The sequence below is a fragment of the Arthrobacter sp. PTI12 genome (genome assembly GCF_056679915.1).
Genome location: NZ_CM155256.1, coordinates 1816246 through 1873916, shown reverse-complemented (window position 1 = coordinate 1873916; position 57671 = coordinate 1816246). Strand labels below are relative to the sequence as shown.

Annotated in this window: 51 protein-coding genes (2 of these 51 only partly in view); 11 read left to right on the top strand and 40 right to left on the bottom strand. The window is 62.9% G+C overall.

All coding sequences use genetic code 11. The features are described from left to right. On the bottom strand, window positions 1-957 hold the 5' portion of the coding sequence (glnA, locus tag AC1MBU_RS09075; protein ID WP_479787024.1) for a type I glutamate--ammonia ligase. It extends 384 nt beyond the left edge of the window; only the first 957 of its 1341 coding nucleotides appear in the window; its start codon is at window positions 955-957; the stop codon falls past the left edge of the window. 190 nt (window positions 958-1147) lie between these two features. Between glnA and panB the strand changes: the two genes are divergently transcribed. Next, window positions 1148-2011, top strand: coding sequence for a 3-methyl-2-oxobutanoate hydroxymethyltransferase (gene panB / locus AC1MBU_RS09070; protein ID WP_346028365.1), 864 nt, complete (start codon window positions 1148-1150; stop codon window positions 2009-2011). 15 nt (window positions 2012-2026) lie between these two features. Here panB and AC1MBU_RS09065 read toward each other — a convergent pair whose 3' ends face one another. Next, window positions 2027-2191 (bottom strand): SPOR domain-containing protein, encoded by a 165-nt coding sequence (locus AC1MBU_RS09065; RefSeq protein ID WP_157359053.1) that lies wholly within the window; start codon window positions 2189-2191, stop codon window positions 2027-2029. Between the two features lie 65 nt (window positions 2192-2256). Here AC1MBU_RS09065 and map point away from each other — a divergent pair, with 65 nt between their 5' ends. After that, complete coding sequence (gene map, locus AC1MBU_RS09060) at window positions 2257-3135, top strand: type I methionyl aminopeptidase (RefSeq protein ID WP_277357809.1); 879 nt, start codon at window positions 2257-2259, stop codon at window positions 3133-3135. Between the two features lie 75 nt (window positions 3136-3210). Continuing rightward, window positions 3211-4038: a polyphosphate--glucose phosphotransferase gene (gene ppgK, locus AC1MBU_RS09055; RefSeq protein WP_346028366.1), complete on the top strand. Its 828-nt coding sequence runs from the start codon at window positions 3211-3213 to the stop codon at window positions 4036-4038. A 52-nt stretch (window positions 4039-4090) separates the two neighbouring features. Here ppgK and nrdR read toward each other — a convergent pair whose 3' ends face one another. The 26 genes from nrdR to dinB form a co-directional block, all read right to left on the bottom strand. Beyond that, window positions 4091-4591: a transcriptional regulator NrdR gene (nrdR, locus tag AC1MBU_RS09050; protein WP_277357811.1), complete on the bottom strand. Its 501-nt coding sequence runs from the start codon at window positions 4589-4591 to the stop codon at window positions 4091-4093. 169 nt (window positions 4592-4760) lie between these two features. Continuing rightward, window positions 4761-6122 (bottom strand): histidinol dehydrogenase, encoded by a 1362-nt coding sequence (gene hisD, locus AC1MBU_RS09045; protein WP_404800707.1) that lies wholly within the window; start codon window positions 6120-6122, stop codon window positions 4761-4763. A gap of 46 nt (window positions 6123-6168) precedes the next feature. After that, window positions 6169-6690 (bottom strand): hypothetical protein, encoded by a 522-nt coding sequence (locus AC1MBU_RS09040; protein WP_277357813.1) that lies wholly within the window; start codon window positions 6688-6690, stop codon window positions 6169-6171. A gap of 25 nt (window positions 6691-6715) precedes the next feature. Next, complete coding sequence (dnaE, locus tag AC1MBU_RS09035; RefSeq protein WP_479789754.1) at window positions 6716-10192, bottom strand: DNA polymerase III subunit alpha; 3477 nt, start codon at window positions 10190-10192, stop codon at window positions 6716-6718. Between the two features lie 149 nt (window positions 10193-10341). Further along, entirely contained in the window at window positions 10342-11277 is a 936-nt protein-coding gene (locus AC1MBU_RS09030; protein ID WP_346028369.1) for an RluA family pseudouridine synthase, read from the bottom strand. Further along, window positions 11264-11866: a signal peptidase II gene (gene lspA, locus AC1MBU_RS09025; protein ID WP_479787022.1), complete on the bottom strand. Its 603-nt coding sequence runs from the start codon at window positions 11864-11866 to the stop codon at window positions 11264-11266. The genes AC1MBU_RS09030 and lspA overlap by 14 nt, the downstream gene beginning before the upstream one ends. Window positions 11867-11986: 120 nt before the next feature. After that, entirely contained in the window at window positions 11987-12643 is a 657-nt protein-coding gene (locus AC1MBU_RS09020) for a DivIVA domain-containing protein (protein ID WP_056547157.1), read from the bottom strand. Between the two features lie 152 nt (window positions 12644-12795). After that, window positions 12796-13089 carry a YggT family protein gene (locus AC1MBU_RS09015; protein WP_056547155.1) on the bottom strand — a complete coding sequence of 98 codons (294 nt, stop codon included), beginning with the start codon at window positions 13087-13089 and terminating at the stop codon, window positions 12796-12798. A gap of 57 nt (window positions 13090-13146) precedes the next feature. Then, window positions 13147-13662, bottom strand: coding sequence for a cell division protein SepF (locus AC1MBU_RS09010; RefSeq protein WP_056547770.1), 516 nt, complete (start codon window positions 13660-13662; stop codon window positions 13147-13149). A 112-nt stretch (window positions 13663-13774) separates the two neighbouring features. Continuing rightward, a complete protein-coding gene (locus AC1MBU_RS09005; RefSeq protein WP_277357817.1) occupies window positions 13775-14524 on the bottom strand; it encodes a YggS family pyridoxal phosphate-dependent enzyme in 750 nt (249 codons plus the stop codon). After that, a complete protein-coding gene (locus tag AC1MBU_RS09000; protein ID WP_479787021.1) occupies window positions 14517-15233 on the bottom strand; it encodes a purine nucleoside phosphorylase YfiH/LACC1 family protein in 717 nt (238 codons plus the stop codon). Before AC1MBU_RS09000 ends, AC1MBU_RS09005 begins: the two co-directional genes overlap by 8 nt. Window positions 15234-15236: 3 nt before the next feature. After that, the gene (gene ftsZ / locus AC1MBU_RS08995; protein ID WP_056547145.1) at window positions 15237-16436 is read right to left on the bottom strand and encodes a cell division protein FtsZ; all 1200 of its coding nucleotides are present in this window, start codon (window positions 16434-16436) and stop codon (window positions 15237-15239) included. Window positions 16437-16614: 178 nt separating this feature from the next. After that, the gene (locus tag AC1MBU_RS08990; RefSeq protein ID WP_277357819.1) at window positions 16615-17517 is read right to left on the bottom strand and encodes a cell division protein FtsQ/DivIB; all 903 of its coding nucleotides are present in this window, start codon (window positions 17515-17517) and stop codon (window positions 16615-16617) included. Beyond that, entirely contained in the window at window positions 17514-18917 is a 1404-nt protein-coding gene (murC, locus tag AC1MBU_RS08985; protein ID WP_479787020.1) for a UDP-N-acetylmuramate--L-alanine ligase, read from the bottom strand. Before murC ends, AC1MBU_RS08990 begins: the two co-directional genes overlap by 4 nt. Further along, window positions 18914-20029 carry an undecaprenyldiphospho-muramoylpentapeptide beta-N-acetylglucosaminyltransferase gene (gene murG, locus AC1MBU_RS08980; RefSeq protein ID WP_277357821.1) on the bottom strand — a complete coding sequence of 372 codons (1116 nt, stop codon included), beginning with the start codon at window positions 20027-20029 and terminating at the stop codon, window positions 18914-18916. Before murG ends, murC begins: the two co-directional genes overlap by 4 nt. Before the next feature lie 17 nt (window positions 20030-20046). Further along, window positions 20047-21417 carry a putative lipid II flippase FtsW gene (gene ftsW, locus AC1MBU_RS08975; RefSeq protein WP_277357822.1) on the bottom strand — a complete coding sequence of 457 codons (1371 nt, stop codon included), beginning with the start codon at window positions 21415-21417 and terminating at the stop codon, window positions 20047-20049. Beyond that, complete coding sequence (gene murD / locus AC1MBU_RS08970; RefSeq protein WP_479787018.1) at window positions 21417-22997, bottom strand: UDP-N-acetylmuramoyl-L-alanine--D-glutamate ligase; 1581 nt, start codon at window positions 22995-22997, stop codon at window positions 21417-21419. Before murD ends, ftsW begins: the two co-directional genes overlap by 1 nt. Beyond that, window positions 22979-24082: a phospho-N-acetylmuramoyl-pentapeptide-transferase gene (mraY, locus tag AC1MBU_RS08965; protein ID WP_056547130.1), complete on the bottom strand. Its 1104-nt coding sequence runs from the start codon at window positions 24080-24082 to the stop codon at window positions 22979-22981. The genes murD and mraY overlap by 19 nt, the downstream gene beginning before the upstream one ends. Next, on the bottom strand, window positions 24079-25602 hold the full coding sequence (locus AC1MBU_RS08960; protein ID WP_277357824.1) for a UDP-N-acetylmuramoyl-tripeptide--D-alanyl-D-alanine ligase: 1524 nt from the start codon (window positions 25600-25602) through the stop codon (window positions 24079-24081). The genes mraY and AC1MBU_RS08960 overlap by 4 nt, the downstream gene beginning before the upstream one ends. Before the next feature lie 6 nt (window positions 25603-25608). Continuing rightward, window positions 25609-27210 carry a UDP-N-acetylmuramoyl-L-alanyl-D-glutamate--2,6-diaminopimelate ligase gene (locus AC1MBU_RS08955; RefSeq protein ID WP_277357857.1) on the bottom strand — a complete coding sequence of 534 codons (1602 nt, stop codon included), beginning with the start codon at window positions 27208-27210 and terminating at the stop codon, window positions 25609-25611. A 51-nt stretch (window positions 27211-27261) separates the two neighbouring features. Further along, window positions 27262-29052 (bottom strand): peptidoglycan D,D-transpeptidase FtsI family protein, encoded by a 1791-nt coding sequence (locus tag AC1MBU_RS08950; protein ID WP_479787017.1) that lies wholly within the window; start codon window positions 29050-29052, stop codon window positions 27262-27264. Between the two features lie 35 nt (window positions 29053-29087). After that, window positions 29088-29759 (bottom strand): cell division protein FtsL, encoded by a 672-nt coding sequence (gene ftsL, locus AC1MBU_RS08945; RefSeq protein ID WP_479787015.1) that lies wholly within the window; start codon window positions 29757-29759, stop codon window positions 29088-29090. After that, window positions 29756-30748 (bottom strand): 16S rRNA (cytosine(1402)-N(4))-methyltransferase RsmH, encoded by a 993-nt coding sequence (gene rsmH / locus AC1MBU_RS08940; protein ID WP_346028373.1) that lies wholly within the window; start codon window positions 30746-30748, stop codon window positions 29756-29758. Before rsmH ends, ftsL begins: the two co-directional genes overlap by 4 nt. A 218-nt stretch (window positions 30749-30966) precedes the next feature. After that, window positions 30967-31398, bottom strand: coding sequence for a division/cell wall cluster transcriptional repressor MraZ (gene mraZ / locus AC1MBU_RS08935; RefSeq protein WP_056547768.1), 432 nt, complete (start codon window positions 31396-31398; stop codon window positions 30967-30969). A 284-nt stretch (window positions 31399-31682) separates the two neighbouring features. After that, a complete protein-coding gene (locus tag AC1MBU_RS08930) occupies window positions 31683-32060 on the bottom strand; it encodes a DUF3040 domain-containing protein (protein WP_277357858.1) in 378 nt (125 codons plus the stop codon). A 177-nt stretch (window positions 32061-32237) separates the two neighbouring features. Continuing rightward, the gene (dinB, locus tag AC1MBU_RS08925) at window positions 32238-33515 is read right to left on the bottom strand and encodes a DNA polymerase IV (protein WP_471673313.1); all 1278 of its coding nucleotides are present in this window, start codon (window positions 33513-33515) and stop codon (window positions 32238-32240) included. 93 nt (window positions 33516-33608) lie between these two features. Between dinB and AC1MBU_RS08920 the strand changes: the two genes are divergently transcribed. Continuing rightward, window positions 33609-34718 (top strand): polyprenyl synthetase family protein, encoded by a 1110-nt coding sequence (locus AC1MBU_RS08920; protein WP_346028375.1) that lies wholly within the window; start codon window positions 33609-33611, stop codon window positions 34716-34718. Between the two features lie 9 nt (window positions 34719-34727). Here the strand turns inward: AC1MBU_RS08920 and AC1MBU_RS08915 are convergent, their stop codons facing one another. Then, window positions 34728-35081: an Rv2175c family DNA-binding protein gene (locus AC1MBU_RS08915; protein ID WP_056547110.1), complete on the bottom strand. Its 354-nt coding sequence runs from the start codon at window positions 35079-35081 to the stop codon at window positions 34728-34730. A gap of 270 nt (window positions 35082-35351) precedes the next feature. Between AC1MBU_RS08915 and AC1MBU_RS08910 the strand changes: the two genes are divergently transcribed. Both AC1MBU_RS08910 and pknB read left to right on the top strand, forming a co-directional pair. Next, the gene (locus AC1MBU_RS08910; RefSeq protein ID WP_479787013.1) at window positions 35352-36923 is read left to right on the top strand and encodes a LysM peptidoglycan-binding domain-containing protein; all 1572 of its coding nucleotides are present in this window, start codon (window positions 35352-35354) and stop codon (window positions 36921-36923) included. Window positions 36924-37014: 91 nt separating this feature from the next. Beyond that, the gene (gene pknB, locus AC1MBU_RS08905; protein ID WP_277357831.1) at window positions 37015-39120 is read left to right on the top strand and encodes a Stk1 family PASTA domain-containing Ser/Thr kinase; all 2106 of its coding nucleotides are present in this window, start codon (window positions 37015-37017) and stop codon (window positions 39118-39120) included. A gap of 32 nt (window positions 39121-39152) precedes the next feature. Here the strand turns inward: pknB and AC1MBU_RS08900 are convergent, their stop codons facing one another. Further along, complete coding sequence (locus AC1MBU_RS08900; RefSeq protein ID WP_479787012.1) at window positions 39153-40523, bottom strand: class II 3-deoxy-7-phosphoheptulonate synthase; 1371 nt, start codon at window positions 40521-40523, stop codon at window positions 39153-39155. Window positions 40524-40589: 66 nt separating this feature from the next. Further along, window positions 40590-41546, bottom strand: a complete 957-nt coding sequence (locus AC1MBU_RS08895) for a lysophospholipid acyltransferase family protein (protein WP_277357832.1) — start codon at window positions 41544-41546, stop codon at window positions 40590-40592. 151 nt (window positions 41547-41697) lie between these two features. On the opposite strand from AC1MBU_RS08895, the gene AC1MBU_RS08890 reads away from it, so the two are divergent. After that, window positions 41698-42462, top strand: coding sequence for an alpha/beta hydrolase (locus tag AC1MBU_RS08890; RefSeq protein ID WP_346028377.1), 765 nt, complete (start codon window positions 41698-41700; stop codon window positions 42460-42462). Further along, a complete protein-coding gene (locus AC1MBU_RS08885; protein WP_471673310.1) occupies window positions 42459-42917 on the top strand; it encodes a hypothetical protein in 459 nt (152 codons plus the stop codon). Before AC1MBU_RS08890 ends, AC1MBU_RS08885 begins: the two co-directional genes overlap by 4 nt. 15 nt (window positions 42918-42932) lie before the next feature. On the opposite strand, the gene AC1MBU_RS08880 is transcribed toward AC1MBU_RS08885, so the two are convergent. Continuing rightward, complete coding sequence (locus AC1MBU_RS08880; RefSeq protein WP_479787010.1) at window positions 42933-44063, bottom strand: ROK family glucokinase; 1131 nt, start codon at window positions 44061-44063, stop codon at window positions 42933-42935. A gap of 156 nt (window positions 44064-44219) precedes the next feature. On the opposite strand from AC1MBU_RS08880, the gene AC1MBU_RS08875 reads away from it, so the two are divergent. Continuing rightward, on the top strand, window positions 44220-46037 hold the full coding sequence (locus tag AC1MBU_RS08875; RefSeq protein ID WP_479787009.1) for an AMP-dependent synthetase/ligase: 1818 nt from the start codon (window positions 44220-44222) through the stop codon (window positions 46035-46037). Window positions 46038-46041: 4 nt separating this feature from the next. Here the strand turns inward: AC1MBU_RS08875 and AC1MBU_RS08870 are convergent, their stop codons facing one another. The 3 genes from AC1MBU_RS08870 to AC1MBU_RS08860 form a co-directional block, all read right to left on the bottom strand. Next, a complete protein-coding gene (locus AC1MBU_RS08870; RefSeq protein ID WP_479787007.1) occupies window positions 46042-47454 on the bottom strand; it encodes a mycothione reductase in 1413 nt (470 codons plus the stop codon). 3 nt (window positions 47455-47457) lie between these two features. After that, the gene (locus AC1MBU_RS08865) at window positions 47458-48888 is read right to left on the bottom strand and encodes a nucleotide-binding protein (RefSeq protein WP_479787006.1); all 1431 of its coding nucleotides are present in this window, start codon (window positions 48886-48888) and stop codon (window positions 47458-47460) included. A gap of 75 nt (window positions 48889-48963) precedes the next feature. Continuing rightward, window positions 48964-52377 (bottom strand): pyruvate carboxylase, encoded by a 3414-nt coding sequence (locus AC1MBU_RS08860; protein WP_479787005.1) that lies wholly within the window; start codon window positions 52375-52377, stop codon window positions 48964-48966. Window positions 52378-52605: 228 nt separating this feature from the next. On the opposite strand from AC1MBU_RS08860, the gene AC1MBU_RS08855 reads away from it, so the two are divergent. Then, on the top strand, window positions 52606-53433 hold the full coding sequence (locus tag AC1MBU_RS08855; RefSeq protein ID WP_277357840.1) for a ParA family protein: 828 nt from the start codon (window positions 52606-52608) through the stop codon (window positions 53431-53433). An 81-nt stretch (window positions 53434-53514) separates the two neighbouring features. Here AC1MBU_RS08855 and AC1MBU_RS08850 read toward each other — a convergent pair whose 3' ends face one another. The 5 genes from AC1MBU_RS08850 to gcvH all read right to left on the bottom strand — a co-directional run bounded on the left by AC1MBU_RS08850 (window position 53515) and on the right by gcvH (window position 56507). Beyond that, complete coding sequence (locus AC1MBU_RS08850; protein ID WP_056547084.1) at window positions 53515-54108, bottom strand: MerR family transcriptional regulator; 594 nt, start codon at window positions 54106-54108, stop codon at window positions 53515-53517. A gap of 181 nt (window positions 54109-54289) precedes the next feature. Further along, a complete protein-coding gene (locus AC1MBU_RS08845; protein ID WP_479787003.1) occupies window positions 54290-54799 on the bottom strand; it encodes a bifunctional nuclease family protein in 510 nt (169 codons plus the stop codon). 9 nt (window positions 54800-54808) lie between these two features. After that, the gene (ftsR, locus tag AC1MBU_RS08840) at window positions 54809-55558 is read right to left on the bottom strand and encodes a transcriptional regulator FtsR (protein ID WP_056547078.1); all 750 of its coding nucleotides are present in this window, start codon (window positions 55556-55558) and stop codon (window positions 54809-54811) included. Between the two features lie 8 nt (window positions 55559-55566). Next, window positions 55567-56043: an FHA domain-containing protein gene (locus AC1MBU_RS08835; RefSeq protein WP_056547075.1), complete on the bottom strand. Its 477-nt coding sequence runs from the start codon at window positions 56041-56043 to the stop codon at window positions 55567-55569. A 77-nt stretch (window positions 56044-56120) separates the two neighbouring features. Then, window positions 56121-56507, bottom strand: a complete 387-nt coding sequence (gene gcvH / locus AC1MBU_RS08830; protein ID WP_277357842.1) for a glycine cleavage system protein GcvH — start codon at window positions 56505-56507, stop codon at window positions 56121-56123. 213 nt (window positions 56508-56720) lie between these two features. Here gcvH and AC1MBU_RS08825 point away from each other — a divergent pair, with 213 nt between their 5' ends. Then, window positions 56721-57671, top strand: partial view of an ATP-dependent DNA ligase gene (locus tag AC1MBU_RS08825; protein WP_479787002.1) — the 5' portion only. The gene runs 99 nt beyond the window's last position; the window shows 951 of its 1050 coding nt (coding positions 1-951); its start codon is at window positions 56721-56723; its stop codon lies off the right edge, out of view.

The following is a 57671-nucleotide window of genomic DNA, read 5'->3' as shown; positions in this document are numbered from 1 at the left end:
CACCAGCGCGGAACGGTTGTTGTGACCCCAGGAAAGGTAGCTTGGTGCTTCGCCGCCGCCCCAGAGACGCTTATAGGAGTTGACGAACTGATTGGTGACTGCCGTGAATTCCGGTGCGTGGCGAAGGATGCCTGCGATGAACTGGCGTGCCGTTTTGGACAACTGGAACTCGGCGCCGGCTTCGAAAAACGCGTTGGTGTCCCCCTCGAAGAGCGAAAAGTGCGTATGCATCCCGGAGCCCGGGTGATCGGAAAAAGGCTTGGGCATGAAGGTGGCGTAGCTGTCCTGCGTCAGCGCTACCTCTTTGATGACTGTGCGGAATGTCATGATGTTGTCGGCAGTCTGCAGCGCATCGGCGTAACGCAGGTCGATCTCATTTTGCCCCGGACCGGCCTCGTGGTGGCTGAACTCGACCGAGATTCCGACAGATTCGAGCATCGCAACCGCGGTCCGCCGGAAATCCTGCGCCACGCCGCCCGGTACGTGATCGAAGTAACCCGCCTGGTCCACCGGAACAGGCTGACCGTCTGCGCCGAGCTCGTCAGACTTGAGAAGGTAGAACTCGATTTCCGGGTGGGTGTAGCAAGTGAATCCCATGTCCGCCGCTTTAGCGAGGGTCCGTTTCAGCACGCCGCGCGGGTCAGCTGATGACGGCTGGCCATCCGGGGTCAGGATGTCGCAGAACATCCTGGATGTCTGCTCTTTTTCACCGCGCCAGGGCAGGATCTGAAACGTCGAGGGATCCGGCTGGGCAAGCATGTCGGACTCGAAAACCCGGGCGAGGCCCTCAATCGAGGAACCGTCGAAGCCGAGGCCTTCCTCGAAAGCACCCTCGACTTCCGCGGGAGCAAGGGCAACCGACTTCAACGAGCCGACGACGTCGGTGAACCACAGCCGGACAAAACGGACGTCGCGTTCCTCGATGGTGCGTAGGACGAACTCCTGCTGCCGATCCATTCCAACCTCTTTCCCACTCATCCCGTTGTCTTTCCGACCTCCCGTACAACCAGGTGCCTACTCCCCGGTCCGCTGCTCACTTTACTGACAATGGACCGTCAGCGCGGGCACCGGCGTGCGGAGAGCCGCACCCGTACAGTATGTCCGGCTTGTGTTACGACGGCGTTACCCGTGAAGTAGGCTCGTGGTCATGAATTTCGCGGAAACTCCAGCCCCCTATGGAACCGGATCACAGGCCGGTGGTGCACCGTCCCAGCCGGTCCCGCGGATCCGGACACACCATCTCCAGGCGGCGAAAGACAGCGGCCGACGATTCGCCATGCTGACCGCGTACGACCAGTACGCAGCAGAAATCTTCGATGCTGCAGGCATAGAGGTGTTGCTTATTGGAGATTCCGCTGCGAATAATGTGCTCGGGCACGCCACCACACTGCCGATCACGCTCGACGAAATGATCCTTTTCTCCCGCGCCGTCACACGGGGAGCGAGCCGCTCTCTAGTGGTTGCGGACCTACCTTTCGGCAGCTATGAGGTCTCGCCTGCCCAGGGCGTGGAATCCTCCGTCCGTCTGATGAAGGAGGGACTGGTTCATGCGGTGAAAATGGAGGGCGGAGCGCACTATGCGGAAACAGTCCGCGCTATTGTGCGCGCAGGCATTCCCGTCATGGCACACGTCGGCTTCACACCGCAAAGCGAGCACTCCCTGGGCGGCTACCGGGTCCAGGGCAGGGGTGAGGCCGGACGGCAGGTAATTGATGACGCCGTAGCACTCGCGGAGGCCGGCGCCTTCTGCATTCTCATGGAGATGGTGCCGGCGGATGTAGCGGCTGAGGTGGACCGCGCTGTCAGCGTGCCCACCATTGGCATCGGTGCAGGCTCGGCGACCACCGGCCAGGTACTGGTGTGGCAGGACATGGCGGGCCTGCGCTCGGGCAAGCAGGCCAAGTTCGTCAAACAGTTCGCAGATGTTAGATCCGTGCTTTCCGATGCCGCTCGCACCTACGGCGATCAGGTCCGTGACGGAAGCTTCCCCGGTCCCGAGCACAGCTTCTAGCAGCTTCCGCAGAAGCTACTCCTCGTCCTGTGCGTCCCACGCACGGTTGCGCTCCTGAACCTTTTCCGGCGCGCGTTCCGCTTCTGCTCGCGTGGGATAGGGACCAATGAGTTGGCTCCAGTCGGACTGGGCATCTTCTTCAACCTCGTGGGTCCGAACGTTGTACCAGTACTGCACCATCGCGGCCTCCTTGGTCTTGCTTTCACTTTCGGCTTCGGTGGTTCCACACCGATAGGATCAAGAGTATGTCCCAGCATTCCTCCTCCGCACCCGTCGGCACGCTCATCGGGGGGACTATCAGTCCTCCCCGTAAGGTGCCGCGGTCAATTGAGCGTCCGGAGTATGTCGGCCGCCCCGGACCTGCCCGGTTCGAGGGATCCGAGGTCAAGTCGGCTGACACCATCGAGAAAATCCGCCGGGCAGGAAAGATAGCCGCGCAAGCCATCCAGGAAGTCGGCCGGCACATTACCCCCGGCGTCACCACTGACGAGCTCGACGCCGTTGGGCACCGGTTCCTGATCGAGCACAAGGCGTACCCTTCCACCCTCGGTTACCGCGGATTCCCGAAATCTTTGTGCTCGTCGCTCAACGAGGTCATCTGTCACGGCATACCTGACTCCACCGAGCTCCGCGACGGAGACATCATCAACATCGACATCACCGCCTACATCGACGGTGTGCACGGGGATACCAACTACACCTTCCTCGTCGGCGACGTCGACGAGGATTCCCGCCTGCTGGTGGAGCGCACCCGGGAGGCTCTGAACCGGGCTATCAAGGTGGTTGCCCCGGGACGGGAAATTAACGTCATCGGCCGTGCCATTGAGTCCTACGCGAAGAGATTCGGCTACGGTGTTGTGCGGGACTTCACGGGTCACGGAGTCGGAGAGGCTTTTCACACCGGGCTGATCATCCCGCATTATGATGCCGCGCCGGCCTACAACCGCGTCATCGAGCCCGGGATGGTATTTACGATCGAACCGATGCTCACGCTTGGAACCATTGAGTGGGATATGTGGCCTGATGACTGGACTGTGGTCACCCGGGATCGTCAGCGCACCGCGCAGTTCGAGCACACGCTCGTGGTGACTGAGACCGGCGCCGAAGTCCTGACGCTTCCCTAGCAAGACCAAGCACCACCTCCGCGCATTACCGGCAAGGCGCGGACCAAACACACCCGAGAGAATTACTGGAGAAACATGGGCAAGAACAGCGGCAAGACGAAGGGCGGCAGGAACCTGCCTGCCACGGTCATCGGAATCGACATCGGTGGCACCGGCATCAAGGGCGGCATTGTTGACCTCACCGCCGGGGCCATCGTCGGTGATCGGTTCCGGGTGGAGACTCCCCAGCCGGCTACACCGGAGGCTGTCGCCGTCGTCGTCGCCGACATTGTTGCTGAACTGTCCGTCCGGGAGGGAGCGCCGCCTGCAGGCCTGCCGATCGGGGTGACCTTCCCGGCCATCATCCAGCACGGTGTGGCGCGCTCGGCGGCGAATGTCGATGAGAGCTGGATCGACACCGATGTGGACGCACTGTTTACCAAGGTCCTCGGACGCGACGTGCACGTTATCAATGATGCTGACGCCGCCGGCCTCGCAGAGGTTCAGTACGGCGCGGGCAAGGGCGTCGACGGTACGGTCCTTGTCATCACACTCGGTACCGGGATTGGTTCCGCTTTCATCTTCGACGGCAAGCTGGTTCCGAACGCAGAGCTTGGCCACCTTGAAATAGACGGGCACGACGCCGAGACCCAGGCTTCAGCCGTAGCCCGCGAACGACTGGGACTGAGTTGGGATGAGTACTCCGTCAAGCTGCAGCGCTACTTCTCCCACGTCGAATTCCTGTTCTCGCCTGAACTCTTCATTGTGGGCGGCGGCATTTCGAAGCGAAGCAAGGACTTCCTTCCCAATCTTTCCCTGCGAACGCCCATCATTCCTGCCGAGCTCCGGAATCACGCCGGCATTGTGGGAGCAGCGCTTCAAGCGGCGCTTCACTTCAAGAGCCAGCCGGTCGAAGCGAAATAGCGGGTGGTGCCGGTGGTGGCGGCGGCTTCCCCTCCGCAGCCACCACCGGAGATTATGTGGCGGTGAGCGGCCGCTGCTTACCCGATGAGACCCGGGCCGCCGCATTCTCCGCTTCGAGGCGGAGCTTCTCGATAGCCTTCTCGAAGTCCTCGAGGGAGTCGAAGCCCTGGTACACGCTGGCGAAGCGAAGGTAGGCTACCTGGTCCAGCTTCTGGAGCGGCCCAAGAATAGCCAGCCCAACCTCGTGGGCGTCGATTTCAGCGACGCCGCTTGCACGAACAGCCTCCTCGACGTCCTGCGCCAACAGTGCGAGGTCATCCTCAGTGACAGGCCGCCCCTGGCAGGCCTTGCGCACGCCGCTGATGACCTTGCTGCGGCTGAAGGGCTCGGCAACGCCGGACCGTTTGATGACCGACAGGCTGGTGGTTTCCACGGTAGTGAATCGCTTGCCGCATTCGGGACACTGGCGCCGACGGCGGATCGCTGATCCATCATCGGTGAGACGGCTGTCAACGACACGCGAGTCGGAACTGCGGCAGAACGGACAGTGCACTCCACCCTCGTTTCAACTCTGGCGAACAGCGTATTCATCGGATACGACGCAACTTTTCAATGGCGTCCGGAAACCATTCTAGAACTAGATGTAGTGAAACTACAACCATGTCATTACTAGATGTGGTGGTTTGGCACTCAGGGACAGGAGCGGTCAGCCGGAGTACCCGTCAGGAAAAGCGCACCCGCACCGCATCGCCGTGTCCCGGCAGATCCTCAGCCTGAGCAAGCTGAACAACATGCTCACTCACCTCCCGCAGGGCGTCTGCGCTGTAGTCGATCACCTGCATTGCCCGCAGGAAGGTGAACACGCTCAGCCCGGAAGCAAACGCCGCCGTGCCGGCTGTGGGCAGGACGTGATTCGAGCCCGCGCAGTAGTCGCCCAGGCTCACCGGACTGTAGTCGCCCACGAAGATCGCCCCCGCGTTCTTGATACGCGCCGCTACTGCTGGCGCCTGATCCGTGTGGATCTCCAGGTGTTCCGCGGCATACGCGTCACATACCGCAATACCGTGGTCAATGTTGTCCACCAGGATGGTGCCCGATTGAGGCCCGCCCAGCGCAGTTTCGACCCGCTCGCGGTGCCGGGTGGACTTCGCCTGGATCGACAGCTCCGCCCGGACGGCAGCAGCCAGTTCAACCGAAGGCGTGATCAGTACCGAGGCGGCGTTCGGGTCATGTTCGGCCTGGCTGATCAGGTCCGCGGCAACCAGTCGCGGCTGCGCCGTCCCGTCTGCCAACACAGCGATCTCCGTGGTGCCGGCCTCAGCGTCGATCCCGACCATGCCCTTGACCAGCCGCTTCGCTGTGGCGACGTAGATGTTCCCCGGGCCCGTGACAACGTCCACCGGCTCAATCGCGGTACGATCCTCCTCGCCTGACACACCGTGTGCGAAGGCGGCAATCGCCTGGGCACCGCCGATGCCGTAGACCTCCTTGACACCGAGCAGTTCCGCCGCGGCAAGAATCACCGGGTGCGGCAGTCCCCCGAATTCCTTCTGCGGCGGCGATGCCAGTGCAATGGACTGAACGCCGGCAGCCTGTGCAGGTACAACATTCATGATGACCGACGAGGCGAGGACCGCAAGCCCACCGGGGACATAGAGCCCCACCCTGCCAACGGGCACCCACCGCTGCGTCAGGGCAGCTCCAGGTCGGATCTCGACGACGACGTCCTGCGGTTTCTGCGCCAGGGCAAAGACACGGGCGCGGTCAATGGACTCCTCCAGCGCGGCCCGCACGTCAGGCGAGAGCGCCCGAAGTGCCTCACTTAAAGCCTCAGCCGGCACCCGCGGGTGGAACTGTTCAACGCCGTCGAACCGCTGCGCCAGCTCGCTGAGCGCGTCGAATCCGCGTGACCGGACAGCAACAATAATGTCTTCAACGCGGGAGGCGACCGATTCGAACGACGACGTGGTGCTCCTCGGCATCGCGGCACGGAGTTCGGCGGTGGATAGATGTGTCCCGCGCAGGTCGATCGTGCGGAAGGCGTCGAATGATCCGGGAGCGGTCTGAGCAGTCACAGCCGCAATTCTACCGGCGGCTGTCCTGGCTTCTGCCCACGACGGAAAGGGTGCGCTACCGATTCCGCCGGATAAGCAGCAGCCCGAGCAGCGAGGCCAGGAAAACCACCAACGCTGCGGCTGCGGGCCAGACCAATGCCACACCGAGCGAACGCAGCACAAAAGGAAATTCGCCGTCACCGCCGGAAAACAGGGCTCCAAGCCCCTGCCCAACCAACACAGCAAGGACGGATCCCACCATGCTTCCGCCCACGGCCGCGCACACACGCTGCCACGCGCCGGGCAGGTCGATACGGTTAGTCAACAGCCATCCGACGACGACGCCGGCCAGCAACTGCAATCCGCCGAGCACAAGGTCCCGGATCAGCCAGGACTCAGCGTTGGCCCTGTCTCCATAGAATCCGCCACCAGGCGACGCGAACCACCAGAGGACGCCGAGCACCGGTCCGAGCACAGTCGTTGCCGCGGCCCACCAGAGCAACGACGACGGCGGCACCGCCGTCTCCGCGGCGGGACCGGCATAGACCGCTGGTGGATACGTACCCGGCTCCGCTGCTGATTCCTGCGTCCGTCTCATCTAACCGTTCCCAATCTGTCGGAACTCATGCATCGAGGCACGTTGGTCCAAGAAGCACCTTGAGGTCCCCGAACAACGCCGGCGTCGGGTTGACCCGAAGGTCAACCGGCAGCGATAGCACTGACATCTGGCGTTCCTTACGGACATGCAGCCGCACCTCGGAGTTGCCCCGGTGCTGTCTCAGCACTGAGCCGAGTTCATGGATTACGGGTTCGGTAGCCCTGTGGTGAAGCATGGAAATGACCACCGGGCCGGAGTGGCCCTCCGTCAGATCCGGAACGGAAAGTTCCTGGGCGTTGAGGGTGACCGCGCCGTCGTCGCGCCGTTGCAGGCGTCCGCGAACCACCACGATTAAATCCTCCTCGAGTACCGACGCGATCGGTCCGTAGACCTGTCCGAAGAACATCACTTCCATCGATCCGCCAAGATCTTCAATTTCGGCCCTGGCGTAGGCGTTTCCGCTATTCTTGGCGATGCGGCGCTGGAGAGAGGTGATCATTCCGGCAATGGTCACGGGGGCGCCGTCGGCCGGGCCGTCTTCGCCGATAATGGAGGTGATGGCGGAATCAGCATGTTGGCTGAGCAAGCCTTCCAGGCCCTGGAGGGGATGGTCGGATACGTAGAGGCCCAGCATGTCCCGCTCGAAAGCGAGCTTGTCCTTTTTTGCCCATTCCGGCAGGTCCGGAACCTCGACCGAAAGCCCGGTTCCGACGCCCGGATCATCGAAGGCGCTGAAGAGATCGAACTGGTTGGCGGCTTCATTACGCTTGAGCACGACGACGGAATCCACGGCTTCCTCGTGGATCATCGCCAGTGCGCGGCGGGGATGACCCAGAGAGTCGAAGGCACCGGCCTTGATGAGCGACTCGATCGTCCGCTTATTGCAGACGACGGCGGGCACCTTCTGCAGGAAGTCGGAGAAGGATTCAAACGCACCCTCCTCCTCCCGAGCAGCCACCATCCCGCCGACCACGTTTGCGCCGACGTTGCGAATTGCGCCCATCCCGAAGCGGATATCAGTCCCGACCGGAGTGAAGTTGACGCTCGACTCGTTGACGTCCGGGGGCAGCACTGTAATGCCCATCCGTCGGCACTCGTTGAGGTAGATGGCCAGCTTGTCCTTGTCATCGCCGACACTGGTCAGCAGTGCCGCCATGTATTCGGCAGGGTAGTGCGCCTTGAGGAACGCGGTCCAGTAGGACACCAGTCCGTACGCCGCGGTATGAGCCTTGTTGAAGGCGTAGTCGGAGAATGACTCAAGCACGATCCAGAGCTTGTCCATAGCCGACTGTGAATAACCGTTGGCCTTCATTCCGGCGAAGAAGTCCGCTTGCTGCTTGTCCAGCTCGGACTTCTTCTTCTTGCCCATGGCGCGGCGCAGCATATCCGCCTGGCCCAATGTGAAGTTCGCCAGCTTCTGTGCGGCCGACATAACTTGCTCCTGGTACACGATCAGGCCGTAGGTGCCGCCGAGAATCTCCTCCAGTGGTCCCTCGAGTTCTGGGTGGATCGGCTCGATCTCCTGCATTCCGTTTTTGCGCAGGGCATAGTTCGTATGTGAATTCACGCCCATGGGACCAGGGCGGTAGAGAGCGAGGACCGCTGAAATGTCTTCGAAGTTGTCGGGGCGCATGAGCTTCAGAAGCGAGCGCATGGGCCCGCCGTCGAGCTGGAAGACGCCAAGGGTGTCGCCACGCGCCAGCAGCTCATAAGACTCCCGGTCGTCGAGTTCGAGGTCCTCCAGAACGAGGTCCTCGCCCTGGTTGGCCTTGATGTTCTCAACGGCGTCGGTGATGATCGTCAGGTTCCTCAGACCGAGGAAATCCATTTTGATCAGGCCGAGACCCTCGCACGTGGGGTAATCGAACTGCGTGATGATCTGGCCGTCCTGATCACGACGCATGATCGGAATGATGTCGATCAGCGGGTCGGAGGACATGATGACCCCGGCCGCGTGCACACCCCACTGGCGTTTCAGCCCCTCCAGTCCCAGGGCTGTCTCGAATACCTTCGCAGACTCGGCATCGGTCTTCAGGAGTTCCCGCAGTTCCTCCGCCTCCGAGAACCGCTTGGCGTCCTTGTTGTGCACGTCCGCCAATGCGAGCCCCTTGCCCATGACGTCCGGCGGCATGGCCTTGGTGAGGCGCTCCCCCGTGGAGAACGGATAGCCCATCACACGCGAGGAGTCCTTGAGTGCCTGCTTGGCCTTGATGGTGCCGTAAGTGACGATCATGGCGACGCGCTCGTCGCCATACTTTTCAGTTACGTACCGGATGACCTCGGAGCGGCGGCGATCGTCAAAGTCCACGTCGAAGTCCGGCATGGAGACGCGCTCGGGGTTGAGGAACCGCTCGAAGATGAGGCCGTGCTTCAGGGGGTCCAGGTCCGTGATGCGCATGGCGTACGCCACCATGGAACCGGCACCGGATCCGCGCCCGGGACCCACCCGGATGCCGTTGTTCTTGGCCCAGTTGATGAAGTCGGCCACAACCAGGAAGTAGCCCGGGAAGCCCATCTGCGTGATGACGCCGACCTCAAACTCCGCCTGCTTGCGGACGTCGTCGGGTACGCCGGCCGGGTAGCGGTACTGCAGGCCCGTCTCGACTTCCTTAACGAACCAGGACTGCTCGTTCTCACCCTCGGGAACCGGAAAGCGCGGCATGTAGTTCGCCTTGGTGTTGAACTCGACGTCACACCGCTCGGCAATAAGCAGCGTGTTGTCGCAAGCCTCAGGGAAGTCACGGAAAATTGCCCGCATCTCGGCCGGCGACTTGAGGTAGAACTCATCGGCGTCGAACTTGAAGCGCTTGGGGTCCGCCATGGTGGAACCGGACTGCACGCACAGCAGCGCCGCGTGCGCCTTGGCATCCTCTGCATGGGTGTAGTGGAGGTCATTGGTGGCCACGAGGGGAAGGCCCAGTTCACGGGCGAGCTTGATGAGGTCCGCCTGGACGTTCCGCTCAATATCCAACCCATGGTCCATGAGTTCACAGAAGAAATTTTCGCGACCGAAGATGTCGCGGAAGTCGGATGCCGCCTGAACTGCCTCCCGGTACAGGCCGAGGCGCAGCTTTGTCTGGACTTCTCCCGAGGGGCAACCGGTGGTTGCAATCAGCCCTTTGCCGTAGGTCTGCAGCAGGTCGCGGTCCATGCGCGGCTTGTACAGATAGCCCTCCAGCGAAGCCAGCGAGGACATCCGGAAGAGATTGTGCATGCCCTCGGTGGTTTCCGACCACAGGGTCATGTGGGTGTACGCGCCCGCACCCGATACGTCATCGCGTCCGCCTCCTCCCCACTTGACACGGGTCTTGTCCGCACGGGCGGTGCCGGGCGTCAGGTAGGCCTCGACTCCGACAATCGGCTTCACTCCCGCATCACGGGCCTTGTTCCAGAAGTCGAAGGCCCCAAACACGAACCCGTGGTCGGTCGTGGCCAACGCGTTCATGCCGAGCTCCGCCGTATGGCTGAAGAGATCACTCAGGCGGGCAGCGCCATCGAGCATCGAGTACTCGGTGTGGTTGTGAAGGTGGACGAAGGAGTCCCGCGACGAAGCCGGGGCCACTGGGGATGAGGACGGAGCTGAGGAAACCACCAACTCATTCTAGCGAGCGCCGGGGACGCTTCCCGCGCGCCTGCAAGCGGGTGTCGGTCTCAGACCGTTCCGCCGGTCAGCGCATCGAGTGCATACTGCAGGTCCATGGGGAACCCGCTTTCAACGGCTACCCGTTCGCCGCTGCGCGGATGGTCAAACGAAAGCATGCTGGCGTGCAGCCATTGCCGGGTGAGTCCGAGCTCCGCCGCCAGCCGGGGGTCCGCCCCATACGTCAGGTCACCGGCGCATGGGTGGCGCAGAGCGGAGAAATGCACGCGGATCTGATGCGTACGCCCGGTCTCCAGGCGGACCTTGACGAGACTTGCCTTCCCGAACGCTTCCTCCACTGCGTAGTGGGTCACCGATGGACGGCCGTCCTCCATGACGGCGAACTTCCAGTCGTGCGCCGGGTGGCGGCCGATGGGCGCCTCGATAGTTCCCTGGAGCGGATCCGGTAGCCCCTGGACCAGCGCGTGATACTGCTTGTCTACGGTCCGATCCCGGAAAGCCTGCTTGAGCACGGTATAGGCATGCTCACTCTTGGCAACCACCATCGCTCCGGAGGTCCCAACGTCGAGTCTGTGGACTATACCTACCCGCTCGGGTGCACCGGTCGTGGAAATCCGGTACCCGGCAGCCGCCAGCGCTCCCACGACAGTGGGTCCCACCCATCCAGGGGACGGGTGAGCCGCAACTCCCACCGGCTTATCGATGACCACCAGGTCATCGTCGTCAAAAAGGATGCCCATTCCGTCAACCGGCTCGGCCACGATCCGCAAGGGATCGATTTTCTCCGGTACAACGACGGTGAGTGATCCGCCCGCGACGGCACGGGTTGACTTCTGGACGGGTGCACCGTCCATGGTGACGTTCCCGCCGCTGCACCATCCGGCAGCGACCGAACGGGATACCCCGGTCAACCCTGCCAACACCGCATCGATGCGTTGACCCGCAGCCGGCTCCGGAATGTCGAACGTAGTACTACGGACGCTCATCATCCACCACCTCGGCAGTGTCCGGGTCCTCCCGCTCCTCGTTGCTGCGTAGGCCGTCCATGCCGATGCCCCGCAGTGTCAGCAGACAAATGAGAATGACTCCACTGACCACGGCGATGTCGGCGATGTTGAAAATAGCGAAATTCGGCAGCGCGATGAAGTCGACGACATGCCCCTGACCAAATGTGGGCTCACGAAACAACCGGTCCGTGAGGTTCCCGACGGCGCCGCCCAATACCAATCCCAGTGCAACAGCCCAGCCTTTTGAAGCGACCTTACCGATCTGCGTGATGATCACTATGGATACGAGGGCCTGAATGATGGTGAAGACCCAAGTAATCTCTGTTCCGATGGAAAACGCCGCCCCGGAATTGCGAATGAAATGCCAGCTCAGCACGGGCGGCAGCACCTCGGTGATCTGACCCTCCACCATGGTGGAAACGACCCAGATTTTGGTCAGCTGATCGATGATGTAGGCGACCAGTGCGAATGCAACCAGAAGCAGCGCGTAGCGGGCTCCGATGCGTTTGCCGTGCTTGCGGTGCGACCGGCCCGAATCGGGGCCTGAGACGGAAGGATGCTCGGTCATGGTGCTTTCAGTTGTACGCGCCGAAGAGGCGGCAGTGGACGCTTGGCTCTCTATTCAGGGTACGGCAGAGGCCAGCCGCCGGATAAACCGGCGACTGGCCTCGTGAGCTTTGGATCCTGCTTAGGCGTCTGCAGTTTCAGATGCAACGGAACCGCGGGAATCAAGGTCCCGGAGCTGACCTTCGATGTATGCCTTGAGACGGGACCGGTAGTCACGCTCGAAGCTACGCAGCTGCTCGACCTTGCGCTCGAGGACTGCTTTCTGCTGCTCCAGCGCGCCGAGTACCTTCCGGCTCTTTTCCTGAGCGTCATTGACGAGGCCACTGGCTTCGATCTGCGCTTCGGCGATGATTTTGTCGCGCTGCTCAACGCCGGCGTTGACGTACTCGTCATGAAGCTTCTGCGCCATCGCGAGGACACCCGCCGCAGACTCCGCGGTGCCGCCCTGCTGGACAGGTGCAGCGGCGGCAACCGGCTGGGCAGCCGGGCGCTCCTCAGCCTTCGGTGCCTCCACCTTGGGCTCCTCAGGCTTTTCCTCCTCGCGGACCTCTTCGGTAGCGGTGCTGGCGGCCACCGGAGCAGGGACGGCGGCGTTCTGCGCTGTGCCCGTGGAAACTTCCGAGAGCTGGCGGCGAAGGTCGTCGTTTTCCTGGTTCAGACGACGCAATTCCACGACGATCTCGTCGAGGAAGTCGTCCACCTCGTCCTGGTCATAGCCTTCACGGAACTTGGTGGGCTGAAACCGCTTGTTGACAACATCTTCTGGCGTCAGGGCCATCTGGTCACCTCATATGGATTTAGTCGAAGCCGCCTGTCGAGCAGACCTGACAACGTTACCGAATTGTGGACATGCTTGTGGAGGCAAAACCTCCTGCTTCACACCAATATGTGATTCAGCGTATATCTTTTAGGTCTCGAAAACTAACCGGATCAAGCCGTTGCCAATGAACCTGCAATTGCCTTGAGGATAGTAGCCCCCAGAAACACCACGATGAATGCGAGGTCGAGCGAAACGCCACCCAACCGGAGCGGCGGGATGAGCCGGCGAAAAAGCCGGATAGGCGGATCTGTCACCGCGTACACCATGGATGCAAGAACAAGCGCCAGCCGTCTGGGGCGCCAGTTGCGGGCAAACATTTGAACGGCGTCATAAACAATACGAATGATCAGCGCGAGCTGGAACAGCATCAGCACCAGGTAGATCAGGGCGAAGACCAAGCTCACGTGTCAGTCACAGTCCTCTGGCATGAACGGAATAGTTACGAGTACCAGTAAACAGTGTCAGCTTTGATTGAAGAAACTCGCTTGACCGTCGCTGGTCTTCTGATCCTCCCCGAGGACCTCGATGTAGGACGGCGATAGCAGGAATACCTTGTTGGTGACACGCTCGATCGACCCATGAAGGCCGAAGACGAGTCCGGCCGAGAAGTCCACCAGCCGCTTGGCGTCTCCCTCGCCCATGTCCGTGACGTTCATGATCACAGGAATGCCGTCGCGGAAGCTTTCTCCGATGATCTTCGCGTCATTGTAGGAGCGCGGGTGCACCGTGGTGATCTGGCGAAGCGATGAAGCGTCCTCGCGTGCAGACTGCGCCCGCTTGATAGGCGTGACCGGAGCGCGATACTCATCCGGAGCCGCCTTTGCTGCCGGCGCGGCCTCGACATGGCGCTCGTCACGGTCGTAGTCCACGGAGTAGTCCTCATTCCTGCTGTGGGATGTCTTTGGCTCGGGCTCGTAGTGCTCGTCACCGTCGGCGAGCCCAAGGTAAATCATTGTCTTGCGCAGTGCGCCAGCCATGGTTGCTCCTGTCAGTCCTTCGTCCTGCATCCGTCATGCAGAATGTAAAGCAAGGTGTGATTCAACACCGCCCAGGCACCTCCTGAGATTCCCCGCGGTTACAGCGTTGACGCTACCCCACGGGCGGGCGGGCACCGAGGACATCTGAGCCGACGCGAAGGTGTGTCGCACCGGCCGCGACAGCATGTTCAAGGTCACCGCTCATCCCAGCCGAGATGCCGCTTGCCGCCGGATAACGGGAGACGAGCTCCGAGGATAGGCCAGCGAGCCGGCTGAAGGCTTCGCGGGGGTCCCCGCCAAGCGGCGCAACGGCCATCACTCCCGCCAGGCGCAAATGATCGCTGTCATGAATCCGCGCGGCAACTTCAAGCGCATCGGAAGGATGAGCTCCTCCGCGACCGGTGCCCTCGGCTGACAGGTTGACCTGGACGAAGCAGTCCAACACTGCAGGACGGCCGCGCGTAGTTCCTCCCGCAGGCGAATCAGGGTGTTCGGCGCGACCTGCCATCGCCTTTTCCAGAGCGCTCACCAGGGAGCTGCGGTCGACGGAGTGCACGGAGTGGGCGTAGCCCACAACCGACCGGGCCTTGTTGGTCTGCAGTTGGCCGATGAAGTGCCAGCGCAGTTCCGGATCCGGAACCTCCCGGGCTTTGACAGCAGCCTCCTGGTCGCGGTTCTCACCGACGTCCCGAACCCCGAGCTCATGGAGCAGTAGAAGGTCCTGCGGCGGGAAGAACTTGGTCACGACAATGAGCGTAGGTCTGTTCCTGCCTCCGCATGCCGCCATCGCGTCATCAATCCGTTTGTTGACCCGCTGAAGGTTGGCCTCCAGTTCAGCGCGCCTTCCCGAGGTGTCAGCCATCCCGCCACACCAACCCTGCCAGACGGCCCGCCGGCCTACCCTGCCGGACGGCACGGTGGGAGAACAGACTTTCGTTCTCAAGCGTGCACGGATTGCCGCCCCCGCCGAGATCTTGCACGGAAACTCCGAGTGCCTCGAGTTGACGGCGAACACCGGCGGGAAGGTTGAGCGAAGGTGTCCCCCAATGTGTGCTGCAGTGAGTCAGTGGCACGGCTTGGGCAACCTCCTCGCGCATGTCCGTCGGCACCTCGTAGCACCGGCCGCACACGGACGGCCCGATCCACGCTGAAATGGATTCCGCCCCGTGGCGCTGCAGTTCAGCAACTGTGCGTCCGGCTATGTTTCCTTCAACCCCTCTTCGTCCGGCGTGGATGACCGCCGTCACGGGTTCATGACGGGCAGCGGACCCGACGAGCACCACCGGAACGCAGTCAGCAACGAGGACGGCGAGTGGGTCCGTGCCGGTCGGGCTCACCAGGGCATCAGCCTCGGGCACGTCCTGGGATCCTGCCTCTGCTACGACGGTCGAGTGGGTCTGGTTCATGAAACGGAGTGAACCAGGGCCAGTTCCGAGTTCAAGCTCCAGCGCCTGCCTGGAACGAACGGCGGCATCCGGGTTGCCCCCGATGCGCGGAGCGAGGTTTCCCGCGCCACGATCAGTGAAGGCAACCCGGATACCGGGCGCTACGAGCGATGTCCAGAAGAACAACGGCTACTTCAGGAAATCGGGAACGTCCAGGTCATCGGAACGTCCGGTCGAGTAGTCAGGCTCGACGACGGCCGGCAGGTCCACATCGAACCCGGCGTCACCCGGAACATCGTTGCCTCGTCCGTTGGACGAGTGCTGCGACCACGAACCGTAGCCTGCTCCTGCCGCGACGGTCTGCGGAGCCGGTGCGGACTCGCGCCCGATGGCGGGAGCTGAGGCCGGCTTTGCCGCGGGCGCTGCTGGTTGCGACGTGGCATCCACCTGATCGAAACCTGCTGCGATAACCGTGACCCGCGCCTCGTCTCCCAGTGCGTCGTCGATCACCGCACCGAAGATGATGTTTGCCTCCGGGTGCGCAACTTCCTGCACGAGGCGCGCTGCCTCGTTGATTTCGAACAGCCCGAGATCCGATCCGCCCTGAATGGACAGCAGAACGCCGTGGGCGCCGTCGATGGAAGCTTCGAGGAGCGGCGAGGCGATCGCCAGTTCCGCTGCCTTGACTGCACGATCCTCACCGCGGGCGGAGCCAATGCCCATGAGAGCCGAACCTGCGCCCTGCATGACCGACTTCACGTCTGCGAAGTCGAGGTTGATCAGGCCCGGCGTGGTGATGAGGTCCGTGATGCCCTGGACACCCGAGAGCAGCACCTGGTCCGCTGAGCGGAACGCGTCAAGCATGGAAACGTTGCGGTCGCTGATGGACAGAAGACGGTCATTCGGAATGACAATCAGGGTGTCGACTTCATCTCGAAGTGTGTCGATACCGGTTTCTGCCTGGTTGGAGCGCCGGCGACCTTCGAACGTAAACGGCCGGGTCACTACGCCGATGGTCAACGCACCAAGAGAACGCGCAATCCGCGCGACAACGGGTGCGCCTCCGGTACCGGTGCCGCCGCCTTCTCCTGCGGTCACGAACACCATGTCCGCGCCGCGGATGACTTCCTCAATCTCCTCGGCGTGATCTTCGGCCGCCTTCCGGCCCACTTCCGGATCAGCTCCGGCGCCCAGTCCACGGGTGAGTTCGCGTCCGACGTCGAGCTTCACATCGGCGTCACTCATGAGTAGTGCCTGCGCGTCGGTGTTGATGGCGATGAACTCCACGCCGCGCAGGCCAACCTCGATCATTCGGTTGACGGCGTTCACGCCACCGCCGCCGATGCCGACGACCTTGATGACGGCCAAGTAATTCTGCGGTGCTGCCACGTCCTGTGTCCCTTGTTCGATCTGTGCGCTGGTTGGGTTATGGGCTGGAGGTTCCAACCTTCAACTTGCTAACATTCACCTTCAGGTTGAAAGTTAATGTTATGTCAAGTAGTTTCTTATTGAGACGCTAGGTGCCCGGCCACCGGCATGCAATGACCACTCCCGCGTGTCGGAAAACTCATCGGGTTACCGGCCTCGATGGTGTGCTTACGTCGTAGACGCTAACCGGCGCATCCTGCTGCGGAAGAGTAAGCAGCGCGGCGATGACACGGGCCTTTGCCTCGTTCTCCTCGGCACTCCCCCAGAAAATTGTTTTCCCGTCCGTCAGCTTCAGCTCAACGGAGTCGATTGACTTTGCCGATGCGTGGACCAGGCGCTCCCGGATAGCTGCGGGCAGGGCGGCAAGGACATCGGTAATTGACGAGAAGACCGCACTGTTGACGGCATTCGTACCTCCGTCGATGAGGGGCAAGGCAACGGACTTCCTGTCAGTGACCGTGGTGAGCTGCCGGCCTTCTGCGTCTATGAGGATGTACTTACCGCCGCTCTCAAGGATTGCAACAGGGGTGCGCTCCGTGACAGTCACGCTCAGGGTGGACGGTGGTGCCGCGGCCACGGAGATATTCTCGATCGGAGCGAACCCTTCTAGCAGTGTGCGGACGTCGTCGTCCCCGATCTGGGTCAGAGACCTTCCCATCAGCGGCTCCAGTGCCGCCGTAATCTGGTCCTCCGGTACCAATTGGTTCCCCTGCACCTCGAGGGAACGTACTGCAAGCGCCGGTGAGAACACCAGATAGGCGATTACGCCCGCGACGATCAGCACCGTTGAGATGATGCCCGTCAGCCACCACCTCCTGCGCCGGCGGCCGGGAGGTTCCGGAAAAGCAATGACCGTGCCGTCGTCGTCCTCGCGGTCCAACAGGGCAACAGGTGCTTCTTTCGATGCGGATATTCTGCTTCCCCGCATTCTGCTGGACTGAGGAGGATGCACCTGCTTCTCGGCGGTGATGGTTTCATTTCCCGACGCTGTGTTGGCCGGCGTCGATGCCCTGCCCGGCTTGCGCGGAGGACGTGCTGTCACTGTGGATGCCCCTTTCCTGCAAGGAGGTCAACCAGCAGCGGACCGAAGCGGGTAACGTCGCCTGCTCCGACCGTCAGAATGATGTCACCGCTCTGCGCCGTAATGACCATCTCCCGCAGTGCCTCGTCTGCATCGGGCGCGTACCCGCCCGGAACCGTGAGCCGGTCGCTGATGAGCCGGCTCGTCACTCCCTCCACCGGGTCTTCCCTTGCGGCATAGATGTCAAGCACGCGCACCGTATCAGCCAGTGACAGAGCGCCGGCGAACTCCTTGGCAAACTCCTGAGTGCGGGAGAAAAGGTGCGGTTGAAACAGGACGTGCACGCGGTGGTCTCCCGCGACGGTCCGGGCAGCGCCCAGCGCGGCCGCCACCTCCGTGGGGTGATGGGCGTAGTCATCGAAGACGCGCACACCGCCTGCTTCACCCTTAGCCTCGAACCGTCTGGCAGCACCGGAAAAGGATGCGAGGCCCGCGGCAGCAGCAGCCGGATCCACGCCCAACTCCAACCCGACGCTGAACGCCGCTGCCGCATTCAGGACATTGTGCCGCCCAGGCACCCCCAGCTGGAGTTCCTGCTGGCTGTCGAGTCCATCGATAGAGAAGGAAAGGACGCTGTTCGACGTGCTGCCGAGCGCGCGGGTGTTGCTGATTCGAACGTCTGCGCCGGCACAGTAGCCGTAGGTCCGCACCCGGCGGGAACCGGCGATTCGCGCCGCCAGGGCGGCAGCGCCGTCGTCGTCACGGCAAGCTACCAACACGCCGGCGTCGGCCGGCAGCAGCGCAGCGAACCGATCGAACGATTCGTACACTGCAGCAGCGGACCCATAGTGGTCCAGGTGATCCGCCTCGACGTTGGTGACAACGCCAACGTGAGGACGGTAGTTGAGGAAAGAGCCGTCCGACTCATCTGCCTCCGCCACGAAGACTTCCCCCTCCGCCCATTCAGCGTTGACTCCAAGCGCCGCGACGTCCCCACCGATCGCAAACGATGGACGGGTTCCGGCGGCCTGCAGCATGACGGTGATCATCGCCGTCGTCGTGGTTTTGCCATGCGTGCCGGCAACAGCAACCACTTTCCGCCCGTCCATCGCGGCAGCAAGCGCTTCCGAACGATGCAGGACGCGCAGGCCGCGCGTTTTTGCTTCAACGAGCTCGGGGTTGGTCTCCCGGATTGCGCTGGAAACCACCACGGTATCTGCGGCACCGACGTTCGCTTCCTCGTGGCCGACGTGCACCGTTGCGCCCAGCGCGGCGAGAGCCTGCAGACCGCGCGAGTCAGCGGCATCGGACCCTGACACCGCTACTGAGCGGCCGAGGAGGACCCGCGCCACAGCGGACATGCCCGCTCCGCCGAGCCCAATGAAATGGACCCGGCCGAGATCCTGGATAACTGCACTCATGAGCGGCCTCCCGCGGCGTCGATGATGAGCTCCGCCATGCGGACGTCCGCGTCGCGCACACCGAGCGGCGCCGCGGCCCGGGACATGTTCTCGAGACGCACAGGGTCCTGCACCAGCGGCAGGGCTTCGGTAAGCAGCCAGTCACCAGTAAGCTGCGCATCCTCGATCATGAGGGCGGCGCCTGCGTCCACCAGCCCCGAAGCGTTTCGCCGCTGCTCACCGTTTCCGTGCGGCAAGGGCACGAACACAGTGGGCAACCCGACTGCCGCAACTTCACAGACGGTTGCTGCGCCTGCACGCGCCAACAGCAGGTCTGCCGCCGAGTAGACATTCTCCATACCGTCCACATATTCGACCTGCCGGTACCCCTCGGCAGCAAGGAGCGCGCCGTCGGGGCCGGGAACCTGCTTGCCGCGTCCGGTGATATGAAGCACCTGTACCTGCGCTGCGTCATCGACCATTTTTGGCGCCGCTGCGGCGACCGCCCGGTTGATGCTCGCAGCGCCGGAGGAACCGCCGGTCACGATGAGCGTTGCACGATCCGGGTCCAGCCCAAGGCTTACCCGCGCTTTCCGACGGGCGGCCGCCCGGTCCAGGGTGGAAATCTCCCGCCGCATGGGCATGCCCACCCATTGCTCGTCCGGCAGTCCGGTGCCGCGGAATGCCACCGCAACGCTCCGGGCAATACGCGCGCCAAGCCGGTTGGCCAGGCCGGGGCGGGCATTAGCTTCATGGATGGCCACGGGAACGCGGCGGATCCAGGCCGCAAGATAGAGCGGCGTGGACACATACCCGCCAACCCCGACGACGACGTCAGCCTGCGCCGCGTCGATAATCTTCAGCGCCTGCCGCACGGCTCGGACCAGACGGACCGGCAGTTTCAACAGATCGACGGACGGACGGCGGGGCATGGGCACCCGTTCAATGGTTTCCAGCCGGAAACCGGCCGCAGGAACAAGGCGGGTCTCCATTCCGGCGGCCGTTCCGACGGCAAGCACCCGGGCGTCCGGGCGGGCCTCGACCAGAGCTCGTGCAATGGCTAGCAATGGGCTGATGTGCCCGGCAGTTCCCCCGCCGGCGAGCACGACCGACAGGGCAGCAGATTCAGTCAATGGGTTCTCTTGATCTTTCACTTGTCGCTTGCAGAAGTCTGGTTGGAGCTGACGGCCGGTCCGGCAGTGCCAGGCACGGCGGGCGGCATCCGCCGCGCAAAGGCAAGGAGCACACCGACGGCGGCAAGCGTGAAGGTGAGGGCAGAACCGCCGTAGGAGATGAACGGCAGCGGCACACCGATGACGGGAAGAACGCCCGTGACCATGCCGATGTTCACAAAGGCCTGGCCGATCAGCCACACGAGGATGGAGCCCATGAGGATGCGCACGAAGGGGTCGGTGTAACGCCGTGCCACCCGGAGTGTTGCCACCGCGAGGATTCCGAAAAGCGCGATCACTACGAGGGTACCGATCAACCCGAATTCTTCACCGATGATGGCGAAGATGAAGTCATTGTGCGCTTCCGGGATCCAGTTCCACTTCTGCCGGCTCTGGCCGATTCCCACTCCCCACCAGCCTCCGGACGCCAGTGCGAAAAGCCCCTGGTTCGTTTGAAAACAGGGATCCGTCGCGCTTTCGCAGTTCAATCTGAGCCAGGCCTGGATGCGGGTACTTCGTGTGCTGTTGAGCAGGATGGCGCCGAAAGCGCCGGCAATTCCGAGGAGGCCGACCAGCGTAAACAGCTTCATTGGTGCGCCGGCAAAAAACAGCGCTGCCGCCATAATCATTCCGAGGATGATCGCTGTACCGAGGTCACCGCCCAGCATCACGAGCAGGAGGATGACTCCTCCGAGCGGTGCTACAGGTATGAGCGCGTGCTTCCAGTCACGGATCAGGCCGCGCTTGCGTTCCAGGACCGTGGCGCACCACAACGCGAGTGCGAGCTTTGCGGGTTCTGAAGGCTGAAGAGACTGGTTGCCGATCCGGATCCAGTTCTGGTTTCCGTTGATGTTCTCGCCAATGAGCAGCACCAGTACCAGCAGGACAATCGCGACGCCGAGCCCCGGCCACGCAAGGAACTTGAAAACCCGCGGCCCCAATCTGGACAGGACGAGCATCAGCACCACGCCGAGCACCGCATACATGCTCTGTTTGAAGAAGAAGTCAAAGACGATCGCGCCCTCATCAGTGGGCTCGACCGTGGATGCTGCATTGGCAATCGATTCAACAGACGACGCCGAGAGCACCATCATGAGCCCGATGGCCGTCAGCGCCAGCGTGGCGCCGAGAATCATGTAATAGCTGGAGCCGCTGGTCTGCCGGTCCGAACCCTCGAGAAAGCGCCACATGCGTCCGAAGGCACCAAGAACGCCCTTGCGCTCCGGGCGCGCCGCAATGGCATCCGCCGCAGGATTGCCAGAAGCGTTGACCCGGGACGAGCCCCTGCTGCCGGAGTGTTGCCGCGCCGCCGGCCTCCGGCGCGGATGCCGGGTGGGCGTGCTGACCATTACAACTCCTTAGCGGTGAATCCCTGCCCCTCCACAATCCCGCGAACCGCCTCGATGAATGCGGTGCCACGGTGAGCGTAGGAAGGGAACTGGTCCATCGACGCTGCTGCCGGCGCCATGAGAACAGTGTCGCCGTCAACGGCGATACGCAGCGCTTCGGTGACAGCGGCGCGCATTGCCTGAACGCCGTCTGAACTCGAGTGCTGGGACGGCAGCTCGTCTCTACCAGTGTGACCCGCGGCTGGAACTATCACGGGAACATCGGGCGCGTGTCGGCTGAGAGCAGCGGCTAGGTCAGAGCTGTCGCGGCCGATAAGGACAGCCGCCTTGAAGCGGGCTGCGTTATCCCTGACGAGGCTGTTGTAGTCGACGCCCTTGGAAAGCCCACCCGCAATCCAGACGACACTGGAGAAGGAGGACAGGGCTGCGTGTGCCGCGTGCGGATTGGTTGCCTTGGAATCGTTGATCCAGAGCACGCCGTCCCGTGCCGCAACAAGCTCGATTCGATGCCCGGACGGCTGGTAGTTACGGATGCCTTCACGCACCGCGGCCGCCGGGAGGCCCGCTGCCCGCACCAGGGCCGCCGCTGCCAGGGCGTTGGCAACGAGGTGGCGGGGAACCACTTCCCCGAGGTCCGTCACCGAGGCCAGTTCCGCCGCTGAATCCTTCCGCTGTTCGATATACGCACGATCCACCAGCAGACCGTCTACAACCCCGAGCATGCTGATAGCAGGGGTATTGGTGGTGAAGCCGATCGCCCGGCAGCCTTCCTGGACATCAGCATCCTCCACCATCCGCTCGGTGGCTTCGTCTTCGGCGTTGTACACACAGGCCACGCGGGTGTTCTCGTAGATCATTGCCTTGGCCGCCCGGTAGGCTTCGAATCCTCCGTGCCAGTCCATGTGATCTTCGGCCAGATTCAGGCAGACACTGGCGAGCGGCGCGAGGCTCGAACTCCAGTGCAGCTGGAAACTTGAGAGTTCGACGGCGATCACATCGTAGCCCTGCGGGTCCCGGATGGCGTCGAGCAGCGGCGTGCCGACGTTCCCCGCGGCGATGGCGCGAAGGCCTCCGGCGCGGAGCATCGATTCCGCCAAGGTGACAGTGGTTGTCTTGCCATTGGTTCCGGTGATGGTCAACCACTCAGCGGTGGGCCTGCCCCGGCGCACTCGTACGCGCCATGCGAGTTCGACATCACCCCATACCGGGATTCCGGCAGCGGCGGCCGCAGCGAGCAGCGGCTGATCAGGACGCCAACCGGGAGAGGTCACCACCAGTTCGGGCGCTTCGCCGTCCACCTGTGGGAGCGTAGCAGCGGCCTCGGCCCCGAGCAGGACGTCCACTGCCCCGACGATGCGAAGGGTGTCCGCCTTCGCCCTGTTCTCTTCGGAATCCGAGGAGTCGCACACCACAACCCGTGCACCGAGTTCGATCAGCGTGTCAGCGGCAGAGAAACCGGACAGTCCGATCCCCGTTACCACGACGCGTAGCCCTGCCCAGTCAGCGTCCCACGACGTCAGGCTTTCAAGGCGGTCAGAGCTCTCCTGGGCACCTGTACCACTCACAGAAGTACAACCCATTCAGCGTAGAAGATACCGAGCGCGACAGCGACGAACAGTCCGGCAAGGATCCAGAACCGCACAACCACCGTGACTTCCTGCCACCCCTTGAGCTCGAAGTGATGCTGGAGCGGCGCCATTTTGAAGACCCGCTTGCCTCCGGACAGTTTGAAGAAGCCCACCTGGATGATCACGGACAGCGTGATCATGACGAACAGCCCCGCCATGATGACCAGGAGAAGCTGGGTGCGGGAGAGAATAGCGAATCCCGCAATTGCTCCGCCGATCGCGAGCGATCCGGTGTCTCCCATGAAAATTTTGGCCGGTGAGGTGTTCCACCAAAGGAATCCCACCAGAGCTCCGCACATCGCACCCGCGATCAGCGCCAGGTCCAGGGGGTCGCGGACCTCGTAACAGATGTTGGTTGGAACCTCCGGCGATGCGCACCTCTGGTTGAACTGCCAGATGCCCATCAGCATGTAAGCGCCGAAGACAAAGACTGATGCACCGGTGGCCAGTCCGTCCAGGCCGTCCGCCAGGTTCACGCCGTTCGTTGCGGCGGTAATGATGAGAATGGACCACAGAACGAAGAGGATGGCGCCGATAATCGAACCGGCGAATGCCAGGTCGACTGCTGTATCCCTGACGAAGGAGATAGCAGTCGACGCCGGCGTGCGTCCATTCTCATCCGGGAAGTTCAGTGCCAGCACGGCAAACAAAACACCCACCAGGGTTTGCCCTATGATCTTCGCCGGTGCGCTGAGTCCCAGGCTTCGCTGCTTTGAAATCTTGATGTAGTCGTCGAAGAAGCCGACGACTCCCATGCCTACGGTGACCATCAGCAGCAGGAGACCGGACACGGTCGGCCCGTCGGAGCCACCCGCCGCCATCATGATCAGGTGTGTGGCGAAGTAAGCGAGAACAACCGATCCGACGATGACGGCACCGCCCATGGTGGGCGTCCCGCGCTTTGTATGGTGGGCCGTTGGGCCGTCGTCGCGAATGAACTGGCCGTAGCTCTTTCGGACGAGGAGCCTGATGAAAAGTGGTGTGCCGACAAGTGCAAGGAGCAATGCGGAGGCGGAGGCAATCAACAGCGCAATCACAGCGAGGGCCCCCCTTGGTTCATTGGACCGGGTCCATTCAATTCAGCCTGTGATCCCGGGGCTGCTTCTGGCACCGCCGACGAGTTGTCTGACGCCAATGCTAGCCGATCACCCAGATGGCGGAGACCGGCACCATTCGAGGATTTCACGAGGACAAGGTCACCCGGCTGCAGTTCCCGATCGAGGATTTCCTCGGCCTGGGAGACATCTTGAACGAAGACCGCTTCGTCTCCCCATGATCCTTCCAGCACTGCTCCGGTGTGGAGTGCTTTGGCCCCGGACCCGACAACCAGCAGCTTGGAGATATTGAGCCGGACAACCACCCTGCCAAGTGCATCGTGGGCAGTGATGGAGTCCTCGCCCAGCTCGAGCATCTCACCGAGTACTGCCCAGGTGCGACGGCCGCGCCCCAGCTCGGCGAGCGTCGCAAGCGCCGCACGCATCGACTCCGGGTTGGCGTTGTAGGCGTCATTGATCACCGTCACGCCGTCCGGCCTGTCGGTTCGCTCCATCCGCCAGCGGCTGACCGCCCGGGCGGTGCACAGTCCGGCAGCGATTCGATCCCCCGGAATCCCGAGGAGGTGGGCAGCGGAAGCGGCCGCGAGGAGGTTGGCGACATGATGCCGTCCGATCAGCAGCGGCCGAACCTCGTGACGACCACCGTCCGGGAGGTGCAGGGTGAAACACGGATTACCTTCGACGGAGAGCGTTACATCCGCAGCACGGACGACACTGCTGCCCGGCTCGTCAAAGGTGGAGTCCTCGGTAAAGAGGACGGTCTGTGCCTGGGTCTGATCAGCCATCGCCAGTACCCGCCGGTCATCACCATTAAGGATGGCCACACCGTTTGAACCAAGGGACCGCGGCAGCTCCCCCTTGGCCTTGGCAATCATGTCGACGCCGCCGAACTCACCTGCGTGCGCGGATCCGACGCACAGGACTATTCCGATGTCCGGCTGCACCATGGAGGCAAGGTACTCGATGTGCCCGACGCCCGTGGCGCCCATCTCAATGACCAGGTAGCGGGTGCCGTACTCGGCGGAGAAAACCGTCAGCGGAACCCCAATCTCACCGTTGTACGAGCCGATGGGGGAAACGGTGGGCCCCTCCTGGCGGAGAAGCTGCGCAAGTACGTCCTTCGTGGTGGTTTTGCCCGCTGAACCCGTGATGCCGATGACCGTCAGTGGTGAGTGCGCACGGAGGCGGCGCACCACCTCTCCGGCGAGCCGGCCCATTGCCTCCACGGCATCGGGCACCACCACAGCGGGGAAGTCAGTGCCGGCGTCGTCCATTACCGGCCGCTCGACAAGGGCCAGGACCGCACCGTTCGCGAAGGCACTGGAGACGAAGTGATGGCCGTCTGTGGACTCACCCGGCTTTGCGATGAAGAGACCACCCGGGCGGCTTTCCCGAGAGTCGGTGGTGGCTGAATGGACAACCAAAGAAGGAGCCCCTTGAGCCGACAGGGAGAGCGTTCCGCCTGTGACTGCCGCGATGTCGGCTGCGCTGAATTCAATCATGACGATCTAGGACTCTATCCTGTTGCCGGAAAGCGCAGAGAATCCGTGCCGTGTCAATGCGGCCGCCAGCTCAACCCGGTCATCGAGTGGAAGATTCACGCCCTTGACCTCCTGCCACACCTCATGGCCACGCCCGGCGACAAGGACCACATCGCCTTGCCGGGCAAGAGCCACCGCTCGATCAATAGCCGCAGCACGCGGGAACACCTCAATGATTTCGCACGACAGGTTCTCGCCGTCCCGTGCAACGCGAGCACCCTCAAGCACGTCCGCACGGATGCTGGCCGCGTCCTCATCATGGGGATCGTCATCCGTGATGATCACGACGTCGGCCCGCCTGGCTGCCGTGGCGCCCATGATCGGGCGCTTCGAGACGTCCCTCTGCCCGGTAGCGCCGAAAACCACGATCACACGGGAGCCGGCGTCCGGCACGCGCACCGAGTCGAGCGTAAGCTCCAACGCGTCGGGATTGTGTGCGAAGTCAACAATGGCAGCAGGACGCTCAGCAATAAGCTGCATGCGGCCGGGTACCTGGGTGGTGAACGGATCGTGCGCGTCCGCAGCCCGCTGGAGCGTATCCGCCTCAACGCCCGAAGCCAGAACCATCACCGCAGCCAGAGCGGCGTTGGCTACGTTGAAGGTGCCGGGGAGGCCGCAGCGAAGCCGCAACTGCTGTCTCTGCGGACCAATGAGTGTGAAGGTATGTCCGAGGCCGGTGCGCTGTATCTCCGAGACGTTCCAATCCGCCTCCGACGCACCGGTCACCGACACCGTAAGCGTCTCGACGCCGGCTTGGTCCGCGATGCGGCGCCCCCAGGGATCGTCGATCAGGACGACGGCGCGGCGGGTCCGGTTCGGCCGGAACAGGGCAGCCTTCGCGGCGAAGTACTCTTCCATGCTTCCGTGGAGATCCAGATGGTCCTGGGTCAGATTGGTGAAGCCCGCAACGTCAAAGTGCACTCCGTCGACACGACGGTACTCAATGGCATGCGAGGAAACCTCCATGGCAGCAGCTTCGATACCCCGCTCCCTCATCAGCGCCAGGATGCCGTGCACCTGCGGAGATTCGGGCGTAGTGAGGATGGACGGGATAACCGTTTCCCCTACCCGGATCTCGATGGTTCCGATCAGTCCGGTACTCCTGCCGAGCGCCGACTCCAGTGCAGTCAGGAAGTAGGTCGTGGTGGTCTTCCCATTGGTGCCGGTCACCCCATAGAGCACGGGACGGCTGCCGGCCGGCTGGCTATTGAAAACGACGGCGGCAAGTGGTCCGACGTAATCCCGCACCGGTGCTGCCCGGTACAGCGGAATCCTCGAGCCGCTCAGCGCCGGCTCGGCGACAGCCACTCCCTGGTCATCCGTGAGCACTGCCGTGGCTCCGGCCGCAACGGCTTGACCGGTGAAGTCAGCCCCATGGCGACCCGTGCCCGGCAGTGCAATGTAGAGGTCGCCGGCACGAACTTCCCGGGAATCAATGGTGACGCCCGTGATCGAAGCGGGCGCACCGCCGTCGTGGGGTCCGGTTACGAGCTGCACGCGGGCGAGCTCCGACGGGAGCTCGGCAAGCACCTCATCCATGGTGCGGGGGACGACGGCGTCCGGACGCATGAGCGCAGCGGACTCTTTATTTGTGGACACGTTGGGGCCTGCTTACGCGGTTCAGTACTTGACCGGGTAAGTCTCGGGCTTACCGGTCGAGGGTGGGATGTTGTTCGAGTTCAGAACATACTTCATGACCTTTTGGAAGGACTCCCCCGGAACCAGATAGTACAGGTCACCCTGAGGCCGCTGAAGGGTGACGACGACAATGTACTGCGGGTCCTCCATCGGGGCCATTCCGGCGTAGGAGAGAGTGTAGCCGTCATAGCCGCCCTGTGGACTGGGCGCTTCAGCGGTACCCGTCTTGGAGCCCACCCGGTACTGCTCGAGTGCTCCAGAAGCTCCGGACCCTTCCACCGTGACGGTTTCCAGCATGGTGTGAAGCTGATCCGCCGTCTCTTGGGACACCACCCTTGTACCCTCTGCCTGCGGAACGACGTGCTCGGTGCCGTCTGCATCGATGTAGGCGTCGATGAGGCGGGGCTGCAGTCGGACGCCGTCGTTGGCGACGGCCTGGTACACCATGGCGGTGTGCAATGCGGTCTGCGCGAGTCCCTGACCGAAGAGGACGGTGTACTGCTGGCGTTCATCCCACGAGTCCGGCGTCGGGAGGATCCCTGCCGTCTCGCCGTTGAGCCCCACATTGAGCGGTTCGCCGATGCCGAACTTTCGCAGCCAGTCATAGCGCTGCTGCTTGCTCAGCTGCTCACCGATCATGACCGTTCCGGTGTTCATGGACTTGGCGAAAATACCGGCCGCTGTGCGCTTTTCCGTCCCGTGCTCGAACGCGTCCTTGAAGGTCTGCCCGTCCACGGTATAGGTGGGCGGTGTTTCGAACCTGCTGGTCGGTTCGATGATCCCCTCCTCCAGCGCGGCAGCCATGGTGATCAGCTTGGTGGTGGAACCCGGCTCAAAGGAGGCGGTGACTGACAGCGGCTTCCAGAACTCAGGAGCAGTCGCCGCATAGTCGTTGGGGTCGGCCGTGGTTGACTCTGCCATCGCTTTGATGGCACCGGTTTTGGCCTCCACAACAACAATATTGCCCCATTCGGCGTTGTAGTCCTCGACCTGCGCGGCAATGGTCTGCTGTGCGAAGTACTGGAGGTCCTGATCGATGGTCAGCCGCACCGATTGGCCATCCTGTGCGGGCACGTCCTCGTTGGTCGCGTATGGAATGCGTATACCGTCACCGCCGATCTCGAAGGTGCGGCTGCCCGGTGTCCCCGTCAGCTGTTCCTCCTGGGTGAGTTCGATTCCACTCAGGGCGCGTCCGTCACCGCTCATGAACCCGAGAATCGAGCCCGCTACTGCTCCCGATGGGTACGTGCGCAGTGTCGTGGGGTCGGCGTAGACTCCCGGCATCCCGACAGCAAGCACCTGGTTCCTGATGTCGGGCGTCACCGAACGCGCAACGAAGGCAAACTTGGCGTCTCCGAGGATGGAGGACTTGAGCGTGGCGACGTCCTCTCCAAGGATTGTTGAGAGCTCCTCGAACCCCTGCTCCATGGGGATGTCCTCAACCCGCTTACCGGTCTCCCGGTTGTACCGGTCGAAGGTTTCACCGCCGCTGAGCGTCTGGTCAACCACAATATCGAAGCGCTGCACCGTGTGCGCCAGCTCGTTGCCCTCGTCATCAAGGATGCTGCCACGCAGTGCCGGCACCTGCTGGGTAACCAGTCGCTTGTTCAGGCCGACCTGCGCCATTCCGTCGGGGTCGAGGCCCTGGACCTGGAAAAGGCGAACCCCAAGGACCAGCAGCAGAATCAGGACAAAGGCCAGTCCGACCCTGAGCCTTGCGGCTCCGAGCGCGACCCGTAATGTTTCATGTTGGGGGTTGTCGGCTGGTGCCACCGTGATTCCTCGCTGCGTTGGTGTACTGCGGTCTCTTACTGTCCGGGCTTAATCTGCGCCGGTGCGGGGATTGTCCCGTCGTCGACGGTCGCTTCCGGTGCGGCGGCCGCGTCCGGTACGGCGGGTTCCGCTGGTGCGGACGGTTCCGCCGGCTCATTCGCAGGCGTCGGCGCGGCGGCCTGGCTCGGCACGTTCACGGCAGGTGCCGGCACGAGAACTGGCGGTGCATCCGACTCCTTGGCTGGCTCCGGGCTTCCGGTGACTGCCAACGAATTTACATCAATGGTCCCAAAAGTCGGGGAGGCCACCATGTCGAGTTCGTGCGCCGCTGATGCGAGGTTCTGCGGTGCGCGGAGGTTCTCCAGCTGCTGCGTCAGCGCCTGGTTCCGCTCGGCAAGTGCAACCTCTTCACCGCGCAGCGAGACCAGTTTGTACTGGCTGCTCGAGACGGAGATGTTCAGCATGAGCACCACCACCAGGGCTGCGATCAGCGCGGCCATGGAGAACACAGCGAATGGGACCCGGCCACGCGTGGGTGCGGCCGGGACCACCGAGAGTGGGGTCCGGCGTCGTTCCCGTCCCGGCTGCACCGCGGGACTGGACACTGCCGGGTGCTGCAGCGCGCGGGCGGTGTTTCCGGCTACTGCGCCGGCCGCTGCATGAGCGCTGTGACGCACAGACGGCCTTTGCTGCACTGATTGGCTCATCTCGCGTTCCTGTCTGTTGTGTTGGATCTGGTGCGTTCCACTGCCCTGAGCTTTGCCGATGCGGCGCGCGGGTTGTCAGCGATCTCCTGGTCGGTAGGAGCCTCCGTGCCCTTGGTCAATGTCTTGAGGTAAGGCTTGTGTTCCTCGAGCTCCACCGGGAATCCGACGGGTGCGGACGATCGCGTTCCCGCGGAGAACGCGGCTTTCACGATCTTGTCCTCAAGGGAGTGGTAGGACATCACAACCACTCTTCCCAACACGTCCGTCGATTCGAGTGCGGCAGGAATAGCACGCGTCAGCACGGTGAGCTCTTCGTTGACCTCGATACGCAGAGCCTGGAAGGTCCGCTTCGCCGGATGACCTCCGGTCCTTGCCGCTCCCGCGGGAACCACGGAGCGGATTGCCTCGACCAGCTCGCCCGTCGTGGTGAACGGCTTTGCCTCCCGGGCCGAGACGATTCCGGACGCAATCCGTCCTGCGAACTTCTCCTCGCCCCAGGTACGGATGATGCGTCGCAGCTCTTCCTCGGAGTAGGTGTTGACGACATCCGCGGCGCTCTGCCCGGTGCTCGTGTCCATCCTCATGTCGAGGGGGGCGTCATAGGAGTAGGCGAATCCGCGGTCACGCTCGTCCAGTTGAAGGGACGAGACACCGAGATCGAAGAGCACACCGTGGACCCGTGCGATGCCGAGGTCTTCGAGGACCGAAGGGATTTCGTCGTACACCGCATGGACGAGGTCGGTGCGGTTCCGATACGGTGCCAACCGCTCTCCGGCAAGCCGCAAGGCCTGCCGGTCGCGGTCGATACCCACGAGGTGAAGTTCGCTGAACCGCTGAAGCAGTGCCTCGGAGTGACCACCCATGCCGAGGGTCGCATCGACGACGACGGCCCCCTCACCGGCGGCCTCGATCGCGGGAGCGAGGAGATTGATGCACCGATCCAGCAGAACGGGAGTATGCCGCTCCTGAGTGGGACGCTCCTCCCCCATTCACCCGCTCCTTCCTGCTGTCCTGTTCAGGCTGAGCCTGCGTGAATCCGTTGCCGTGGTACTTCAATCAGATCCCCATCCGCTCCGGGCTTCCGCCTGCCTGGCTCCGGGGAAGGTGATCCAGGTAGTCGGCCGGCTGGGCGGCTGGAGGTCTCATCGAAGATCCTCGGTCAACTCGGTCTTGCTGTACTGCTCTGTGTCTCGCTTGTTCGCAGCTGTCAGATAATTCCCGGCAGTGCATCTTCGTCTGTTTCAGAGAAGGCGGTTTCCTTCTCTTCGAGGTAGTCATTCCAGGCGGTCGCATCCCAGATCTCCGCGCGGCTTCCCGCTCCGATCACTGCGAGCTCCCGGTCCAGCCCTGCGTAGGTCCGCAGCATTGGCGGGATGGTTACCCTGCCCTGCTTGTCCGGAACCTCATCCGAGGCACCCGACAGAAATACCCGAATGTAGTCCCTGGACTGACGCGATGAGATTGGCGCCTCACGCATCTGCTCATGGACCTTGACGAACTCCCGCTGGCTAAAAACGTAGATGCAGCGCTCCTGCCCCCGGGTCAGAACCAAACCCTCGCTCAGCTCGTCGCGGAACTTGGCCGGAAGGATCAACCGTCCCTTCTCGTCCAACCGCGGCGAGTGTGTTCCGAGGAACATTCGCCACCGCCCGTCCGTCATGAGAGCCAAGCGCTGCCACTACGCTCTTATAGCCTCCACTTTACTCCACAATCCTCCACAGTCAATGTCCCTCCGAGCGTTTCTCGATTCGTTCGCCCGGGAAATCCGCGTAGCTGTGCGGTATCTGGCGTGTGGTGGAGAGTGGAGGGTAGTTGGGGGGCAACAGGGTCAGCGATTGATCAGTTCCGGGTCGAACCGCATTAAATGCCGCAGGACCAGCCTTTCGGCCGGCCCTGTGGGGGAAAGTGGAGGAAGTGGGTGGTTTAGGGTTGGTCCCGTTTACGCTCGTCCCACTTTTCTTCCAGACTGCTGAGGAAACTGCCACGCGGAGAACTGGAGGCCTTTGCGACTTTACCGGCACCAGGGGCCGCGCCGTCCACCTTCGACCTTGTGGTGGCGTAGTACACGCCGGCACCCATGATGAGGAAACCCGCCACTCCTACCGGGATGAACTGATTCCAGATGCCCAAAAGCAGGACCGCCAAGCCAGCGACGGTCACAAGCGATCCGAGCACGATGCGGCGCGTGGACATCGAGCGACCGGTGTTTGATGCCATGGAGTGGGCGAACTTGGGATCGTCGGCATGAAGCTGTTGTTCCAACTGGTCAAGCAGCCGCTGCTCGTGTTCCGAGAGTGCCATCACTGCCTCCTTGCTACTAATACCGAATCCCTCAAACCCAACAACGAGTTCAGCCGTGAACTGGTTCCCGGCTGCTGCCGCCGCGATGCGCTTCAGCATGCTGATCTGAGTGGGTCAACGCCTAATTGATCCCTACTGCTAAGGATAGTTTGCAATCACCCGAAGGGAAAGCCACAGTCACCCGCCGGCCGGCCCCTGCCCGCCGGTATCCCGGCGTTTTGGCTGCCCGTCGGCAGGGTGCCCGCCCCTCGCGCCGGACGGCGGTTTGAGCAGCCGCGCAGGCAAGACCATCGACGCACCGAATTTGCCGTTCACCTTGTCGAGTACCTGCTCTGCGAGGCGCCAATTGTCATCCTGGCGGTCGATCGTCAGCTGATGTGAAGTGCCCGCAGCGCCTTCGAGCCGCTCCGCCCGGATTCCGATGAGCCGAACGCTCAGCGGGCGCTCACCCAGCGATTCCAGGAGCTGACACGCTGCCGCATATAAGGCATGCGCGCTGTCGGCAGGTTCGGGGAGGCGCCGTGACCGGGTCAGGGTGGAGAAGTCAGCGTAGCGAACCTTCAGTGACACCCCTCCTGTCTGCAGCCCTGCGGAACGAAGGCGCGTGGCTGTGCGGTGCGACAGGCGAAGCAGTTCTGCCCGAAGGAGATCATCGTCATCGACATCGGATGCAAACGTTTCCTCGGCACCGATACTTTTCTCCTGCCTGCTGACGGTTACCGGACGGGGGTCCTGCCCCCAGGCAAGCCGGTGGACATGGGCACCGGTGGCGCCGAGAGTCCGCTGGAGGACCGACACGGGAGTGCGCGCGACGTCCTCCACGGTCCTGATCCCCAACCGTGCAAGAACCTCCTGGGTTTTGGCGCCGACACCCCAGAGCGCCGACACCGGAAGGGTGTGGAGATATTCCACGGTTCGCGCCGCTGGAATCAGCAGCAGCCCGTCCGGCTTCGCGCGGGTGGAAGCAATTTTCGCGACAAACTTTGTGGAGGCAATACCCACGCTCGCCGTTATTCCAAGTTCCCGGTGGATCATTGTTCGGATCAGCTCGCCGATTGTCCTGGGTGAACCCAGTCGCCGGATCGACCCGGCGACGTCGAGGAAAGCCTCGTCGACGCTCAGCTGTTCCACCATAGGCGTGACTGAGCCGAAGATTTCCATGACGGACGCCGACACCTCGGCATAAAGGTGGTGGTGCGGTTCGAGGACGACGGCATGGGGGCAGAGCCGCAGGGCGTTGACCATGGGCATCGCGGAGCGCACCCCGAACCGCCGTGCTTCGTAGGAGGCCGACAGCACCACCGACCGACCTGACGGCGAGCCGGCGATAACAGCCTTGCCCTGCAGGTCTGGGCGGGAAAGCAACTCCACTGAGACATAGAAGGCGTCCATGTCCACATGGAGGATTGTGCAATCCGCGTCCTCGATTCCCGCGAGGTCGGAACGGACGGGCATGCGAACCATCCTACTGCTGCGCGCCCACGGAATCGGTGGGCGGGATGCACCTGAAGCAGCTTCGCCTGGGAGGGCAGCACCTAGACTGAGCCTATGACTGACGGTATCGCTGCTCTTTCCACTCCCGTGCAGGATGAGCAGGATCGCTTCAGGAAGTCGCTTACCGAAGCTACCTCCCGCTTCCTCTCAGCGCAGCGGTCCATCCTCGAAACGGTGTCGTCCGACAGTGCAGTGCTTGTCGATGCGATAGAACGGTTGGCCTCCGGTGGCAAGAAGATGCGTCCGCTGCTGTGCTACTGGGGCTGGCGAGGCGCCGGAGGCGCAGCGGATGACGACGGCGTCGTTCTGGCGGGCATGTCCCTGGAACTGTTTCAGGCAGCTGCGCTCATTCATGACGACATCATTGACCGCTCGGATCTCAGGCGCGGAGCCCCCAGTGTGCACAAACAGTTCGAGACCCTTCATGACGACGGCGGCTGGCATCTGGATGCCGGACATTTCGGAACCGGCGCTGCGATCCTCGCGGGTGACCTGTGCCTGTCTCTCAGCGAAGAAGCATTCGCTTCGATCACCGCCGCACCTAAGCGAACCGCTGAAGCCCGCGCAATATTCAACAGGATGCGCACGGAAGTCATGGCCGGCCAGTATCTGGATCTCCTGGAAGAGGCAGTCGGGCCTGATCGGCACCCGGATGTTGCAGTTCAGCAGGCACTGAGCATCGTGCGCTTCAAATCCGCCAAATACTCCACGGAGCATCCGCTGTGCATTGGGGGCGCTCTCGCGGGAGCATCGCCGTCGTTGCTTGCCGGCTACTCCGGCTTTGCACTCCCCCTCGGGGAAGCTTTCCAACTGCGGGACGATCTTCTGGGCGTGTATGGCAACCCGGCGCTCACCGGCAAGCCCGCCGGCGATGACCTGCGGGAGGGAAAGCGAACGGTGCTGATTGCCAAGGCGCTGCAGGCTTGCAGCGCAGACCAGGCCAGGACCCTCAATGCCGGCCTTGGCCGAGAAGGCCTGAGCCAGGACGAAGTGCTGGAACTGCAGCGCATCATTGACGCAACAGGTGCCCGCGACGAGGTGGAGGCGTTGATAGCCGAACGTGCCCGCGCCAGCTACAAATCGCTGGAGGCACTCCCCCTCGATCCGCCCTGCAGAGACGCGCTCTCCGTTCTTGCGGAAGCTGCCGTTACGCGAGTGGCCTGAACAGGGCGGCTACCACGCCGAGGATTGCGCACGGCGGCGGATCTCGGTTTTGCGCCCCGCTTTCAGCGCATCGACCGGCCGGCCCGGCAGAGACTCGTCTTCCGTGAAGAGCCAGCGAATGATCTCTTCATCCGAGAACCCTGAGTCGCCGAGTACAACGACCGTCCCCTTGAGGCTTTCCAGGACGTGCCCATCATCGATAAATTCCGCAGGCACTGAGCGGATTCCACGATCAGTAACGCGAACCGACACCAACGCCCGCTCATTGATGAGTCCATGAACCTTGGTGATGGACAGATCAAGCGCTTCCGCGACATCGGGAAGGGTGAGCCAGCTGCCCACGAGGTTCTCCAGTGTATTCACGCCCTTAAGCGTGCCATGCCTTGCTGCCCTAACTCCACTCAGCAGCTGCAGTCAGGATGGAATCACCGACGCGCCGAAACTGCGCAAATACTGAGACTTTTTGAGCTGTTGTGGTAAACGACCCATGGTGTAGATTCACATAAGTCACACAGGTAACAGTAACAACTTGTGTATCAACTGCACCATGGGGTTCGGGGATTACGGCGGCATCGACTGTTGCTCCCTGCCCTGCCATGCGGCCCAGCCCGCCATTACAGATGAGGACAGACCATGACCGCCCAGCGCCCGTCATCGCCGCTGAACGTGCCAGCCGCCTGCACCACGCCTTTCCGAAACCGTGGAATCGGTATCGCAGTGTCTTCCGCAGCGATACCCGCCGTCGTTCTTTCGTCGCTTGCACTTGCAGCACCGGCAGCCGCCGCGCCGGCCGCAGGCCATAGCGCGTACCAGCCATTGAAGACCATGCCGGCCGCTGCCAGTGCGACCGGCGCCATGATTCCCGCGGCCCTGGTGGCAACGCAGGTACCGCGGATTGTTCCCATGCAGAGCAGCGCCACAACGTACGTGGTCCGTGCGGGAGACACCATCAGCGGCATCGCAGTCCGTCACGGGCTGAGCATGCACGCGGTCCTGAAAGCGAACGGGTTGAAGGTCAACTCCATCATCCACCCCGGCCAGAAGATCAAGCTGGCGGGTTCGTCGGCATCTGAGGCTCCGGTGAAGCAGACTGCTCCGCCCAAGCAGCAGTCCTCCGCAACGTACACAGTGAAGTCCGGCGATACTCTGGGAGCAATCGCTGCCCGCCACGGTGTCAGCCTCTCGTCGGTTCTGACGGCAAATGGGCTGTCGATGACGTCCATCATCCACCCGGGCCAGAAGATCAAGCTCTCGGGTTCATCCGCAACGCCGGCGCCCAAGGCGACAACCCCCAAGCCGTCAGCTCCAAAGCCCGCCGCATCGGCATCCGGAGCAACTTATGTGGTGAAACCAGGTGACACGCTGGGTGCGATCGCTGCCCGCCACAATGTGAGTCTGGGATCCATCCTTTCGGCGAACGGGCTCTCCATGAGCTCGATCATTCATCCTGGCCAGAAAATCAAGCTGACCGGCGGGTCGAGCGTTGCTGTTCAGACAAGTCCGAAGCCCGCAGCGCCGAAGCCGTCCGCCCCAACGGCCAGCGGCTCGTACACGATCAAGGCCGGCGATACGCTCGGCGGCATCGCCGGCAGGCATGGAGTCAGCCTCAGCGCGCTGCTCTCCGCCAACAAGTTGAGCGCCACCACCATCATCTACCCCGGAAAGAAGCTCACGATCCCCGGTGGGTCCAAGGCTGCCCCGGAACAGAAGCCGGCGGACCTCGTTCCATCGACCTTCCTCCACTACACCTACCCGGATGCAGTGGTTGCGGAAGCCAATAAGAACAAGCACACGCTGAACGGCCTTCCGGTTCCCTCGCAGGCCCAGATGAAAGCGATTGTCGCTGACACTGCCCGCAAAATGGGCGTAGACCCAAGCCTTGCGCTCGCCTTCTCCTACCAGGAGTCGGGGTTCAATCAGCGGGCTGTCTCACCGGCGAACGCCATCGGTGCCATGCAGGTCATCCCGATGTCCGGCGAATGGGCTTCCGATCTCGTTGGCCGGAAGCTGAATCTGCTGGATCCCTATGACAATGCAACCGCCGGTGTGGCGATCATCAAGGCGCTGATCCGGACCAGCCCCAACCTGGATACGGCGATCGCGTCCTACTACCAGGGCCAGTATTCGGTGAAAACCCACGGCATGTTCGCAGACACCAAGAATTATGTGGCAGCGATCAAGGCGCACCAGAAAAACTTCCGGTAGGCGACCACCGCCCCCTGCGGGTTCAGCGGCCGGCGCCCGACCGACCTGTGTTGGTGCGGGCGCCGGCCGCTGCTTCACTTAGTATCGAAGAGTGCGGGAGCGGCCGAAGGACTCACTGGTAGACACCGTTGTAGACGGGCGCTACCACGTTCGTTCACGGCTGGCGAGCGGCGGCATGTCGACCGTCTACCTTGCCACCGACGAACGGCTGGAACGCGACGTCGCGCTGAAGGTTCTCTATCCGCACCTCGCAGAAGACGAGCGCTTCCTCGAGCGTTTCGAGCGCGAAGCGAAGTCAGCGGCCAGGCTTTCGCACCCGCACGTGGTCGGGGTACTGGACCAGGGCGTGGAAGACGGACCAGGGCAAAGCGTCGCCTACCTCGTAATGGAGTATGTACCGGGCAAGACCCTCCGGGACCTCCTCACCGAACGGGGACGGCTGACGCCCCGCCAGGCTCTCGCGATTCTTGATCCAGTGGTTGAGGGACTGGGAGCGGCACATGATGCCGGGCTCATTCACAGGGATGTCAAGCCGGAGAACGTCCTGCTGTCCGAACGCGGTGGAATCAAGATTGCCGATTTTGGTCTTGCCCGTGCGGTCTCGGCCGCAACCCATACCGGAACGCTGGTGGGCACGGCGGCCTACTTCCCACCGGAGCTGGTGACAGGCGGAGCCGCGGACGCGCGCAGCGACATCTATTCGGCTGGCATCGTCCTGTTCGAGCTCCTCACGGGCAGGCAGCCATACTCCGGTGAAGCGCCCATCCAGGTTGCGTTCCAGCACGTGAACTCGCGGGTTCCCGCGCCCTCCACGATCGTTCCGGGACTGGCAGAGGACCTCGACGAACTGGTGCTTTGGTGCACCGCGGTTGATCCCGAAGAACGCCCTATCGACGGCAATGCCCTCCTCGGCGAGTTGCGGCACATTCGAACCACCCTGAGCGATGACGAGCTCGACCACGGCAGCGACCACCGCGCCGGTTCGGCACCAGGCGGCGAAGAAGCAGCGGCCTCCGACGGCGCCGAACGTACGGAGATCATCGGCGCAGCGCACTCGTCCACAGACGTAGCGGGATCGCATCCATATCCAACGGAGGTCATCGGCGCCCCGGGCTCTCCGACAACTGTGCTGGGAAACAGTTCCCACCACACCACAGTCCTGGGCTCCACGCCGGTTGCAGGATCCATGCCGCAGCGGCAGCTGGATTCAGCCGCACGAGAGAAGCTCGCTGCGAGGGACTTCAAGACCTACCGCAAAGAGCAGGCACGGGCCGTACAGCGCCCGGAAAAGACGCTGCGGCCAGGCAATGCACGGCGCAGGAATGCCTTTCTCATTCTCTTGCTCGCACTGCTCGCAGCGCTAGCGGCAATAGCCGGCTGGTTCTTCGGTGTGGGTCCGGGCGCGCTGGTGGCCGTTCCCGATGTTTCCAGCCGCTCAGTAAGCGCAGCGCAGGCATTGCTGGCCCAGGCCGGCCTATCCTCGAGCGCGGAGCCGTCCTATTCTGATTCCGTCGCGGAGGGCCTTGTGATAGCCAGCGAGCCGGAGGCAACCGCTACGGTGAGGCCCTGGGAGGAGATTCAGCTCCTAGTGTCGCTGGGACCGGAACTTTTCGCGATTCCGGAGGTCGTCGGTCTCGCTGAGGCAACAGCGGCGGCCACACTGGTCGCCGCCGGTTTCGAAGTAGGAGAAGTGACGCCGCAGTTCAGTGACACCGTTGCCGACGGCGCGGTGATCGCGACTACTCCAGCAGCAGGTGAACAGGTTCCCGCGGGCACCCCCGTGAGCCTGACGGTTTCACGGGGACCGGAGCCGGTCTCGGTTCCTTCCGTTGTGGGCCTGCCGGAGGAAGAAGCGGTCAGCATCCTGGCGGGCGCCGGGCTGACCCCGCTAATCGAGCCCGCGCCGGTCAATGACATCAAAGTACCGGCCGGATCCGTCCTGGTACAGACACCGGCAGAGGGGCAGCTGCCTCCGGGCGGGTCAGTGACGCTGACTCTCTCCGACGGCCCGCGCATCATTGCTGTTCCCGACGTATTCTCCGAACGTGAGGCGGAAGCCATCGCCGCACTGGAGGAGGCCGGGTTCACGGTCAAGGTGAACTACGCCTTCGGCCGCCCGGTGCTGGGCCTCGTTGCCGGCCAGGACCTCACGGGCGAGCATCCCGAAGGATCAACGGTCACCATTACCGTGACGTGAGATCGAAGCACCGGCGAAGGTAGCTGCGCCGGTTAGCGTCGGGACAGCGCCCCGGCCACAAGGAAAGCCATCTCGAGGGACTGCATGTGATTCAGGCGTGGATCACACACGGACTCATAGCGGTCGAGGAACGCTTCCTGATCGATCGGGTCCGCTCCGCCGAGGCACTCCGCGACGTCATCACCGGTCATCTCAACGTGAAGGCCGCCCGGGAAGGTGCCGAGTTCGTTGTGTACCTCAAAGAAACCGCGCACCTCATCCATGACATCGTCGAAATTGCGGGTCTTGTACCCGTTGGGGGAAGTGACCGTGTTGCCGTGCATTGGATCAGTTACCCAGAGGATCTTGGCGCCGGAATCAGTCACCTTTGACACGAGGTTGGGCAGCTTCTCGCGGATATTCTTGGCGCCCATCCGGGTGATAAACGTGAGGCGGCCCGGCTCCCTGTTGGGGTCCAGCTTGTCAATGAGTGCCAACGCATCATCCGGCGACGTACCGGGGCCAAGCTTCACCCCAATCGGGTTGCGTACGCGTGACAGGAAATCAATGTGAGCGCCGTCGATATCCCTCGTTCGCTCGCCGATCCACAGGAAGTGTGCCGACGTGTCATAAGGCAGGCCTGTGCGTGAGTCGGTGCGGGTCAATGCGCGCTCATACTCAAGCAGCAGGGCCTCATGGCTGGCGAAGAACTCGACGCGGGTCAAGGCATCAAAATCGGCGCCGCAGGCTTCCATGAAGCGGACGGCGCGGTCAATTTCGCGCGCCAGCGATTCGTACCGCGAGTGGGCCGGATTGGCAGTGAAGCCCTTATTCCAGTGGTGGACGAGACGGAGGTCTGCAAATCCGCCCTGGGTGAAGGCGCGAATCAGATTGAGCGTCGATGCGGAGGTGTGGTACGCCCGCACCATCCGGGAGGCGTCATGACCACGGCTCTCCGGCGTGAAGTCATACCCGTTCACCATGTCCCCGCGGTATGCCGGTAGGGTCACGCCTTCGCGGGTTTCATCGTTCGATGAACGCGGCTTCGCGAACTGGCCGGCCATGCGTCCCATCTTGATGACAGGAAGCGAGGCACCGTACGTGAGGACTACGGCCATCTGGAGGATGGTCTTTACACGAGCGCTGATTCTGTCTGCGGTGGCGCCCTCGAAAGTCTCCGCGCAATCGCCCCCCTGCAGGAGGAACGCCTTACCCTGGGCAGCGGCGGCGAGCCGCTCACGCAACACATCCACCTCACCTGCGAAAACAAGCGGCGGCAGCGTGGAGAGCTCGTCGAGAGAAGACCGGTGAACGGTGGAGTCCTGCCAGCTGGGCTGCTGGGAGATTGCCAGCTCCCGCCAGATATCCAGCCCATGATCGGGTGCTGCTGAACGGGAAGCGGAGGTAACGGTTGTTTCGTTCACTACTTAAGCCTAATGGCTATACCCGATGCCGGCGGACTCCCCTGTCATGCGGCAGCGCCCGTCCCGTCACATAGCCCGGCTGCTGGAATCGCCCTCGTGCCTTTTCCGTGTTCGCCGGGGTGCGGCAGGAGGGTCCGGCGTCTCATCAGAGGCCTCGCCAGGGTCATGTCCGATGGTTCGTACTTCACCGGGCAACGGACCTTCGGTACTTGGCGGCAAGGAGGTGTCCGACGACGGCTGAAATACGTCTGCCGGAGCAGAGCCTTCCAGCCGGACGGCGGCCTGACGGGACGGATCCGCGATCCGCTCCGCCTTCTTGCTGGTCTTCCTGCCTGCCGTCTTCGCGCTGGCGAGACGCTCCTTGACGCTGCTGGCGTAGACGTCGACATACTCCTGACCGGAGAGCCGCATGAGCGCATACATGATTTCATCGGTCACGGAACGTTGAATGAAGCGGTCCTCGCCCATCCCTGCATAGCGCCGGAAGTCCATCGGCTCCCCGACGATGATGCCCACACGGCGAATATTCGGGATCCGTCTTCCGATGGGCTGCACCTTGTCCGTACCGATCATGGCAACCGGAATGACCGGTACCCCGGTTGCGAGGATCAGCTTGGCGACGCCGGTCTTTCCGCGGTAAAGCCTGCCGTCCGGGCTACGCGTTCCCTCGGGATAGATACCCAGCAACGCACCGGACTTCAGGATTTCTTCTCCTGCCGACAGCGACGTGGCGGACGCGGCGCCCCCGGAACGATCCATCGGCAGCTGGTTTGTCAGCCGAAAAAACGCAGCGGTCAGCTTTCCTTTCAGGCCCTTGCCTGTGAAGTACTCGGATTTAGCCAGAAACACCACAGGACGCGGCACTGCAAGTGGAAGGAAGATCGAATCCGAGAAAGATAGGTGGTTGCTCACGATGACAGCTGCACCGGTTGCCGGAATGTTATCCAGTCCCTTGACCCATGGCCTGAACAAGAGATTCACAAGTGGACCAATAAAGATCCTCTTCATGATCCAGTAGAACACTCTGCCAGCCTTCCTGCGTGGATGTTCCGATTACCTGGGAACAGGCAAAACCATGCCTTCCGCAAACGGGTTCTTGGAACACTACTCTACGGGCGGACAGTGTGCGGGACGTCACTGGCAGTCCGCGGAACGCGATGACACCATTGGAATCATGACGGCCGACCCCACTCTCGCAGCGTTCTCCTCGAACGGTTCAGGAAATAACGCACGTATTGGGGTTCTTCTGAGCCATGGCTTCACCGGCTCGCCGGCGAGCGTGGCTGGCTGGGCCCGGTACCTGGCTGATTACGGCTTCGCCGTGCGGCTCCCGTTGCTGGCCGGGCACGGCACCACCTGGCAGGAGCTCGCAAGGACACCCTGGGAGCGCTGGTACGAGGGGATCGACACGGCGTATCAGGATCTGGCTCGAAATACTGACGCGGTGGTCGTGGCAGGACTGTCGATGGGTGGTGCCCTCGCTCTGCGGTTGGCGGCGCTGGAACCGGTGGCCGGCGTCGTCGTCGTAAATCCCGGCCTCACCATGGGCGATCCGCGCGCCCGTTACGCCGGCGTACTGAAGTACCTGCTCCGGTCGGTCCCCTCGATCGGCAATGACATCCGGAAGGAGGGCATGGACGAGCGGGCGTATCCCCGTACGCCGGTCGCTGCAGTCCACCAGCTTGCGCAGCTTTTTCGCGACACCACCGACCGGCTCCCCCAGGTCACCGCACCCACGCTGGTCTTCCGGTCCAATGTGGACAGGATTGTGCCGGAAAGCAGCCTGGAAGTTCTACAAAGGCGCATTGGGAGCGCACACTTGGAAGTAATACGGTTGGAGAACAGCTACCACGTGGCCACCATGGACCACGACCAGGAGCTCATCTTCGAGCGCTCCGCAGCATTCATCGAGCACGTGACAGCAGGTACCACCGCATGAGTCCCCGAGCACAGGACCCTAACGAATCCACTGACGACGCCGTCTGGCAGGACCTCGTCGCGCGGTTGGAAGAAAGCCCCAGCAGTGACTTTCCCGAACGTCAGGCATCAGGACCTGCACCCACCGCCGAGGAGCGCGTTCGGGCGATCTTCGACAACCAGCCTGCACCGGCGCCGCCCGGCCCCCGGGATTACTCGGCATCCGAACATGAGGATGACGGCACCTACCAGCCGCCCGAACCTCCGGCCCTCGGCGTGGGAGATCCCCTCGTGGTGCTGGCCTGGCTGTGCGCGGTGGGCGGCCCAGTAGCGCTCATGCTGATTGCAATGTTCTGGCGGTCAGTCTCCACCACCGTGATGCTGGGAATCGTCGGGATCTTCATTGCGAGCGTGACGTTCCTGATTTTCCGCCTTCCGAAAACCCGTGATTACGACGACGACGGCGCGGAGGTCTAACTTGCCGCCGGCGGCTTAGCGCCGCTCACGGAAACGTCCCGACGGCGCATTTCCGTAAGCCCTGCCCAACAATGGGCGGTATCTGATCCGTGAGAGGTCCGCGGCGCCGACGAGGCCGGCATCCGGACCCAGCGCTGCTGAGGTGATCATGGCGGCGGGACGGAAGCCGCGTCCGGTCAGATTACGTTCGAAGGTTCGCCGCGCCGGGTCAATGAGGAGCTGCCCGGCGGCACCGAGTCCGCCACCGATGACAAAGGTCCCCGGGTCCAGGGCGGCACCGAGATTCGCGAGGCCAAGGCCAAGCCACTGACCGACGTCGTCAATCAACTCCCGGCACACCGGGTCGCCACGAAGCGCCAGGCGTGTGACCACTGCTCCGGTGATGGCGTCGATGTTGCCATTCACCTCCCGCAGCAGCGTTTGCGCCACCGGTGAATTGGCGGACGCCAGCTCGCGGGCTTCCCTGCCCAGGGCGTTGCCCGAGGCGTACTGCTCCCAGCAACCACGGTTTCCACACTCGCAGCGATGCCCGTTCGGCACGATGATTTGGTGGCCGAACTCCCCCGCCACGCCGTGGCGTCCGCGCTCAAGCACACCGCCCATGATCATTGCGCCGCCTATTCCGGTGCCCAGCGTGATGAGGACGAGCCGCGGTTCCCCACGCCCTGCACCGAAACGCCATTCGGCCCAGGCGGCGGCGTCGGCATCATTGAGCACGGTGACGCGCCGCCGCAGCGCCTTCTCCAGGTTGGCTCTCAATGGTTCGTTGCGCCAGGCAAGGTGCGGGCTGAACAGGACCGTCCCGTTGTCGAGGTCCATCCACCCGGCGGCGCCGATCCCGACTGACCGGATGCGGCGACCGCTTCCAAGCTCCCGCACCAGGTCAGCGATGACTCTTTCCACTGCACGCGGATCCTGGCCGGGAGTTTCCCTGCGGGCAGAGGCCACGATGGTGCCGTCCGGATCCACGACCCCGGCTGCAACCTTGGTCCCGCCGATGTCGATGCCGATGGCAAGACCCCGTGCACGCAACGGGCGCGCCGCGTAACGGGAGCCGGCGGCCAGCGGCGATCCAAGGGGTTGGCGGCTTCCGCCGCCGAAACGGTTTCCGCCTGCCGTGGGACGCTCTTCTCGTTCCGTCTGCATGGGTACCGGCCTCCCGCCGTCGTTCTGGGACTGCACCGCGTTGCTGACTGCGGTTCACCGTTACCGTTTTGTACATTACTGGAGAGTAAGAGCTCCCGGGAAAAGCTATAGGCTAGGGCCACTCACAGGATGTGATGAAGATCAAAGGAGATTCCCGTGCGCGAATTCAGCGTTCCGGTCAAGGTGAAGGTCCCTCGGGACAACAACACTACGCACCTCGTGGTGAAGCAGGCGGAGAAACAGAGCAATCCTGCCCTTTTTGCCACGAAGGACGCCTCAGGGCAATGGTCCGATATCCGCGCAACGGACTTCCTTTCCGATGTTCGCAGGATCGCCAAGGGCCTGATGGCGTCAGGTGTGGAAGCGGGCGACCGCGTCGCGATCATGGCGCGTACCCGGTATGAGTGGGCTCTGGTTGATTTTGCCGTCTGGTTCGCGGGGGCTGTCTCCGTGCCTGTGTATGAAACGTCGTCGCCGTCGCAGGTCGCTTGGATCCTTGGTGATTCCGGTGCAGTCGCTGCTTTCGTGGAGTCTGGCCGCCACGAGAACGTGGTGCGTCAGGCAGTTGCCTCGGAGAACCTGGAGGGGTTCCGCGATGTGTGGCAGTTTGACGGCGGCGGGCTCGATACCCTGCGGGAAGCCGGGGCGGCCATTGATGATGCAGCGCTTGAGGAGCGGCGCCTGATCGCGGGTCTCGACGATGTAGCGACCATCATCTACACGTCCGGGACAACCGGAAAGCCCAAGGGGTGCGAACTGACGCACGGCAACTTCGTTGAGTTGTCGGAGAACGCGGCGGCGGCACTGCCCGAAGTTGCACACGAGGGCGCGCAGACCATCATGTTTCTGCCCCTCGCGCACGTCTTCGCCCGGTTCATCTCGGTGCTCTGCGTTGCCGCCGGCGCCACCGTTGCGCACACACCGGACATCAAGAACCTGCTTCCGGACCTGCAAAGCTACAAGCCGACCTTCATTCTGGCTGTACCGCGCGTGTTCGAGAAGGTCTACAACAACTCCATGCTGAAGGCCGAGGACAACGGCAAGGGCAAGATTTTCCATGCCGGCGTCGATGTCGCGATCGCCTGGTCGAAAGCCGACCAGGCGGGCAAGGTGGGCCTCGGCCTGAAGGTCAAGCACGCCATCTTCGACAAGCTGCTCTATGGCAAAATCCGGACCGCTATGGGCGGCAGGGTCCAGCATGCTGTGTCAGGCGGCGCGCCGCTGGGCGACCGGCTCGGCCACTTCTTCCATGGCATCGGGCTGATGGTGCTCGAGGGGTACGGGCTGACTGAAACCACGGCGCCCATCTCGGTCAGCACGCCGCAGAAGATCAAGATCGGCACGGTGGGTGCGCCGCTGCCGGGCAACGCAGTCAGGATCGCGGACGACGGCGAAATCCTCACCAAGGGCGTCTGCGTCCTGAAAGGCTATTTCAAGCGTCCCGATCTCACGGAGGAAGCCTTCACCGACGGCTGGTTCCACACCGGCGACATTGGGCAACTCGACGAGGACGGTTTCCTGAGCATCACGGGGCGCAAGAAGGAAATTATTGTGACGGCCAGCGGCAAGAACGTCGTCCCGGCACAGCTGGAGGACACCATCCGCGCCAACGCGCTCGTGTCCCAGTGTGTTGTTGTGGGAGATCAGAGGCCGTTCATCTCCGCTTTGATAACCCTCGATGAGGAAGCTTTGCCCGGATGGCTTGAGCGTCACGACCTTCCTGCCGGAACCACGATGGCTGAAGTGGCGAATCATCCCGCGGTCCGCGCAGAAATCCAGGCGCTCGTGGATTCCGCCAATGAGTCGGTCAGCCAGGCGGAGGCGATCAAGGTATTCCGCATCGTTGAGCAGGACTTCACAGAGGCAAGCGGTCATCTCACGCCGTCGATGAAGATCAAGCGCGCGCAGGTGCTCAAGGACTACTCCACGGTGGTTGAGGAAATCTACGCGCAGCAGCGCATGCAGCAGGCGTAGGTTCTCAGGTGGAGGGCACCTTCAGCGAAAGCAGGGCGTTCTCCACCACCTCGGTCAGCGCAGGGTGAATCCAGTACTGGCCGCGGGCCATGGTGAACGCGTCCAGACCGAAGTGCATTGCCTGAATGATCGGCTGGATCAGGTTCGAGGCTTCATGTCCCATGATGTGTGCGCCGAGGATGATGCCGCTGTCTTCCTCCGCGAGCACCTTCACGATGCCCGTGGTGTCTTCCATCGCCCACCCGTAGGCGGTTGACCCGTACTGCTGGACGGCCACCGCAACGCGTGAACCCGTTCGCTCCGCGCGTTTCAGTGCCTGCTCTTCGGTAAGACCCACGGTCGCGATCTGTGGCCTGGTGAAGACGGCTGCGGGCACATAACGGTGATCGCTGGTATGCAGGGCCTCCGGATGAAGCAGGTTGTGGGATACCACCCGCGCCTCATGGTTAGCGACGTGCTTGAGCTGGAAGGGGCTTGAGATGTCCCCGAGTGCCCAGACTCCGGGTACGGGCTTGCCGTCCCTCAGCACTCGCTGGAACGGGTCAACCGCAATCCGGCCGTCTTCGGTTTCGTCGAAACCGACCGCCGCTGCACCCACCCGGTCGCTGTTCGGCGTGCGTCCGGTCGCGACGAGCACGACGTCGGCTTCCACAGACAGAGCGGTTCCGTCAGGTCCAGTGACGTTAGCGGTGACCGATCCGTCGGCGTTGGCGTCCACTCTGTTGACCTGGTGTCGGGTAAGAACCTTCCACTGCGCCAGTGCCTTCTCCGTGAAACGTTCGGAAATGGTGTCGTCGAGGGAGCGCAGCATGTGTCCCGACCGCACCGCAAGGTTGACGTCGGTGCCGAGGGCAGAGAAGATGTGCGCGAACTCGGCTGCAATGTACCCGCCACCGATAATCAGCATCCTTCGTGGCTGTTCCTCCAGCCGCATGACGGTGTCCGAGGTGTGGACCTGTGGCAGGTCCAGTCCTGGAATGTCCGGAATCACTGCCCGCGAGCCTGCCGCGACGACCACCTGATCAGCAGTGATCTCGGTGCCGGCGTTCGTTCTCAGAGAGTGGTCGCCGGTGAAACGTACGTCTTCCTCGTACAGGTCAACATGCTGCAGTTCATCGGCCCGGTAGACACGCCCTGCGTCGGAGATGCTGTCGATGCGGGTGAAAATCCGGTCCCGCAGGTCTGTCCAGCGTGTTCCGGTGTGCTGCAGGTCCACTCCGAGGCGGCCGGCCTCGTCAGCTGCACGGGCCAGCTCCGCCGGGTAGACGAACATCTTGGTCGGGATGCAGCCCACGTTCAGGCAGGTTCCGCCGAAAGTCCCGCCTTCGATGATCGCGATTCTTTTGTCATCCCACTCAGGCGTGATGATGGTGTTGCCGGAGCCGGACCCGATAATCGCGAGGTCGTAGTGGGTCACTGGTCAGTGCAGCTGATCTACAACAAGCGCGGCGAGCTCAACCACTGCATCCCTGGTGCGGGTCTGCAGTTTGGAAAGCTCCACGCGGGAGCCCTCGGCGAGATGGCGGTCATACGGGATGCGCACAACAGTGCCGACACGGGAACGGAAGTGTTCCTCGATCTCGTTGACGTTGACCTCCGTGCGGTTCCCGGAGGACATGTTGACCACCACGATTGCCTTGGCCACCAAATCATGCCGGCCGTGCGCTTCAAGCCAGGACAGCGTTTCGGACGCAAGGCGCGCCTCGTCGACGCTGCCGCCTGAAACGAGGACGACGGCGTCGGCTTTCTCGAGGGTCCCCTTCATAACCGAGTGCACCATACCGGTGCCGGAGTCAGTGAGGACGATCGAGTAGTACCGTCCGAGGATGTCCGTCACCGCGCGGTAATCAGCGTCATCGAACGCCTGGGCAACAGCGGGATCGGTGTCGGAGGCGAGCACGTGAAGGCGCGAGCCGTCCCGTGCAACATAACTGGACAGCTGTGCGAAGGAATCGACCATGAACCGGTTCTGCACCAGTTGGCGCGCGGTGAAGTCGGCTTTGCCCGGCGACCGGTCGGAGAGCGTGCCGCGGTCCGGGTTGGCGTCCATGGCAATGATCCGGTCCTCGCGGATGTCTGCCAGAGCCATTCCGAGCAGGGTAGTCACTGTTGTCTTCCCGACGCCGCCCTTGCGGGAAAGCACCGGGACGTACCGGGTCCGCTCTCCCAATCGGACGCTCACCCGGTGCTCAAGCGCACGGCGGATGCGCACGGCGTCCGAATCGCCGAGGTTCAGGTAGCCGAAGGTCGCCTTGTACAGCCAGTACCGCCATCCGCTGATGGGGGCACGCTGCTGTGACGTCAGCAGCCTGTCTGCCGTGAGCGACGACGCCGGCTCCGGACCCTCTTCCCTGTTCCGCCGCGCGCTGCGGTCAGGGGATGCGGGGGTAACAGCCTGAGGGACAGCAGGTAGTTCGCTGCCACGTCCGCCTGACGGCTGCCAACCGGTCAACTCCTCATCCTCGGAGAGCCGGATGTCGCTGTCGGCCAAGGTGAGCTCGGAAGAATCGGTCGGATGTTGTCCCGGGCGCTGCCCATCCGTGGCGGGGGTGATCCCGATGTGCGGCAGCCGGTCCGGCAGCGGCGCCTGGACCACCGCAGGACCGCCCAGATCAGCGCCATCCGGTGAAGCGGCGTCGTCCTCAGAGCTCAGCGTGGACTCCCCGGCCGCTTCCGGTGCTGGGTGTTGCGCCTCATCCGAGCCCGCCTGCTTGTCTGACTGTGCCGTGCCGGCGCCGCCAGGGGCCGTCTCGCCAGCGGACTGGTCTCCAGTCATTACGGCCTCATCCGACTCCTGCGGCACGCCGACCCCGTCCTTGGACCGCTCTGCCGGCTTCTTCTCGTTCGCCATAATTCCTCACGCTCGCATAACACCCGCAGCGGGACACCGCAGGTGGATTCTGCATCACCTTAGCGCAGGCACCTTTCAGGATGGATCGATGACCAGGAGGAGGTCGCCGCCTTGTACCTGTTCGATGGCGCCGATAGCGAGCCGTTTGACGGTTCCGCCGACGGTGGTGGTGATGCCTGCTTCCATCTTCATTGCTTCAATGGTTGCGACAGTGTCACCTGCCTGGACGGTGTCACCTTCAGCCAGACTGACTGTGACGGCGCCCGCGAAGGGTGCGGCGACGTGACCGGGCTGGGCAGGGTCGGCTTTCTCGGCGGCCTTGACGTCACTGTGGACACTGCGGTCGCGTACGACGACGGGGCGCATCTGCCCGTTGAGGGTGCACATCACGGTCCGCATGCCCTTCTCGTCCGGTTCAGAGACTGCCTCGAGGGTCGCGATGAGGCGGACACCCTTCTCGAGTTCGATGACGTGCTCGCTGCCCTGCTGCAACCCATAGAGGTAATCGCGGGTGTCCAGGACGGACACGTCGCCAAAGGTATCCCGAGTGGTCTGGAAGTCCTTCGTGGGCCCTGCGAACAACAACCGGTTCAACGTGGCGCGGCGGGTCGCCGAGTCCCCCTCCAGTGCCTGCTGGTCTTCGGCGGCCAGGTCCGCGTCGCGGACCTTGATGGTGCGTCCCTGCAGGGCCTTGGTGCGGAACGGTTCAGGCCAGCCTCCGGGCGGGTCGCCGAGTTCACCGCTGAGGAACCCGATCACGGAATCCGGGATGTCGTAGCTTTGCGGGTTCTCCTCGAACGCTGCCGGGTCCACGTTCGAGCCCACGAGCTGCAGGGCGAGGTCCCCGACGACCTTTGAGGACGGGGTGACCTTCACCAGCCGGCCGAGCATCCGGTCCGCCGCCGTGTACATGTCCTCGACGGCTTCAAACCGCTCACCCAGACCCAGGGCAATGGCCTGCTGGCGGAGGTTGGAGAGCTGACCGCCAGGAATCTCGTGCCGGTAGACACGGCCGGTCGGCCCGGGCAGCCCGGACTCGAACGGGGCGTACACCCGCCGCACTGCTTCCCAGTACGGCTCCAGGGAGCTCACAGCCTCCAGCGACATGCCGGTGTCACGTTCGGTGTGCGCGAGGGCTGCGACCAGGGCGGAGGCAGAGGGCTGGCTGGTGGTTCCGGCCAATGAAGCGCTGGCGACATCGACGGCGTCGACCCCGGCGTTGGAAGCCGCCAGCAGGGTGGCCAACTGACCACCCGCGGTGTCATGGGTGTGCAGGTGGACCGGCAGGTCGAACCGCTCACGCAGCGCGGTGACAAGCTTCGCCACCGCCGCCGGGCGCAGCAGCCCCGCCATGTCCTTGATCGCCAGAATGTGCGCACCGGCGTCGACGATGCGCTGCGCAAGGTCGAGGTAGTAATCCAGGGTATAGAGCTTTTCCTCCGGATCGAGCATGTCCGAGGTGTAGCACAGGGCCACCTCGGCGACGGCGGTTCCGGTATCCCGGACAGCGCGGATCGCCGGTTCCATCTGCGAAACATCGTTCAGGGCATCGAAGATCCGGAAGATATCGATACCCGTCGCTGCGGCTTCCTGCACGAACGCTTCGGTGACCGCTTCCGGGTACGGGGTATAGCCGACCGTGTTGCGGCCACGCAACAGCATCTGCAGACACACGTTGGGCATCTCGGCGCGCAGCACAGCGAGCCGCTCCCACGGGTCCTCGCCCAGGAAGCGCAGCGCGACATCATAGGTAGCCCCGCCCCACGCCTCGACAGAGAGCAGTTCCGGCATCTTCGCCGAGACCGCCGCACCTGCCGCGGCAAGGTCACGGGTACGGACCCGGGTCGCCAACAGCGATTGGTGAGCATCCCGGAACGTGGTGTCAGTGACCGCCAACGCCGTCTGCGCGCGCAACTCCGCAGCGAAACCCTCCGGACCCAATTCCTGCAGCCGCTGCCGGCTTCCCGGACGCTTCGCCGTGTCCTGCTCCGGCTCGGTGATTTCCGGTAGCTTCTCGGCCGGGTCAAGCTCAACCGTGAGTTCCCCGTTGGGCTTATTCACGGTGACATCAGCGAGCCAGTTCAGCAGTTTCGTGCCACGGTCAGCGGAGACCCGGGCCGTGAGCAGTTCGGGGCGCTCATCGATGAACGAGGTGGCGACGTTACCGGCGATGAAGTCCGGATCCTCCAGCACCGCCTGCAGGAATGAGATGTTCGTCGACACTCCACGCACCCTGAACTCCGCCAGCGCGCGGCGTGCCCTGCGGACCGCGGACTCATAGTCCCGGCCGCGGCAGGTGAGCTTCACCAACATCGAGTCGAAGTGCGGGCTGATCTCAGCGCCCGCATAGACCGTGCCACCGTCCAGGCGCACACCCGCGCCGCCAGCCGACCGGTACGCGGTGATCTTCCCGACATCCGGGCGGAACCCGTTCGCCGGGTCCTCCGTGGTGATCCGGGACTGCAGGGCAGCACCCCGAAGCCGCACTGAATCCTGCGACAGGCCAAGATCCGCCAGCGTCTCCCCCGCTGCTATGCGTAGCTGTGACTGGACGAGGTCGACGTCGGTGACTTCCTCCGTCACCGTGTGCTCCACCTGAATACGCGGGTTCATCTCAATGAAGACGTGCTGCCCGGCGCGCTCACCGACCGTGTCCACGAGGAACTCCACCGTTCCCGCGTTCACGTAATTCAAGGCCTTCGCGAACGCGACCGCGTCACGGTACAGCGCCTGACGGATGTTCTCATCAAGGTTCGGTGCCGGAGCGATCTCAATCACCTTCTGGTGACGGCGCTGCAGGGAACAATCCCGCTCAAACAGGTGCATCACGTTGCCCTCGCCGTCGGCGAGGATCTGAACCTCAATATGCCGCGGGCGCAGCACCGCCTGCTCAAGGAACATGGTCGGGTCACCGAACGCGGAGTCTGCCTCGCGCATCGCCGCCTCAAGGGCTTCGCGCAGGTCCTCCCGCTTGTCCACCCGGCGCATACCGCGGCCGCCGCCACCGGCGACCGCCTTTGCGAAAATCGGGAAACCAATCTCATCCGCCGCCGATACCAGCTCCTCAAGATCGGCACTCGGCTGTGAAGACTTCAAAACCGGGATACCAGCCTGACGGGCTGCTTCCAGCGCACGGACCTTGTTGCCGGCCAGCTCCAGCACATCAGCCGGCGGGCCCACGAAGGTGATCCCGGCGTCGGCCGCTGCGCGTGCAAGGTTCGGGTTCTCCGAAAGGAAACCATAGCCAGGATAGATTGCGTCGCAGCCCGCCTCCTTGGCTACCCGAACGATCTCATCGACGTCCAGATACGCGCGGACCGGATGGCCTTCCTCACCGATCAGGTACGCCTCATCGGCCTTCTGCCGGTGGATCGAGTTGCGGTCCTCCTGCGGGAAAACCGCTACCGTCTTGGCGCCGGTTTCAAAACCCGCCCGGAACGCACGAATGGCGATTTCGCCTCGGTTGGCTACCAGAATCTTCGAGAACATTGCTCTCCTGTGCTCTTGCGGGTTCGATGGAACGACAACTTAGCGTCCCCAGCCTACATTTGGTCTTTCTGGTCACAGTAATCTGCGTTCACGAGCCGGTAACTTCTTGTCGCGCCCCACCGTAGAGCTAAGTTCGTCGGAACTATCGGTCCACCTATGATGAATAGGTGTGCGGGCACCATAGATCCTGCGATCCGGGCATCTCAACGTTAGGTATTGGTTCAACAAGTGCAAGTAGTGAGCATCAGCAGCCTCAAAGGTGGGGTCGGCAAGACCTCGGTCACCCTTGGACTCGCATCGGCGGCGATGTCCGCTGGAATCCCCACACTTGTTGTTGATCTCGATCCCCACGCGGACGCCACCACCGGACTGGGTGTTCAAGCCGGCGACCAGACTGACATCGGCCGCCTGCTGAAGAATGCACGTCGGGGAGATCTTGCAGCCAATGTGGCGCCAAGCGGTTGGGTGAGTAACGCCGTCAAGCGCGGCTCGAACGGCACGGCTCCGGTCCTCGATGTCGCGATCGGCTCTGCGTACTCTGGCATTTACGACCGCCCCGACTTGGGAAAGCGCGACTTACGCCGCCTGTCGATGCTGCTGGAACGGGTCGAGGATTACCGCCTTGTCCTGATTGACTGCCCACCTTCGCTGAACGGCCTCACGCGCATGGCCTGGACTGCGAGCAACAGGGTTCTGCTTGTTGCCGAGCCCGGACTGTTCTCCGTTGCCGGCACTGAACGGACCATGCGGGCCATTGAACTTTTCAAGAACGAGTTTGCACCGAACCTCACACCCGCAGGGATAGTGGCCAACCGGGTGCGCACCGGTTCCAATGAGCACACCTTCCGGTTGAACGAGATGAAGCAGATGTTCGGCGACCTCCTGCTCAGCCCAACCATCGCAGAACAGGCCAACTGGCAGCAGATCCAGGGCGCGGCGCACGCGGTGCACCACTGGCCGGGTGAATCGGCCAAGCAGGCCGCCGGGTACTTCGATGATTTGCTCCGTGCGCTGCTCGATTCCGGCCGTATGCGCAATCGCGTGGCGCGCCGCTAAAGCACGGCCTGCGATCTATTCAATCCTGACGCAGGACACAAAAATGCCCCGCTCGGGGCGGGGCACAATGCACACTTCCGGTCAGCTGATTTTGCGGGCTTCCCGTCGCTTGCTCAACTCGTCATCCGGGAAGTTCTGGTCGGCTGCGTGCTCGCTGGGTAGCGCTGCGAGACTGCCTTCAACTTCCCGCCATACACGCCCGACGGCGATGCCGAAGACTCCCTGCCCGCCCTGGACAAGATCAATCACTTCGTCTGCAGACGTGCACTCATATACGCTCGCGCCGTCACTCATCAATGTGATCTGCGCAAGATCCTCGACGCCGCGCTCCCGCAGGTGCTCAACGGCGCTGCGAATTTGCTGAAGTGAGACTCCGGTGTCCAACAGACGTTTAACAACCTTGAGCACCAGGATGTCCCGGAAACCGTAGAGCCGCTGGGATCCAGATCCCTTGGCGCCCCGGACCGCCGGTTCAACCAGGCCGGTGCGCGCCCAGTAATCGAGCTGGCGATAAGTGATGCCTGCGGCTTTGCAGGCTGTGGGGCCGCGGTAACCCGCGTCTTCATCCAACACAGGGAGGTCTTCGGTGAAGAGCAGGCCCTGTGCGCTGGCAGGTATCGCAGTACCCGTAGCGGCCGCGTTGGCACCCGTACCGGCGTCGCCTTTCGGACTCACGTGTTGCCTCCTCGTTCTGGTTCCCGGGGGGAAGTGGCGCAAGCCGAGGTCCACAGGGGTTTATTGAGTGTTGCCCTGAGTTTACAGCTAGTGCAATGGGAACTGTATGCTTCGACGTTAGATCTCCGGGTGCCCGAGGTCAAAGATGCCATACATAACAATCCAACCGTGTCGTTTTTGCTTACTTCTCAAAGTCTTCGGGTTCGACGTCGGCCAGGAACTCGCGGAACTGTTTCAATTCACGCTCAGCGTTAGCCTGGCCTTCGGGGGAAGTCGCCTCGCCGTCGTCGTCGTCCGCTTCTGCGATCTCCACCCCGGTGTCCTCCATGACCTGTGGAGCACAGTAGATCGGGCATGGCACACGCAGTGCGATTGCTATGGCATCTGACGCACGGGAACTGACAGTGGTTCCGTCCTCAAACACCACTTCGGCGTGGAACACCGTATCCTCAACCCGAACGATCCGGACCTCAGTTACGGTGTGGTTCAGTGCTGCGACCATGCTGACCAGGAGGTCATGAGTCATGGGCCGCGGCGGAACAATACCCTGCTGGACGAAGGCGATTGCGCTGGCTTCAGGCGCACCGATCCAGATGGGGATGTGGCGCGTGCCTGCGGCTTCCTTGAGCAGCACGAGAGGCTGATTGGACGGCAGCTCGATGCGAACGCCCACAACATCCATCTCGATCATGTCTGCCTCCTAATTTTCCATCCGAGCAATCTGGCCCTGGACGAGGGCGCTGTGGAGGTTCAGACACAGCTCACTGATTTCGCGAGCGGTTTCTGCAGCCCGGGCCTTGGATGCAACGTCCCGGCGGGAGGCGACCGGGGCGACGACGCTCTCAACAAGACCGAGTTCACGGTCCGCTGCAGCACGGAAAGGACGAAGGTGCCGCGGCTCGATTCCGTGGGACTCCAACTGGACGCACGCACGAGTGATCTTCAGCGCGTGTTCATCGAAACGGCCCTCCACCTCGGCGATGAGACCGAACGCCATGAGGTCCCGAACCAGTTCCGGGCGTGCACCCGCCTCCGCGGCCAGGGTTTCCCGCGTGAGCCGGCGAGCGTGCGATCCGAGCTCGCGGGCTAGCTGCTCCGAGACCATCCGCGGCGCGAGAGTGAGACCGCCGGGCAGGTTCTCGGGGCGCTCTCCCCGGTCCACCGCGTCGAGGTAGTCCTTGATGACTTTAAGCGGCAGGTACTGATCGCGTTGGAGGGCCAGGACAAAACGCAACCGCTCGACGTCGACAGGCGTGTATTTCCGATAGCCCGCACGGGTGCGCTGAGGAGTGATTAGGCCTTTTTCCTCCAGGAACCGAATCTTGGAGGCACTGATGTGCGGGAAGTCCCCGGCCAGCTCAGTGAGGACCTCCCCGATATTCAGTACGTTCCCGCTGACACGCTCCGGGGCTACACCCACGGGTCGCCGGGACGGCTGGGAGGAGGGCATGAAAGTCCCTAGACCTGACCCTGCGGCTGCGACACGCTCCCGGCAGCATAGAAAGTGAGGCGGAACTTGCCGATCTGCACTTCGTGACCGTTGCGCAGCACCACGCTGTCCACGCGGTCATTGTTGACATAGGTGCCGTTGAGGCTGCGGGAGTCAACAACCCGGAAGCCCTCTGCTTCACGGCGGAATTCAGCATGCTTGCGAGAAACCGTGACGTCATCGAGGAAAATATCAGCGTTTGGGTGGCGTCCGGCCGTCGTGACATCTTCGTCCAAAAGGAAACGAGCGCCGGCATTCGGTCCGGTGTGTGCTATCAGCAGTGCCGATCCGGCCGGGAGGGCGGCAACGGCCGCGAGTTCCTCGCGGGTGAGCCGCGGTTCCACCGACGTGGAGGTCTGCGGCGGCAGTCCTATTGTGGTGGTTTCAGGTGAAGGCACATGCGATCCCGAAGCGTCCTGTGCGGCTGCGTTGTTCTCGCCTACCATTGAAAATTTCCTTCCCCAAAACTCGTGGCCAACCGGTTACCCGGCTGGCCACCATCTGTTTGCCTGAGCCGGTAACCCTAGCCTACCTGCTGTGAGTATTCCGACGAACTGAGAAGCTCCTTGACCACCGAGCTGTCCTCCACCTTGATTTCAAGCAGCCAACCGTCGCCGTATGGATCGGTGTTGATCAGGGCAGGCTCGCCGTCGAGCGCTTCGTTACGGTTGACGACCTCGCCGGTGAGCGGGGCGTAAATGTCGCTGACACTCTTGGTGGATTCAACTTCACCGATGACATCGGATGAACCTACTTTGGAGCCGGCCTCCGGCATCTGGACATAAACGACGTCGCCGAGCGCATCCTGGGCGAAGTCGGTGATGCCGACACGAACAACGCCATTGTTGTCGGGGGCTGTGACCCATTCGTGTTCAGCCGTGTAGTAAAGGTCTTCGGGAATGTTGCTCATTGTCGGCCTTTCGTGGGCACCGGACGGATGATTCCTGGCATGCGGTAAATAAGCGGCGGCCCCTTCTCTTCCGATCGGGGGCCTTAGGAACGAGTATAGGCACAGTGCCCATGCCGTGCGTCACCTCTTTCGGAACGTTCAATTCCAGCGTCACCGCGCTGCACATATGCCGTGTCCATGGAAATTCAGATCTCGATGAGACAGGATCGATCCATGACTGACCTGCCCTTCCCGATTCAGCCGATGCTCGCTAAAGCCGTGGACGCTGTCCCGGAGCCAGACAGCGTTCCCGGCGGACTCAGCTACGAACCGAAGTGGGACGGCTTCCGCGCGGTTATCCATGTGGAGGACGGGAAGTGTGAAATCGGCAGCCGCGGGTCCAAGACGCTCACCCGGTACTTTCCCGAGCTCGTAGAGGCACTCCTTGAGAACCTACCTGAGCGGTGCGTGGTCGACGGAGAGATTGTTGTCCGCCGCGGTGAACCTGGAGCTGAGCGCCTCGACTGGGAAGCTCTGTCGCAGCGGATCCACCCAGCCGACAGCAGGGTCCGCCTGCTCGCCAAGGAGACACCGGCGTCGTTCATTGCCTTTGATCTGCTCGGTCTTGACGAACACAATCTGTCGGATGTCCCTTTCTCAGATCGCCGAAAGGCGTTGGAGGGAATTGCTGAAATGTTTTCCGAACCGGTGCACCTCTCACAGGTGACCGACGACGTCGAGCTCGCTCGGCGTTGGCTGGTCGAGTTCGAGGGTGCCGGGCTGGACGGTGTGGTCGCCAAGCCGCTCACTGCTGCCTACGAGCCAAATAAGCGCCGCATGCTCAAGGTCAAGCACAAGCGCACTGCCGACGTCGTTGTACTTGGCTACCGCGTACACAAAAGCGGTCAGGGTGTTGGTTCGCTTCTTTTGGGCCTGTACGACGACGGCGGTGGGTTGCGTAATGTCGGCGGCGCCTCCGCATTCTCCGACAAGCGACGGTTGGAACTGATTGACGAGCTTGAGCCCGATGTCATCCGGGATGAGGACGGCGAGATTGTTCGCGGCGAGACGGACCGGAGCCGGTTCGCTTCCGCGAAGGATGTTTCGTATGTCCGCTTGTATCCGCGACGGGTCATGGAGGTGCGGTACGACCAGATGGAGGGCGACCGGTTCCGGCACACGGTG

Bases quoted from the DNA above. Each gene is read 5' to 3' on its own strand.
- panB (WP_346028365.1), top strand. From the start codon at position 1,148: ATGAATTTCGCGGAAACTCCAGCCCCCTATGGAACCGGATCACAGGCC.
- AC1MBU_RS09065 (WP_157359053.1), bottom strand. From the start codon at position 2,191: ATGGTGCAGTACTGGTACAACGTTCGGACCCACGAGGTTGAAGAAGAT.
- map (WP_277357809.1), top strand. From the start codon at position 2,257: ATGTCCCAGCATTCCTCCTCCGCACCCGTCGGCACGCTCATCGGGGGG.
- ppgK (WP_346028366.1), top strand. From the start codon at position 3,211: ATGGGCAAGAACAGCGGCAAGACGAAGGGCGGCAGGAACCTGCCTGCC.
- AC1MBU_RS09040 (WP_277357813.1), bottom strand. From the start codon at position 6,690: ATGAGACGGACGCAGGAATCAGCAGCGGAGCCGGGTACGTATCCACCA.
- dnaE (WP_479789754.1), bottom strand. From the start codon at position 10,192: ATGCTCGATGGCGCTGCCCGCCTGAGTGATCTCTTCAGCCATACGGCG.
- AC1MBU_RS09030 (WP_346028369.1), bottom strand. From the start codon at position 11,277: ATGAGCGTCCGTAGTACTACGTTCGACATTCCGGAGCCGGCTGCGGGT.
- lspA (WP_479787022.1), bottom strand. From the start codon at position 11,866: ATGACCGAGCATCCTTCCGTCTCAGGCCCCGATTCGGGCCGGTCGCAC.
- AC1MBU_RS09020 (WP_056547157.1), bottom strand. From the start codon at position 12,643: ATGGCCCTGACGCCAGAAGATGTTGTCAACAAGCGGTTTCAGCCCACC.
- AC1MBU_RS09010 (WP_056547770.1), bottom strand. From the start codon at position 13,662: ATGGCTGGCGCACTGCGCAAGACAATGATTTACCTTGGGCTCGCCGAC.
- AC1MBU_RS09005 (WP_277357817.1), bottom strand. From the start codon at position 14,524: ATGGCTGACACCTCGGGAAGGCGCGCTGAACTGGAGGCCAACCTTCAG.
- murC (WP_479787020.1), bottom strand. From the start codon at position 18,917: ATGAGTGCAGTTATCCAGGATCTCGGCCGGGTCCATTTCATTGGGCTC.
- ftsW (WP_277357822.1), bottom strand. From the start codon at position 21,417: ATGGTCAGCACGCCCACCCGGCATCCGCGCCGGAGGCCGGCGGCGCGG.
- murD (WP_479787018.1), bottom strand. From the start codon at position 22,997: ATGGGTTGTACTTCTGTGAGTGGTACAGGTGCCCAGGAGAGCTCTGAC.
- AC1MBU_RS08960 (WP_277357824.1), bottom strand. From the start codon at position 25,602: ATGATTGAATTCAGCGCAGCCGACATCGCGGCAGTCACAGGCGGAACG.
- AC1MBU_RS08955 (WP_277357857.1), bottom strand. From the start codon at position 27,210: ATGCGTCCGGACGCCGTCGTCCCCCGCACCATGGATGAGGTGCTTGCC.
- ftsL (WP_479787015.1), bottom strand. From the start codon at position 29,759: ATGAGCCAATCAGTGCAGCAAAGGCCGTCTGTGCGTCACAGCGCTCAT.
- rsmH (WP_346028373.1), bottom strand. From the start codon at position 30,748: ATGGGGGAGGAGCGTCCCACTCAGGAGCGGCATACTCCCGTTCTGCTG.
- mraZ (WP_056547768.1), bottom strand. From the start codon at position 31,398: ATGTTCCTCGGAACACACTCGCCGCGGTTGGACGAGAAGGGACGGTTG.
- AC1MBU_RS08930 (WP_277357858.1), bottom strand. From the start codon at position 32,060: ATGGCACTCTCGGAACACGAGCAGCGGCTGCTTGACCAGTTGGAACAA.
- dinB (WP_471673313.1), bottom strand. From the start codon at position 33,515: ATGCCCGTCCGTTCCGACCTCGCGGGAATCGAGGACGCGGATTGCACA.
- AC1MBU_RS08920 (WP_346028375.1), top strand. From the start codon at position 33,609: ATGACTGACGGTATCGCTGCTCTTTCCACTCCCGTGCAGGATGAGCAG.
- AC1MBU_RS08910 (WP_479787013.1), top strand. From the start codon at position 35,352: ATGACCGCCCAGCGCCCGTCATCGCCGCTGAACGTGCCAGCCGCCTGC.
- AC1MBU_RS08890 (WP_346028377.1), top strand. From the start codon at position 41,698: ATGACGGCCGACCCCACTCTCGCAGCGTTCTCCTCGAACGGTTCAGGA.
- AC1MBU_RS08885 (WP_471673310.1), top strand. From the start codon at position 42,459: ATGAGTCCCCGAGCACAGGACCCTAACGAATCCACTGACGACGCCGTC.
- AC1MBU_RS08880 (WP_479787010.1), bottom strand. From the start codon at position 44,063: ATGCAGACGGAACGAGAAGAGCGTCCCACGGCAGGCGGAAACCGTTTC.
- AC1MBU_RS08865 (WP_479787006.1), bottom strand. From the start codon at position 48,888: ATGGCGAACGAGAAGAAGCCGGCAGAGCGGTCCAAGGACGGGGTCGGC.
- AC1MBU_RS08860 (WP_479787005.1), bottom strand. From the start codon at position 52,377: ATGTTCTCGAAGATTCTGGTAGCCAACCGAGGCGAAATCGCCATTCGT.
- AC1MBU_RS08845 (WP_479787003.1), bottom strand. From the start codon at position 54,799: ATGATCGAGATGGATGTTGTGGGCGTTCGCATCGAGCTGCCGTCCAAT.
- ftsR (WP_056547078.1), bottom strand. From the start codon at position 55,558: ATGCCCTCCTCCCAGCCGTCCCGGCGACCCGTGGGTGTAGCCCCGGAG.
- AC1MBU_RS08835 (WP_056547075.1), bottom strand. From the start codon at position 56,043: ATGGTAGGCGAGAACAACGCAGCCGCACAGGACGCTTCGGGATCGCAT.
- gcvH (WP_277357842.1), bottom strand. From the start codon at position 56,507: ATGAGCAACATTCCCGAAGACCTTTACTACACGGCTGAACACGAATGG.